The organism is Enterovibrio qingdaonensis (genome assembly GCF_028683135.1).
Lineage (GTDB): Bacteria > Pseudomonadota > Gammaproteobacteria > Enterobacterales > Vibrionaceae > Enterovibrio > Enterovibrio qingdaonensis.
Genome location: NZ_JAJUBB010000002.1, coordinates 173,014 through 230,684, shown reverse-complemented (window position 1 = coordinate 230,684; position 57,671 = coordinate 173,014). Strand labels below are relative to the sequence as shown.

At 47.0% G+C, this 57,671-nt stretch carries 49 protein-coding genes (2 of these 49 only partly in view); 19 read left to right on the top strand and 30 right to left on the bottom strand.

The window, feature by feature from the left end:
- The 4 genes in view from LRP49_RS03985 to gshA are tightly spaced (at most 25 nt apart) and all read right to left on the bottom strand, a layout consistent with a single transcriptional unit that may run on beyond the window.
- Positions 1 to 516, bottom strand: the start of a protein-coding gene (locus LRP49_RS03985; RefSeq protein WP_274140395.1) for a glutathione synthase. Its footprint begins 945 nt before the window's first position; the window shows 516 of its 1,461 coding nt (coding positions 1-516); it begins with the start codon at positions 514 to 516; the stop codon falls past the left edge of the window.
- Positions 517 to 541: 25 nt separating this feature from the next.
- Positions 542 to 2,353 (bottom strand): ABC transporter ATP-binding protein, encoded by a 1,812-nt coding sequence (locus LRP49_RS03980; protein ID WP_274140394.1) that lies wholly within the window; start codon positions 2,351 to 2,353, stop codon positions 542 to 544.
- Positions 2,346 to 4,136: an ABC transporter ATP-binding protein gene (locus tag LRP49_RS03975; protein ID WP_274140393.1), complete on the bottom strand. Its 1,791-nt coding sequence runs from the start codon at positions 4,134 to 4,136 to the stop codon at positions 2,346 to 2,348. The genes LRP49_RS03980 and LRP49_RS03975 overlap by 8 nt, the downstream gene beginning before the upstream one ends.
- A gap of 17 nt (positions 4,137 to 4,153) precedes the next feature.
- Positions 4,154 to 5,692 carry a glutamate--cysteine ligase gene (gshA, locus tag LRP49_RS03970; RefSeq protein ID WP_274140392.1) on the bottom strand — a complete coding sequence of 513 codons (1,539 nt, stop codon included), beginning with the start codon at positions 5,690 to 5,692 and terminating at the stop codon, positions 4,154 to 4,156.
- 359 nt (positions 5,693 to 6,051) lie between these two features.
- Between gshA and LRP49_RS03965 the strand changes: the two genes are divergently transcribed.
- Both LRP49_RS03965 and LRP49_RS03960 read left to right on the top strand, forming a co-directional pair.
- Positions 6,052 to 7,827: an EAL domain-containing protein gene (locus LRP49_RS03965; RefSeq protein ID WP_274140390.1), complete on the top strand. Its 1,776-nt coding sequence runs from the start codon at positions 6,052 to 6,054 to the stop codon at positions 7,825 to 7,827.
- A gap of 119 nt (positions 7,828 to 7,946) precedes the next feature.
- Positions 7,947 to 8,333, top strand: coding sequence for a hypothetical protein (locus LRP49_RS03960; RefSeq protein WP_274140389.1), 387 nt, complete (start codon positions 7,947 to 7,949; stop codon positions 8,331 to 8,333).
- A gap of 142 nt (positions 8,334 to 8,475) precedes the next feature.
- Here the strand turns inward: LRP49_RS03960 and LRP49_RS03955 are convergent, their stop codons facing one another.
- Both LRP49_RS03955 and LRP49_RS03950 read right to left on the bottom strand, forming a co-directional pair.
- Complete coding sequence (locus tag LRP49_RS03955; RefSeq protein ID WP_274140388.1) at positions 8,476 to 11,064, bottom strand: TRAP transporter permease; 2,589 nt, start codon at positions 11,062 to 11,064, stop codon at positions 8,476 to 8,478.
- A 77-nt stretch (positions 11,065 to 11,141) separates the two neighbouring features.
- A complete protein-coding gene (locus tag LRP49_RS03950) occupies positions 11,142 to 12,113 on the bottom strand; it encodes a TAXI family TRAP transporter solute-binding subunit (protein ID WP_274140386.1) in 972 nt (323 codons plus the stop codon).
- A 571-nt stretch (positions 12,114 to 12,684) separates the two neighbouring features.
- Here LRP49_RS03950 and LRP49_RS03945 point away from each other — a divergent pair.
- The 4 genes from LRP49_RS03945 (at position 12,685) to LRP49_RS03930 (ending at position 16,676) form a co-directional block, all read left to right on the top strand.
- Complete coding sequence (locus LRP49_RS03945; protein WP_274140385.1) at positions 12,685 to 13,746, top strand: extracellular solute-binding protein; 1,062 nt, start codon at positions 12,685 to 12,687, stop codon at positions 13,744 to 13,746.
- A gap of 83 nt (positions 13,747 to 13,829) precedes the next feature.
- Positions 13,830 to 14,936 carry an ABC transporter ATP-binding protein gene (locus LRP49_RS03940; protein ID WP_274140384.1) on the top strand — a complete coding sequence of 369 codons (1,107 nt, stop codon included), beginning with the start codon at positions 13,830 to 13,832 and terminating at the stop codon, positions 14,934 to 14,936.
- Between the two features lie 9 nt (positions 14,937 to 14,945).
- Entirely contained in the window at positions 14,946 to 15,806 is an 861-nt protein-coding gene (locus LRP49_RS03935) for an ABC transporter permease (RefSeq protein ID WP_274140382.1), read from the top strand.
- Between the two features lie 3 nt (positions 15,807 to 15,809).
- Positions 15,810 to 16,676, top strand: a complete 867-nt coding sequence (locus LRP49_RS03930) for an ABC transporter permease (RefSeq protein ID WP_274140381.1) — start codon at positions 15,810 to 15,812, stop codon at positions 16,674 to 16,676.
- Between the two features lie 83 nt (positions 16,677 to 16,759).
- On the opposite strand, the gene LRP49_RS03925 is transcribed toward LRP49_RS03930, so the two are convergent.
- Together LRP49_RS03925 and LRP49_RS03920 are read right to left on the bottom strand one after the other, a co-directional pair.
- On the bottom strand, positions 16,760 to 17,605 hold the full coding sequence (locus LRP49_RS03925) for a hypothetical protein (RefSeq protein WP_274140380.1): 846 nt from the start codon (positions 17,603 to 17,605) through the stop codon (positions 16,760 to 16,762).
- A 76-nt stretch (positions 17,606 to 17,681) separates the two neighbouring features.
- The gene (locus LRP49_RS03920; protein ID WP_274140379.1) at positions 17,682 to 18,731 is read right to left on the bottom strand and encodes an alpha/beta hydrolase; all 1,050 of its coding nucleotides are present in this window, start codon (positions 18,729 to 18,731) and stop codon (positions 17,682 to 17,684) included.
- A 440-nt stretch (positions 18,732 to 19,171) separates the two neighbouring features.
- Here LRP49_RS03920 and LRP49_RS03915 point away from each other — a divergent pair, with 440 nt between their 5' ends.
- From LRP49_RS03915 to LRP49_RS03890, 6 genes are all read left to right on the top strand, one after another.
- Positions 19,172 to 23,173 (top strand): calcium-binding protein, encoded by a 4,002-nt coding sequence (locus LRP49_RS03915; RefSeq protein ID WP_274140378.1) that lies wholly within the window; start codon positions 19,172 to 19,174, stop codon positions 23,171 to 23,173.
- Positions 23,174 to 23,437: 264 nt separating this feature from the next.
- Positions 23,438 to 25,348, top strand: a complete 1,911-nt coding sequence (gene amt / locus LRP49_RS03910; RefSeq protein WP_274140377.1) for an ammonium transporter — start codon at positions 23,438 to 23,440, stop codon at positions 25,346 to 25,348.
- A 168-nt stretch (positions 25,349 to 25,516) separates the two neighbouring features.
- Positions 25,517 to 25,741 (top strand): hypothetical protein, encoded by a 225-nt coding sequence (locus tag LRP49_RS03905; protein WP_274140376.1) that lies wholly within the window; start codon positions 25,517 to 25,519, stop codon positions 25,739 to 25,741.
- Entirely contained in the window at positions 25,741 to 26,085 is a 345-nt protein-coding gene (locus tag LRP49_RS03900) for a hypothetical protein (protein WP_274140374.1), read from the top strand. The genes LRP49_RS03905 and LRP49_RS03900 overlap by 1 nt, the downstream gene beginning before the upstream one ends.
- A gap of 113 nt (positions 26,086 to 26,198) precedes the next feature.
- Entirely contained in the window at positions 26,199 to 27,023 is an 825-nt protein-coding gene (locus LRP49_RS03895; protein ID WP_274140372.1) for an AraC family transcriptional regulator, read from the top strand.
- Between the two features lie 42 nt (positions 27,024 to 27,065).
- Complete coding sequence (locus LRP49_RS03890) at positions 27,066 to 27,671, top strand: LysE family translocator (protein WP_274140371.1); 606 nt, start codon at positions 27,066 to 27,068, stop codon at positions 27,669 to 27,671.
- Between the two features lie 75 nt (positions 27,672 to 27,746).
- Here the strand turns inward: LRP49_RS03890 and LRP49_RS03885 are convergent, their stop codons facing one another.
- Positions 27,747 to 28,853, bottom strand: a complete 1,107-nt coding sequence (locus tag LRP49_RS03885; RefSeq protein ID WP_274140370.1) for a M20/M25/M40 family metallo-hydrolase — start codon at positions 28,851 to 28,853, stop codon at positions 27,747 to 27,749.
- 185 nt (positions 28,854 to 29,038) lie between these two features.
- Complete coding sequence (locus tag LRP49_RS03880; protein ID WP_274140369.1) at positions 29,039 to 29,695, bottom strand: glutathione S-transferase family protein; 657 nt, start codon at positions 29,693 to 29,695, stop codon at positions 29,039 to 29,041.
- A 116-nt stretch (positions 29,696 to 29,811) separates the two neighbouring features.
- On the opposite strand from LRP49_RS03880, the gene LRP49_RS03875 reads away from it, so the two are divergent.
- Positions 29,812 to 30,681, top strand: a complete 870-nt coding sequence (locus LRP49_RS03875) for a LysR family transcriptional regulator (RefSeq protein ID WP_274140368.1) — start codon at positions 29,812 to 29,814, stop codon at positions 30,679 to 30,681.
- Between the two features lie 8 nt (positions 30,682 to 30,689).
- Positions 30,690 to 30,935: a PnuC protein gene (locus LRP49_RS03870; protein ID WP_274140367.1), complete on the top strand. Its 246-nt coding sequence runs from the start codon at positions 30,690 to 30,692 to the stop codon at positions 30,933 to 30,935.
- Between the two features lie 44 nt (positions 30,936 to 30,979).
- Here LRP49_RS03870 and LRP49_RS03865 read toward each other — a convergent pair whose 3' ends face one another.
- The 8 genes from LRP49_RS03865 to LRP49_RS03830 all read right to left on the bottom strand — a co-directional run bounded on the left by LRP49_RS03865 (position 30,980) and on the right by LRP49_RS03830 (position 39,066).
- The gene (locus LRP49_RS03865; protein ID WP_274140366.1) at positions 30,980 to 31,603 is read right to left on the bottom strand and encodes a LysE family translocator; all 624 of its coding nucleotides are present in this window, start codon (positions 31,601 to 31,603) and stop codon (positions 30,980 to 30,982) included.
- A gap of 184 nt (positions 31,604 to 31,787) precedes the next feature.
- Entirely contained in the window at positions 31,788 to 32,258 is a 471-nt protein-coding gene (locus LRP49_RS03860) for a GNAT family N-acetyltransferase (protein WP_274140365.1), read from the bottom strand.
- A gap of 30 nt (positions 32,259 to 32,288) precedes the next feature.
- Complete coding sequence (locus LRP49_RS03855; protein ID WP_274140614.1) at positions 32,289 to 32,867, bottom strand: HD domain-containing protein; 579 nt, start codon at positions 32,865 to 32,867, stop codon at positions 32,289 to 32,291.
- Between the two features lie 91 nt (positions 32,868 to 32,958).
- Positions 32,959 to 34,887 (bottom strand): diguanylate cyclase domain-containing protein, encoded by a 1,929-nt coding sequence (locus LRP49_RS03850; protein WP_274140364.1) that lies wholly within the window; start codon positions 34,885 to 34,887, stop codon positions 32,959 to 32,961.
- Complete coding sequence (locus tag LRP49_RS03845) at positions 34,884 to 35,450, bottom strand: YfiR family protein (RefSeq protein ID WP_274140363.1); 567 nt, start codon at positions 35,448 to 35,450, stop codon at positions 34,884 to 34,886. The genes LRP49_RS03850 and LRP49_RS03845 overlap by 4 nt, the downstream gene beginning before the upstream one ends.
- 6 nt (positions 35,451 to 35,456) lie before the next feature.
- Positions 35,457 to 37,613 (bottom strand): TonB-dependent receptor plug domain-containing protein, encoded by a 2,157-nt coding sequence (locus LRP49_RS03840; protein WP_274140362.1) that lies wholly within the window; start codon positions 37,611 to 37,613, stop codon positions 35,457 to 35,459.
- 292 nt (positions 37,614 to 37,905) lie between these two features.
- Positions 37,906 to 38,439 carry an NUDIX hydrolase gene (locus LRP49_RS03835; protein WP_274140360.1) on the bottom strand — a complete coding sequence of 178 codons (534 nt, stop codon included), beginning with the start codon at positions 38,437 to 38,439 and terminating at the stop codon, positions 37,906 to 37,908.
- 63 nt (positions 38,440 to 38,502) lie between these two features.
- A complete protein-coding gene (locus tag LRP49_RS03830; RefSeq protein ID WP_274140359.1) occupies positions 38,503 to 39,066 on the bottom strand; it encodes a cysteine hydrolase family protein in 564 nt (187 codons plus the stop codon).
- A 181-nt stretch (positions 39,067 to 39,247) separates the two neighbouring features.
- Between LRP49_RS03830 and efpL the strand changes: the two genes are divergently transcribed.
- A complete protein-coding gene (efpL, locus tag LRP49_RS03825; protein ID WP_274140358.1) occupies positions 39,248 to 39,823 on the top strand; it encodes an elongation factor P-like protein EfpL in 576 nt (191 codons plus the stop codon).
- A 56-nt stretch (positions 39,824 to 39,879) separates the two neighbouring features.
- On the opposite strand, the gene LRP49_RS03820 is transcribed toward efpL, so the two are convergent.
- From LRP49_RS03820 to LRP49_RS03795, 6 genes are all read right to left on the bottom strand, one after another.
- Positions 39,880 to 40,596 (bottom strand): DUF3726 domain-containing protein, encoded by a 717-nt coding sequence (locus LRP49_RS03820; RefSeq protein WP_274140357.1) that lies wholly within the window; start codon positions 40,594 to 40,596, stop codon positions 39,880 to 39,882.
- The gene (locus LRP49_RS03815) at positions 40,593 to 42,281 is read right to left on the bottom strand and encodes a hypothetical protein (protein ID WP_274140356.1); all 1,689 of its coding nucleotides are present in this window, start codon (positions 42,279 to 42,281) and stop codon (positions 40,593 to 40,595) included. Before LRP49_RS03815 ends, LRP49_RS03820 begins: the two co-directional genes overlap by 4 nt.
- A gap of 108 nt (positions 42,282 to 42,389) precedes the next feature.
- Positions 42,390 to 43,961, bottom strand: coding sequence for a BCCT family transporter (locus LRP49_RS03810; protein WP_274140355.1), 1,572 nt, complete (start codon positions 43,959 to 43,961; stop codon positions 42,390 to 42,392).
- A gap of 80 nt (positions 43,962 to 44,041) precedes the next feature.
- On the bottom strand, positions 44,042 to 45,031 hold the full coding sequence (locus tag LRP49_RS03805) for a membrane dipeptidase (protein ID WP_274140354.1): 990 nt from the start codon (positions 45,029 to 45,031) through the stop codon (positions 44,042 to 44,044).
- A gap of 33 nt (positions 45,032 to 45,064) precedes the next feature.
- Positions 45,065 to 46,513: an aldehyde dehydrogenase family protein gene (locus LRP49_RS03800; protein WP_274140352.1), complete on the bottom strand. Its 1,449-nt coding sequence runs from the start codon at positions 46,511 to 46,513 to the stop codon at positions 45,065 to 45,067.
- Between the two features lie 11 nt (positions 46,514 to 46,524).
- Positions 46,525 to 46,935 (bottom strand): RidA family protein, encoded by a 411-nt coding sequence (locus LRP49_RS03795; protein WP_274140351.1) that lies wholly within the window; start codon positions 46,933 to 46,935, stop codon positions 46,525 to 46,527.
- Positions 46,936 to 47,080: 145 nt separating this feature from the next.
- Here LRP49_RS03795 and LRP49_RS03790 point away from each other — a divergent pair, with 145 nt between their 5' ends.
- Positions 47,081 to 47,965, top strand: a complete 885-nt coding sequence (locus tag LRP49_RS03790; RefSeq protein WP_274140350.1) for a LysR family transcriptional regulator — start codon at positions 47,081 to 47,083, stop codon at positions 47,963 to 47,965.
- Between the two features lie 100 nt (positions 47,966 to 48,065).
- On the top strand, positions 48,066 to 48,491 hold the full coding sequence (trxC, locus tag LRP49_RS03785; RefSeq protein ID WP_274140348.1) for a thioredoxin TrxC: 426 nt from the start codon (positions 48,066 to 48,068) through the stop codon (positions 48,489 to 48,491).
- 650 nt (positions 48,492 to 49,141) lie between these two features.
- Here trxC and LRP49_RS03780 read toward each other — a convergent pair.
- The gene (locus LRP49_RS03780; RefSeq protein WP_274140346.1) at positions 49,142 to 49,345 is read right to left on the bottom strand and encodes a hypothetical protein; all 204 of its coding nucleotides are present in this window, start codon (positions 49,343 to 49,345) and stop codon (positions 49,142 to 49,144) included.
- Between the two features lie 157 nt (positions 49,346 to 49,502).
- Between LRP49_RS03780 and LRP49_RS03775 the strand changes: the two genes are divergently transcribed.
- A complete protein-coding gene (locus tag LRP49_RS03775) occupies positions 49,503 to 50,378 on the top strand; it encodes a helix-turn-helix transcriptional regulator (protein ID WP_274140345.1) in 876 nt (291 codons plus the stop codon).
- A 90-nt stretch (positions 50,379 to 50,468) separates the two neighbouring features.
- Here LRP49_RS03775 and LRP49_RS03770 read toward each other — a convergent pair whose 3' ends face one another.
- From LRP49_RS03770 to LRP49_RS03750, 5 genes are all read right to left on the bottom strand, one after another.
- On the bottom strand, positions 50,469 to 50,714 hold the full coding sequence (locus LRP49_RS03770; protein ID WP_274140344.1) for a hypothetical protein: 246 nt from the start codon (positions 50,712 to 50,714) through the stop codon (positions 50,469 to 50,471).
- Positions 50,715 to 50,891: 177 nt separating this feature from the next.
- Entirely contained in the window at positions 50,892 to 51,434 is a 543-nt protein-coding gene (locus tag LRP49_RS03765; protein WP_274140343.1) for a hypothetical protein, read from the bottom strand.
- 22 nt (positions 51,435 to 51,456) lie between these two features.
- Complete coding sequence (locus LRP49_RS03760; RefSeq protein WP_274140341.1) at positions 51,457 to 51,744, bottom strand: hypothetical protein; 288 nt, start codon at positions 51,742 to 51,744, stop codon at positions 51,457 to 51,459.
- 259 nt (positions 51,745 to 52,003) lie between these two features.
- On the bottom strand, positions 52,004 to 55,126 hold the full coding sequence (locus tag LRP49_RS03755) for an ExeM/NucH family extracellular endonuclease (protein WP_274140340.1): 3,123 nt from the start codon (positions 55,124 to 55,126) through the stop codon (positions 52,004 to 52,006).
- 30 nt (positions 55,127 to 55,156) lie between these two features.
- Entirely contained in the window at positions 55,157 to 56,236 is a 1,080-nt protein-coding gene (locus tag LRP49_RS03750; RefSeq protein ID WP_274140338.1) for a porin, read from the bottom strand.
- Positions 56,237 to 56,885: 649 nt separating this feature from the next.
- Here LRP49_RS03750 and LRP49_RS03745 point away from each other — a divergent pair.
- On the top strand, positions 56,886 to 57,671 hold the 5' portion of the coding sequence (locus LRP49_RS03745; protein WP_274140337.1) for a hypothetical protein. Its footprint extends 93 nt past the window's final position; only the first 786 of its 879 coding nucleotides appear in the window; it begins with the start codon at positions 56,886 to 56,888; its stop codon lies off the right edge, out of view.

Sequence of the window (57,671 nt, the reverse complement as noted above, 5' to 3'; positions counted from 1 at the left end):
CGTTGGCGATTCAATCCAATCTTGGTACGTCTTAGGCCACTGACGACGCATAAAGTCATGCAGTTCATTTGCACGCTGGCCGAACGGTCCCATACCCGCCGCAATACCATTGAACTCGATAACTTTGGCTCCTTGTTGGCGGTCATCCATATAATCAGTACGCATTAGCAGCAAAGGCTGACGTTTCGCAGTTTTTGGCGCATCTTGCGTACCGTGGATTTGCTCATGCATCCACAATAAACGACCAAAGAAAGGATCCGCTTTGGACATATTGCTCAACGAGGAACTCAAGAACGCATGGTCTTCCGAGACATTGCTGATCAGCTTGGTCAGTATCGGCGTGACCTTCAATAAATGCTCATACACACGACGTTTCATCGTCATTGGTGCAATGCTGAACGGACAATGACGCGCCGTGCCGTCTGCGTTTTTAATCGCCACACCATGCATGATTGCCCACTGTGTGGCTTCATCGGTGATTTGTGTATCAATCAAAGGGGTGTTCAAGTTATTCATCGTACTACCTTACTCGCCCAATGCCTTAAGCGGTCGCAAGACCGAGGTGGGCATTTTCGGATTCATGTTCTTCTTTTTCTTTCTGAGCTAAATACAGCTCTCGGTACTCACCTGTTTGAGACACCAATTCGTCATGCGTACCACGTTGAACAATCTTCCCTTTGCTCATGACCAGTATTTGATCGGCATTTCTGACCGTCGAGAGACGGTGCGCAACTGCAATTACGGTTCTTCCCTGCTGGATGTTCGATAATGCTCGTTTTACAGCTTCTTCGGTTTCACTGTCGATGTTCGCTGTGGCTTCATCCAAAAGGTATATTTCAGGCCCATGTGCTAACACGCGCGCTAGCGCAACAAGCTGCTTTTCTCCCACGGAAAGCGACGCGCCACCATGACCCGGTTGGTGATCGTAGCCTTGAGGCAAGCGTTCGATAAAGCTGGATGCATTCACCGCTTGCGCCGCCAGCATTGCAGCGTTTGAACTCTGCGCCGACAACGACAAATCTATGTTCTCTTTGATGCTTCCTGAGAACATGTAAGGGTCTTGTGAGACCAGCCCTATCAGTTGCCGAACTTGAGAGTCCGGCAATGTTTGGATTGGCTTGCCACCAATCAACACCTCGCCTTCATGGTGTTGGTAAAAACGCATCAACAGGTTCACAACGGAGCTTTTACCACTGCCACTATGACCGACGATAGCCGTAAATTGGCCACTTTTGGCAACAAAACTCACGTCGTCCAATGCATTGATACCTTCTTCGTAGGCCATGCGTACATGACGAAACTCAATGTCTTTATTGTCGGCTAAGGAAACTGAGGCGACGTCTTCTTTATGCGCTTCATCGGTAGGTTCATCCAGCAACTCAAACACACGCGCCGATGACACCAAGGCAACTTGCATCTTTCTGAGCTCCATCGACAATTGTCGGAACGGTTCAAAGAAACGTTCGATATAGTTTAGGAACGCATACAAGGTGCCGATTTCCACTACGGTTTGCAAAGACGCAGTCCCAAACCACGCGACAATCGCCAACGCAGCGAATGCGCCAACCAAGCGTGTGAACGGCAACAACATCAAGCTATCAATGGCGATAGATCGGGTTCTGAATGCAAACCAGCCGTCGTTGTCGTGCTTGAATTTCTCTCTGAATGCCTTTTCTTGCCCAAACGCCTGTACCAATGACATCCCTTGCAGAGATTCGCTGATACGGTTGTTGATGTGGCTGACTTGAACGCGAATACCATCAAGCACTGGCGTTGAGAGTTTTCGATACCAGTGCATCGTCATTAGTAGAATAGGTATCAACACCAGACTCAATACCATGAGACGCCAATCCAATAACGCGATCGCCACAAAGATACCTGTGATACGAAGGCTACCCTGAATAATGGTCGGCAGCGTTGAGACAAACAGATCCCGCAGCGACTCGGTATCGTTTGTCACGTATGACACCATACGCCCTGTTGCCGTGCGATCAAACGCCGAAATCGGCAATTTCAATACGTGGTTGAATAACTGCTTTCGCACATCATTCACCACCAGCAATGCGCTGTGGCGGAATGAAACCGCCTGCAAATACTGGAATCCGCATTGCACTAAATACAACACCAGCACGGCAGCACTTAACGTCAATAAATGGTGCCAATCGAACGTTTGCGGCACGATGACGTCATCAATGATGATTTTAGCAAGCCATGGGATCGCCATTTCTGCGGATACCGCCACGAGCAAGAAAGAAAATGCGACGGCAAATCGCAGTTTATGTGGTCGGGTATAGGCCATCAGGCGTTTCAACGCGTTACCTTGCCCAGAACGTATGAACATAGGCTTAAACATGGCTTACTTCCCGTTCTTTCATCGTTGGTATTGGCAGGTTTTCCTGTAATGGGTGATGTGCTTGTCTTTCGTACACTTTCGCGTACCAGCCATCAAGGTTCATCAAGCTCTGGTGATCACCACGCTCAATGACTTTACCTTGCTCTAGGACGAGAATGTCATCTGCATGGCGTAGGTTAGGCAAACGCTGGGTTACCAGCAGCATGGCTTTATGACCAAAGTGCGTTTTGAGGTTCTGTCGCACCAACGCTTCGGTTTTCATGTCGAGCGCACTGAACGGATCATCCAATAGCAGGATGTCCGCGTCGGTCAACAGGGCACGCGCTAATGCGATGCGCTGCTTTTGACCGCCAGAAAGGTTGCCACCATTCTCCGTCAGTTCGCTGTTAAAGCCCGCTTTCAGCGCGTTAATTTCCGCTTTGATACCCGCGACTTCTGCGACAAACTCAATCTCTTGTATTGATGCATTGGGTTTACCCAGCGCGATGTTGTCGGCTATCGAACCAGAAAACAGCAACGGCTTTTGAGGCACCCACGCCATGCTGCTGCGTAACGAATCAAAAGTCAGTGCGTCAGTGCTTTCACCTGCCAAGGTGATCGTCGATTGACCGTCACTAAGGCTAAACTGACGCAGCATAAGGCTGATTAACGTACTTTTACCGCCGCCCGTTGGGCCTGTAACACCGATAAAGCCACCTTGCTTAATAGCGAAACTGACATTGTCCAATGCCGTCCTTTCTGATGCTGGGTAAGTGAACGTGTGAATATCCACCAAGAGATCACGTGCACTGTCTCTTACCAATACCCTTGACCCTTCGACGACATCCGGTTTCTGGCTAAACACTTTTTCTAAACGTGCCCAGGAAGTATTACCGCGTTGAAACACGTTGAACTGCCAGCCAAATTGTAGGAATGGGCCAAGCAACTGCGCCAAGTAAAGCGTAAAGCTGGTAAACAGACCGACCGTCAATGCGCCAGTATTGATAAGCCATGCGCCGTACACCAAGGTGATCACAAACGATGAACCATAGATCAGTTGGATCGTAGGGCCGAACAAGGAGTCGACTTTGGCCACTTCAATGTTAGCGTCCAATGTTTCATCCAGCTTTTCCGCAAAACGGTCTTGCTGACGCGCATTGATCCCGTGAGAGCGCACCGCACGGATGCCCGCGACCGTTTCCCTCACCTCTTCGTTTAGGTGCGAAAACGCGCCTTGTGCACGGCCAAAGCGTTTCTGCATGCCTGCGCCATATCGACGAGTAACCAGTACCAACAATGGAAATGGCAGCAATGCAACGGCAGTTAATTGACCGCTCACCAAAAACACCATGCCAAATATAACGGTGAATCCAGCGATTAAAGAATCCACCAGCGTCATTACACCATCACCGGCGGCCTGCTCTACAGCGTTGAGGTCATTCGTGGCATGTGCCATTAAATCGCCCGTGCTGTATTTGTGGTAGAACGACGGCGACAATCGCGTCAGATGCGCAAACAAATCGGTGCGTACGGCACGCGAGATCTCAATTGCCGCGCCATACAGTTGGCTGTTCCACACATAGCGAAGTCCATACATTGCTAGTGCTGCGACCACAATACCGACCAAATGGACGCCAAGAAAACGTGCCGTTAATGTATCGGTACTGATAGCGTCAACGATGCGCCCTATCAACCATGGTGGTGCCAAGTTAAGCAGCGCAACGGTTTGAAGCGCAGCAAAGGCAATAAGATAACGTCGGGTACACAGTCGCATATACCCGCGCATTTTCCAGATTAATTCCATGAAGTGTATATCTCAGTTTAACAGTCGCAGGTCATCGCGTTTTTCTGGGTAAGGAAGTCTTCGAACGGCAGATGTTGTTCGGCTTCCAACGTTTTTTGCTCGTTCAAAGACGTGGTCACCAATGCCGATAGTTCAGCCTGAAAATCGGGGGCAATCTCATTCGCACGGTGGTATTTCATGTGCGCCTGAGAGATCTTGCTAACCAAGGTGGTGTAACCGATGCCGTCTTGCTGCATGTCCTGCAACATTTGAGCAGAAGGCGTCAGAGATTGATCAGCAAGCTTTTGGGTTTCTAGCATCAAGCTTTGCGAATACTCGTGAGTCTCGAAGGCATGATCGAACATCGCAGCCACATCGGTCATGTCAGCAAGCAATTCTGCGCCCATTTCTGTCAGAGCACGCTCGCCGTCGAGTGTTGGTAACATGAGATTCGGTTTACGACCCTCTGTTGCTACCGACTCCATGCGCGTTTTGATCACTGCTTGCTCATCCACGGTAAGCTCAGGACTTGGTGATAACGCACAATAGGTCAGGAACAGATCCAGAAAATGACTTTGCGTTTCATTGATACCCAGAGGCAAATAGGGATTATTGTCCACTGTACGAAGCTCGACGTATTCCACACCCTTGCGGCAAAGTGCCTCAAGAGGACGCATGTCTTTCGCCACGACTTTCGGCCTAATCGCACCATAAAGCTCGGCTTCCAATTGAAGAATGGCTTTGTTTAGCTGTTGCCCTTCATCAATTGAGAGGTATTTTTCACTTGGCTTCGATAACAAAGCCGACACACCTTTTAAATATGTGTTTTTGTCGTTGTAGCTAATTGGGTACTGTGACTGCTCACTGTTTGTATAACCAATACTGCTCAGACGTAATGAGGTTGCCCAAGGCAGGTAAAAGGTTTCATCACCCATTGGCAATAAATCATGCTCACGTCCTTCCAGGTAGCTTTTGTCCAGTGCAGGAGATGCCCCAAACAAATACGCCACAATCCATCCGTGACGCAATGCATTACGTATCAAATGGAAGTAACGTTTCGAGATAAAGTCCGCCAGTGGCAATTCGCTGTTTTCTTGCTGGTGCAATTCAACCCAAAAGCTTTCAGGCAGCGAAAAATTATAATGAATGCCAGAAATCGTCTGCATGCGCTTGCCGTAGCGATTTGCCAAACCTTGGCGGTAGCGCATTTTCATTTCAGCCGCATTAGAAGAGCCATAATGAGCAATCACGATGGCGGCTTCATCAGGCAATACTGGCGGCAAACTTGCTGGCCAGAGCATTTCATTGCTCGGCAAATTATTGGCGACAAAATGATGCAATGCGCCTAAGTGAGAGAACACCGCTTTCTTATCCGTGTATGCCGGCGTAATAAGCTCTAGTTGCGCCTCAGCAAAATCCGTCGTGATAAACGGGTGCATCAATGCCGAGCCTAAAGATTTAGGGTGTGATAATGGTGAAATAGCCCCTTTTGGGGTAGTACGAACGGTTTCCTTTTCGATTCCGCGGCGAATGCCACCTAGCGTCCCTGCAAACGTGCTCATCGATATTTTTTTCATTTTTTCTTTTTATTTCATTATGTTGACAAAAACACTCAAGCGATTGCGAGCGTTTTTTACGTATTCTTTGCTTATAAGACGGAGAGCGCGACGAAAAGACGAAGAAAAGGTGAAAAAATTTAAATATTTTTAAACGGACAAATCTGGAGCCTTCATCCGTGCAGCCAGACATGCCAGCCTAAAAGATAACAAGCCCACCTCTTGCTTTTGCATCCATCATCGAAAACTCGATTATTAACACGCAATTTTTCTCGCTTTACGCCATACATCGTAATCACTACCTTAACTCGCAACGTTATCAATGATTAGCAATACGGACGTTGTGCTATTCAGCAGTACCAGATAAACAAGGATGTTCGATGAAAGTGTGTGTGGCTTACACGAAAGATGCAAAGCGAAACAAAATCAAAAACAATTTAGAACGCGCATCTTTTTATCACGAAAGCGTCTTTGTTCACCCTTTAGAGTTAGGAACATTAAGTGATAGCGACATTGTTATTCTGTACGACAGCAAGTATGTCGCAAACAATGCCGCGAACATCAGTGCGTCAATATCTTTACTCAAAGCAAATAATAACTGTGTTGCTGTTGTACTTTCCTGTCGGCAAGATGACCGATTTACTGGCGTCACCGCCCAAATCTGCCGCGTGGCTGGTGCGGATAGCATTGAGCGCATTCATAACACCTTCAATGCTGAAACCTTGGAAAGCGTCATCCAGCAGGCTCTTCGCTTCGCACAAGCCAAAGCGCGCATCCTCCATGATGACAGTGAAGACGAACAGCTTCTAAAGGCGTTTAAACACGGTTTAGTGAATTACTATCAGCCCCAATATAACATCCGAAAAAATACCATTGCGGCAGTGGAAGTACTGCCGAGGATTAGAACAACGGAAGGCGTGTTGGTGTATGCCTACAAACGCCAACCGTTTATCGAACGAAATGGATTGGAACACACGTTATTTTTCAGTTCACTGAGAATGGCGATGCTAGATATGACCTTATCGTCACTCGACATTAATCTCTCAATTAACGTTTCCCCAACGACCCTTCGTGATAAGGCATTCTATTCTTCTGTTGCTGATGTACTGAATGAATTCCGTTTTAGCCCCAAAAAGCTGACGCTCGAAATCAATGAGCACGCCGATTGTCTCGCCTCACTCGATGCACTGATTAACATCACCAACCTCAGGTTGCTCGGGGTGGGTTTCTCCATCGAAAATTTTGGTAACGGCGTTAACCCGTACGGGCAGCTTTCAAGTTTGCCTGTCACTGAATTGAAGGTGAGCAGATCTTTTGTGAAAAAAGCGATGAACCATTACGGCTGTCAGCAAATTGTTTTTAACGCAATTTCCGTTGCGCAGTCACTTGGGCTTCGTTGTGTTGCAGAAGGCGTTGAAGACATCGCAACCTTAGAATACCTCAAGCAAAACAAAGTCGATTATGGGCAAGGTCGATTCCTGTCGAAGCCTGTAACCATCACTAAACTCACCCGTTTAATCTCAAACCCTGGCGCGATCAGACGCCCCAAAAAACGCGTAAAGAAGCGCACCGTCGTATTGCTGGTTGATTCAAGGATTTCTCGACTCGCTAGCTTAAAAAAGACCCTAGAACTGCAAAGTTCTCATCTCACGGTGCTCACCGCATCAACCCATATAAAGGCCAAAGAGCTTTTCACAGACAAGCTGATTAGCTTTGTGATCTGCGATGAAAGTCATCGCCAGCCTTTAGAGAAGTTGGTAACAGAAAGCCCAACCCCCGCTCACCTGTTTGTGCTTCACGAAAATTTCGTAGAGACGCGGGATCCCGCCATGCTCTACTACAAAGAAGCTTCCCATCTCAGTGCGATAAAAATTAAAAGCCTGATTGAAAACCACCTGAATTTAGAAAAGGAATTGGGTGTGCTTTCACGGCTCTCTTCACAAGAGAAAATCGTCCTAAACCAGATCTACCAAGGCGAGGCGTGCAAGAAAATTGCCCGTGATTTGGACATCAGTTTCAAAACAGTCAGCACCTACAAAACGAGGATTTTCCAGAAACTTGGCGTCCACAACGACATTGAATGCGTTCGGCTATTAAGTGGATTTTCGCCAAGGGCGATTACCCTGCAATTAGCGGCGGAGAAAGAACCCGCGTAACGGCGTAACACTCAGTCATCAAACAGACATTTGACTAATGGATTACACATGAAAATAATGCTTAATTATCTGCTGTGTACCTTAGGGTCTGTTGACCTTTGTGAAGAAGAGCAATCCAAATGTCTAATGTCGTCCAGTTCTCTGCGTTTAACGGTGGTAAGAAAACGAACACTACCACACCAGCCAAATCGCCGAGCCCTAAAGCGTTAAGAGAAGAAGCTGCATTGAAGCAAGACAATCTCTGTTACTTCTGTGGCAACCGCAAAGAAACCAAAGAGCTGAACTGGCTGAACAAGGTTGGCTTTAAAGAAAAGGCGCATGTTGTTTGCAATACGTGTAGTTCTGAAGCCAAGTCGCGCTCAATGGACGAACTACGGATAATCCTTGCGCTGAAAGCGATGGATTTCAGAACCATTAAGATTCAGCAGTACCTTGAGCTGAGAGAGAAAGGCGTTCGAATAGAGGGTGTCAGTAAATACAAATTCCACTTTGAAAGGAGTGAGTGAGGCTGCGGCCGGTACTATAACCTTGCTACATCTGACCTTATCGTCACCCAACTCGAATTGTGGACGCCAACAGAAACGTATAAAAAAACCCTGTACTCCTATGAGTGACAGGGCTTTTTGTTGGGGATAGCGTGGTAGCTCGCTACGCAGCAACAGCCGTCAAACTAACGCGTCGGCGTTGCATCCAAACCACCAGACCGAACAACAGTAGCGCTGGGATCCACATCCACTCTTTGCGGAAGCGTTCCGCAGGTGTGCGAACATCCACAATTTGCTGGTCAAACTGCAGGCCAACCGCTTCTGCAGGGCTCGCAAACGTAACGATATCGATCAGCGTCTGTCCATCTTGCTGATAGGTTTCAATCCCTAGCGCGTCCAGCTTATCTTGTCCGGTTTCACCCGCCGGAACTTCCATCAACACAGAGAACTCACGCATCTTGCCAACCGCATCTTCACCAGAGATACGCATTCTGAGGATTGAACCTTCCTCAAGCGGCTCCAGCGTTTGTACCAGTTGCGCAGGATTACTTGACTCATACGGGTCGATAGCAAGATCTACCCAATAGCCCGGACGGAACAGTGTAAACGCGACTAACAGCAGCAATGCACTTTCATACCAACGGTTGCGGGTGAGGAACCAGCCTTGTGTCGCGGATGCAAATATCAGCATCGCGATCGTAGAGACAATGAAGATGATAATGCCCTGCCCCACGCTCACATCTATCAACAGCAAATCGGTGTTAAAGATGAATAAGAAAGGTAACGCGGCAGTCCTCAGGCTGTAGTAGAACGCTGTCACACCCGTTTTAATCGGGTCACCTTTGGATACCGCAGCCGCAGCAAATGAGGCTAACCCTACAGGCGGAGTGACATCCGCCATGATGCCGAAGTAGAACACGAAAAGGTGAACCGCAATCAAAGGCACGATCAAGCCGTGTTGCTGACCCAAGGTGACTATGACAGGTGCCAAAAGGCTTGATACCACGATGTAGTTTGCCGTCGTTGGTAAGCCCATACCGAGAATTAAACTCAGCAGCGCGGTCAACAAAAGCATCAGTAACAAGTTGCCCATCGACAACATCTCTACGAGATCTGCCAACACCAAACCCACACCCGTTTGTGAAACTGCACCCACGATGATGCCTGCGGTTGCGGTAGCGATACCAATACCAATCATGTTACGCGCGCCCGCAATCAGGCCTTCGCGCAAATCAATCACACCATCTTTAAACGTGCCGTGGTCGTGCGCATGCTTGTTGTCCTTGCGCATCCAAGTCAATAACGGACGCTGCGTCAACACAATAACCACCAAGATCATGCTGCCCCAGAATGCTGATAGTCCCGGCGACAGACGCTCTACCATCAAACACCATACCAGCACGACAACAGGTAAAAGGTAGTGAAGACCAGACAGCAGCACTGCCCGAGTGTCTGGCAATTGGTCTAGCGGCGCATTCGGATCTTCTTCCGGCAATGGTTCGTTATTGGCTGCAACTTTCAGCAGTCCGAAGTAAACCACCGCCAAGATGATTGCCATGCCCGGCAGTACATACTCTCCCAATGCAGGCTTTAACCATCCTAGGCCGTAGTAAACTGCCATCGACAGACCAGACACCAATGCGGCACCGAATGCAAATCCTGTCAGGCGCGACAGCCAAGGTTTTGAACGCGCAGCATCAATAGGTTGCATGCCCAGCTTCAACGCTTCCAAGTGCACAATGTACAACAGGGCGATGTAGGAAATGGCTGCAGGTAAAAAGGCATGTTTGATGATCTCGACATACGGAATGCCGACGTATTCCACCATCAAGAACGCTGCAGCGCCCATCACAGGTGGCATAATCTGCCCGTTTACCGAAGAGGCGACTTCCACTGCGCCCGCTTTCTCTGGTGAGAAGCCGACTTTGCGCATCATTGGAATCGTGAAGGTGCCTGTGGTTACCACGTTTGCAATTGAGGAGCCTGAAATCAGACCGGTCAGGCCCGATGCAACCACGGCCGCTTTCGCTGGACCACCTCGAAGGTGCCCAAGCATACTGAACGCAAGTTGAATAAAGTAATGCCCTGCGCCAGCGCGTTCTAGCAATGCGCCAAACAAAACAAAGAGGAAAACGAAACTGGTTGATACACCCAGTGCAATACCAAACACACCTTCTGTAGTGATCCACTGGTGGTTGGCGAGTGCATCAAGCTGAACACCTCGGTGGGAAAGCAATCCCGGCATCCATGGGCCGGCTAGGCTATAGCCGATAAAGACAAGCGCGATGACAGGCAGTGCCGGGCCTAACACGCGTCTTGCCGCTTCCAATAAAAGCGGTAAGCCAATCAGGGCAACGGTAAAATCTTCTGTGGTCAAACTGCCTGGACGCTGTGCCAGTGCTTGATACATGACAAACAGATATAAAGACGTCGCACAAGCGACCAAGCCCAGCACGATGTCTGATGCTGGCACTCTATCACGCGGCGATCGCTTGAGGGCTGGAAACACGAGAAAGGCGAGCAGCAATGCAAACCCAAGATGGATAGCGCGTGTTTCAGTATCATTCAAGACACCAAAGCCAACGATAAATGGCAATGGTGAAGCAATCCAAAGTTGGAAAAGGGACCATAATAGTGCCAACCCTGCTATCGCTTTTTCCATGATGCCAGTGGGTAAACGGGCACCGACATCTTGAGCGATGAGCTCTTCTGCGGACAGATCAGCTTTAGGTGTGGAAATTGCGTTATCCATAACTTTCTCACTTACAACGAAGAAATAAGCTCTATAACGCTGCTATAGAGCTTGGCTACAAACAGGAGGGTTAGAAATTAAATCCAGCCGCGCTCTTTGTAGTAACGAACCGCACCTTCGTGCAATGGAGCAGACAAACCGACTTTGATCATTTCAGCTTCATCGAGATCTTTGAATGCTGGGTGTAGACGTTTAAAGCGGTCTAAATTGTCGAACACAGACTTAACCAATTGGTAGACCAACTCAGGATCTGTCTCAACGGTGGTCGACAGTACTGCTTTACCGCCGATTGATGGCGTAGGATCAGGGTTGCCACGGTACATGCCACCCGGGATGGTTGCTTTCGTAAAGTACGCGCGCTCTGCGAGCATTTTGTCGATTTCTGGACCTGTAACTGGCACCAGTACCGCGTCAGTCGTGGTTGAAGCTTCTTGAATTGCGCCGTTTGGGTGGCCAACAAAATAGCTCATCGCATCGATGTTGTTATCACTCATCGCAGATGCTTGTTCTGCTGGCTTGAGATCAGAGACCAGTTTAAATACAGAAGGCTGCCAATCTTTGACGCTCATGATTTGTTCGAACGTATCACGCTGACCAGAACCCGGGTTGCCGATGTTCACGCGCTTGCCTTTCAGATCTTCGAAAGAGCGAATACCCGCGTCTTTGCGTGCCAAAACCGTAAATACTTCACTTTGAAGCGAGAAAACTGCGCGAATATCTTCCATTGGAGTGGAATTTTGGAAAGGTGCTACGCCTTCAAGTGCTTTGTATTGATGGTCCGATTGCATGATGCCGAAATTATATTCGCCGCTTTTCAAGCCGTTCACGTTTGCAACGCCGCCGCCACTTGCTGGTGCATTACATTTGATGCTGTGCTCATCGCCACCACGGTTTACAAATCGGCAAATTGACTGGCCAGCAACGTAGTAAACACCCGTCTGACCGCCCGTACCGATGGTAATGAATTTTTCTGATGCTTCTGCCTGACCAACAGGTGAAAACAGGGAAACTGCGGACACTAATCCAACTAACAGCGCGCTTCCTTTCATAGATATATCTCCTTTACGACTAAATATGCCAAAAGAGATTATCAAATCACTTTTACTCTGCCTGTAGGACGACTCCTACAAGCCATAAAGTTTATGTTTATTGAACGTGAACATTTCGCAAGAAAACATCGCTGCAAGTGTATTCCTCCCGTAACCAACGCCACTAGCGAGTAGAAATCACCCCATTTATGCCATAATCAAATTTCCTTATTTTTTGCACTTCATCAAACTTTTACTGAGACATAGAACCCGAGAGCAACATATTCATCTATAACTTTTGTCATTTAAAAACATATTCACTGCGCAGTATAAAAGCTATTACGCATAAAAAATCAGTCTGCATAACTAGACTGCCCATATAGCAAAACAAGACATGCTTCACGGTGCCGACAAACAATTTATGGTTTCCGAGTCGCGCTTCACATCAATTTCATTAAATTCCAATATATTCTTAACAAACCATTCGTACCGTTCGATGCGAAGAAAAAAAGCTACCCGCCAAACGTGTAGTGCGCTTGTTGAGAAAGCACTCAACCAACTATGAATACGGAAAATGACGAAAGGAAATAAGATGAACAGCATGAAACTCTCTATCTTGGCTGCCAGCACACTCCTTCTTGCTCAAACTGCTCATGCAGAAACACTTCGCTTACTGACTTGGGGCGGCTATGCACCGCAAGAAGTTATCGACCAATTTCAAAAAGAAACGGGTATCGATGTCAAAGTCACCAAATCAAATAATGAGGACATGATTTCAAAACTGCGTGCAACACGCGGTGCGGGTTTCGACCTTGTTCAACCGAGTCAGGACCGTATCACGGGCGCACAGCGTGATTTTAAAATTTACCAACCGATTGATCTTTCAAAGATAGATAGCAGCTTGCTGATTCCTTCTATGCTGGAAGCGACCAGAAACAACACCGAACTGAACGGTGACGTATACGGCGTACCCCATATCTGGGGGACAAGCGGTCTCGTGGTAGACACGAAAACCGCGTCGGGCATTAAGGATTACACTGACCTGTGTGATGCCGCCTATAAAGGCAAAGTATCATACCGTCTGAAACGACCAACATTAATTGGCTTTGCGTTTGCAATGGGTGAAGACCCGTTTGCGGCTTATAACGACCCTGCCAAATACCAAGCAATCCTCGATAAAGTGCAGCAAAAACTCATTGAGTGTAAGCCGAACGTTAAAGCCTACTGGTCAGGGGGCGATGAACTGCTGAATCTTGTGCGCTCAGGCGAAGTCGTCGGCGCGATGGCGTGGGACGCTGGCGGCTGGAAAGTTAACCGTGACAATGCAGACATAACGTTCGTGGCACCCGAGTCTGGTGCGCTGGGCTGGATTGATACCTTCGCGATTCCACGTAAATCAAAAGCCGTGGATGCCGCATACCAATGGATTAACTTTGTTAATCAGCCAGAAATCGCAGCGAAAATCACCGAGTCTGCCGGTAACTTTACCGCTTCAAAAGGTGCCGACAACTTCGTGAATGACACGGCGAAAGCGCAGTTCCAAGCAAGCTTCCCTCAAGCTGATATCGACAACATTAAATGGTATCCAACCGTTCCAGCAGGACTTGAGGAAATGGAAGGTCTGGTTCTGGATCGTGTAAAAGCGGCGAACTAGCCAAGCTGTTATAACCACCACGGCCTGTTTCAAGCAGGCCGTGAACTCTCTTCAAACAACAGTTTTTCACAGGCGTTGTATCTATGTCAGACAGTGCGACACCCGACCTAGAATGTCGGTCTCTGAACAAAACCTTTGGTGACTTTATTGCAGTCAATGACGTAAATGTCACTGTACCCAAAGGCAGCTTCTTCTCAATACTGGGCCCGTCAGGCTGCGGGAAAACAACATTACTCCGAATGCTGGCAGGCTTCGAGCAACCTACGTCAGGTGACATCATGATCAAGGGGGCGAGAGTTAACGACATCGCCCCAAACCGCCGCCCCGTAAATATGGTGTTTCAACATCTGGCACTCTTTCCCACCATGACAGTCGCTGAAAACATTGGCTACGGTTTACGAAGAAGAAAAACGCCTAAGCATGACATCGATAAAAAAGTGGATGAAGTGCTTGCCCGAGTAGGGCTTTCAGGAAGTGGTGCCAAGCAGATATCTCAATTGTCTGGCGGTCAAAAGCAGCGTATCGCCATTGCTCGTTGCTTGGTACTTAATCCAGATGTTCTGTTGCTTGACGAACCACTTGGTGCCTTAGATTTAAAGCTTCGTGAACAGATGAAAGTCGAACTCAAGCACCTGCAGCAAGAATTTGGTACCACCTTCGTTTACATCACACATGACCAGTCAGAAGCACTGGTGATGTCCGATCAGGTCGCGGTGATGAACCACGGTCGCTTTGAGCAACTCGGCACTCCACAAGACCTTTATTACTCTCCAAATACCGCCTTTGTGGCGAAGTTTGTCGGTGAAAACAATCACCGAAATGGAACAGTGCTGGATATCAATGGCCACATCGCAACAATTAGCGGCGCACAGGGCGAGAAGCTGATGGCCAGCACCAGCCATAACACAAAAATTGGCGATAACGTCGATGTCTTCGTTCGTCCAGAAGCCATTGCTATCGCATTGCCCAACCAAAAACCGAGTCATGCCGAAAACGGCTTCGAGGTGGTGGTGAAGGAAATTCTTTTTGATGGTTCGCGAAGTCAGTTAGTGGCAGAGAGCCCGCAACTCCAGAGCACATTCTCAGTACAGTTACCTCAGACTGAAAGCTTCCGGGGCATTCGAGCGGGCGATCCGCTGTTCATTCATTGGCAATCGGCAGTTTCTCGCTGTATGCCAGCTGAGTGCTAGGAGGCGACGATGATAGAACGAGGAAACCGTCTTGCCCTGTACCTGCTGCTTACCCCATTCTTGCTTTGGCTGACATTGCTGATCATTTTGCCGCACGCGCAAATGTTTAATATTTCGATTCATGATCGTGCAGTGGGTGGCGCAAAGGTACTGAGCTTGGATAACTACGCGACCTTTTTTACCGAGCCGCTCTATTGGCGAACCTTCGCTCGCACCGCCGTCATGTCACTGCTTGCAACCGCACTGACGCTGCTTATCGCATTCCCCGTTTCGTTCTATATTGCAAAAGTCTGTCAGGGTAAAACCAAAAGCCTGTTATTTGTCGCATGCCTCTTACCTTTCTGGGTCAGTGAACTTGTGCGTTCTTACGGCTGGATGATTTTGTTGCGCGAATCAGGATTAGTCAGCGGGTTTCTGCAATATGTGGGTCTTGCCGATCAGCCTGTAGAGCTGCTTTATAACGATGCCACTATTATGCTCGGCCTGGTCTACACCTCCATGTTATTTATGGTGGTCCCGTTGATTACGACACTCGACAGTCTCGACAATAGCTTGATTGAAGCGGCATACGACTTGGGCGGGAGCAGTTGGGACGTGCTGCGCGAGGTTGTGATACCCCACGCCATGAGTGGTATTGTCGCAGGTTGTATCGTGGTGTTCATGCTGACCTTGGGCAACTACCTAACGCCTACCCTACTCGGTGGCAAAGACAGCCTTTGGTTCACCGAGCAGATATTTACGCAATTCATTACCCGTTTTAACTGGGAGCAAGGATCCGCATTTGGTATCTTACTGCTGACCCTCTCTTCATTGATGGTTTGGGGTGGTCTAAAACTGACTCGCCAGTCCTTTGTTAAGACGATGGGGTGACGCATGATTCCATCATTACCCACCAACCGTTCACTCTCGCGTATTTATCAGGGTTACATTACGCTCTTCTTTGTCTTTTTGATGTTGCCACTCGTCGTTGTTGCCGTTTTCGCGTTCAACGACAGCCTCTTCCCTTCCTTACCTTGGAATGGGTTTACCCTTTCGTGGTTTTTTGGCACTAGCGAACCTGAAATTGGCGTGTTTAATGACAGAGAACTCACCGATGGGATTGGCGTCAGCATCATTGTCGCTATCGCCGTGACGATATGTGCTCTTCTTCTCGCCACAACCAACGCCTTTCTGTTTGAACGTTTCGAATTCCGATTTAAAGGCTTTTGCTATGTCCTTTTGCTGTTGCCGCTGGTTATTCCAGGCGTCATTTTAGGCGTGTCGATTCTGCTCATGAGCAGCACCATCGCTAACGGAATCGAAGATAGTATCGGCTGGGATATTGAATGGATGCGACCCGGATTAGTCTTGGTTGTTCTTGGTCAGTTTGCGTTTATAACGACAATTTGTACCTTGGTAATCGCGGCAAGATTGCGCAAATTTGATTTGAGCTTAGAGGAGGCTGCACTTAACTTAGGGGCGACCCAGCTTGAAGCGGTATTCACCATCACCCTACCCTTTTTACGCCCCGCATTAATCGGTGCTGGCATCATCGCGTTCCTTATGTCCTTCGAAAACTTCAATACAACACTGATGCTGGTAGGGTCTGATGCACCACTTACCATAGCCATGTTTGATCGTTTGCGGGAAGGTTCCACGCCCGTGATCAACGCCGTTTCATTGCTGTTGATGGTAGCATCCGGACTATTGGCAATGGCGAGTATCTGGTTTTCGTCCAAATCGTCTCGAGTAGATTCGTAATTGAAAACACGACCGGGTCATTTCATTGAGAAAGAAAAAGGCGGAATTCTCCGCCTTTTTCTTTCTAATTTTACAGCGTTGTTTCACGCCAAGTTTACGTCTTTTTTCAACGCAGCTTTGTCATGTATATCAATGAGCTTTTGAACCTCTTCCAGTACGTGTGCGTCACCAAAAGAGCCGATATGCTCTACCACTGAGTACGCTTTCGACGTCGCATCATATTCTCTTACCCAGTCACGAGAGGCTCTCTCATCATCGAGGGTTTCAAATGGGTAGTAGGATGCAGGACGCAGCAAGCCGATACGCCAAGGTTTAGGACTCAATCGTGCTCTAAAGCACTGTTGCCGTTTACACAGTTGGATATAAAGCGGATCTACATTTAGTGCCTTGAACATATCCAACAAAGATGTGTCAGAAGGTGAGTAACTCTGATTCGTCAGAATAAATCTAATTCCTGAGTGAGTTTTATAAACGCGAAATGAAACTGCAGGATTCGATTTTTGATAGGCCTCGATTCGCGCCAAGTAATAGGCAGTGTCTTTCGGCTCCGCTTTTTTACCAAACCAGCTAAGAAAACCGCGCTTCACTTTGACCGGTGGAATATCGATATCACCAAACACCGCTCGCTCAGTGTTCAATACGAGTGCGCCGTAGCGATTTCGGGTTATAACACCTAAAACACTGCCATCTGCAGCACTGATTTCTTCGATAATGTCTTCGCGAATGTAACCGTTGAAGTATTCGTATTCTTCTTTGTCTGTGAATCCGTTGTCTGCAAATGACAGCAGCTGTTTCTTTCGAAGTTCTGCATTTTGTCGGGCATCGCCCTCACTTTCGTTTGATGCTCCCCATACAGATGCACGCTCACAGCCAAAGAGGTCTTCCTCAACCGAGAATTCTTCCTTTGCCCAAAACTTCGCAAACTTCATCCTTTTCTCCTAAAAACAGCCGTATATTTATTCGCTAAAGCACAAAAACGGTTATCAACGAACAGATAAACACCACTTACATCGGGTTTGGTAATATCCTGAATTCATCACTAATAAATCGCAGGCCACGCGCAACTTGTTCCTCGATTTTATCGACGTGACCACCCTCAAACACATGGTGAACGATGGGGATTTCGAGTGCTTCAAAGTGCTTTATCATCGAATTAAAGCTGTCCAAAATGGGGTCACCCACTGCATCGCCTTCCTCTGTGCCAATCTCGGCATAAAGTGCTAACGTGGATGCGATGTCACTCTCCTCTTCTATCGTTTTTCCGCCTTGAAGGTAAGGCAAAAACGAACTAACTCGCTCTTGGGCAATAGAGGTAAGATGAAAATCTTCCAATGTTGCCATTACCGTATCCATGTCATTCGAAATGTAAGAAGGCGGGTTATTCACATCAGGACTTATCGCGCGGAGAATCGCCACATACGCATACATAAACCACTCACACTCTCGTCCAGTTGTAAGTAGCCCAATTTGCTGCTTGAAGAAGTCACCGTGTTGTCGGTAATCATGCTTTCGCATCATCATTCCTGCGGGGCTCAGTGCTGCGCATGCTTGATACAAATCCGGACGGTGCATAGCAGCATAAAGCGCACTAAAGCCCCCCATTGAGTGACCGAAAATCGCTCGCTTACCCGATGCCACACGGTACTTTTTTTCAACAACGTCGATAACATCTTTGGTGAGATAGTCAAAGAAGTTGCCAGAAACGGGGGAATTTAGAAACCAGCAGCCCTTTAATGACGATGTTCCATCAACGGAAACGAGGATCATTTCCTCAAGGCCAGTGCTCGCAACCAAACTGTCCATGATGTGGTTGAGACCGGGCTCTGCGGGGTTCTCACTAAACCACCCTTGAGGCGTGCCTTCCATACCGTGCATCACATATATAATGGGGTATCGACGATCATTTTCTTCAGAGTAGGATTGAGGTAGATAGATAACCAAATGCCGCGCTACTTCCTCTTTTGCGAGGTTATCTTTCAGTGACGGTGCTTCAAATGAAATACGCTCTATGACACCTTGATAGAGCGTTACTTCACACTCAGCATTTCTCACCATTACAGTGACCTTATTAAATTGATTTCAGTTCATTTGAGCACACTGACTTTTGATAACGATGACATGTGTAGCTTTATGCGATCGACGTACTATTTTGATCAGCCAAAAAAGCGTTATCCATACTCTTCTAGCTCCTACCTTTGAGCAGGTACAAAACTTGCTTAACACATTCAGTGAGATTACCCAAACAATCGGTAATTGAACAAAACATCAAAAATCCCGTTTACCGTACAACGATCGGCAAATGGCATCAGAGGGAGATATATTTCTTTCTTATTGTTTTTAAAGAGATATAGACAACGACGCGCTTAGTTCTTCTTGAAGGCGGAGCCTCATACGCAAGGCGTTAAATTGGCATTTGAAGCATGCGTGTCTAAAGCCTATTTACTATTTTGAGAAACTTTTCGAATTCGAGAAGCAAATAGATAAAGGTGGTCGGAATGGATAACACGCTTGTAGTTACTCACATCGAAGGTAAAGCGGTCGCAGTGGCCCCAAACGGCAGTCCAATGTCCGTTGAAAATGGTTCTGTGCTCAAACAAGGACAATTGCTGGCGTCAAATTTCGGCGATATGGCAATCGTTCAAACTGAAGACGACTCGTTGGTACTCAATGGGGACATCTTCTTTGTGGATGAAGATGGCGCAGAAGCTCTCGAACTTCCTGATGATATTGCGAACATCATTGCTGCCATTGAAAGTGGTGATGACCCACTCGAACTTGAAGATGCCGAAACTGCAGCAGGTGAATCTGTCCAAAGCGGTTCCGCGCCTGTTTTTTCGGGATTCAATGAAACCGAGGAAGACAGTGACGATTCAACACAGCGCATTCTTGAAGCCCTATTTGAAAGAATAGTCGAGCTCAATCCTGACCTAGACCTCACTCGCGACCAATTTAATTTTCTCGCCAACAACAGTTTCTCATCTTCTCAGCGTAATGTCGCAAACAATGACAACAACCAAGACGATAACCCAATCACTGATGTCGGTGATTCTGAACCTACCTCCGCTTCCTTATCCGCAGGTGTTGAGGATGCTCCGGAAGACGTGGTCATAGAAGGTACCAATGCAGAAGATGATTTAAATGGCGATTCCCCAGATGAAACCCTTTATGGCTATCAAGGTAACGATAATATCCGCGGCTCCGACGGTGATGACACGATTAAGGCAGGCAAAGGACAAGACACTGCCTATGGTGACTTAGGTGACGACACAATCTACGGTGGACGTGGTGCAGATACTTTATTTGGTGATACCAGCACCAACGCAACTAACAGTAACGAGTTCTCTGTCAATGGTGATTTAGAAGCTTGGGGGGATGACAGCCGCCGTCGTTGGGGTTTGTTTGATGACGACCAAGTAGAAGGTTGGAGTACGCCGGATGACGTGAAAATTGAGTTCCAGCAAGGCGGTTTCGGTGGTGGTCCTGCAAATGACATATCAAACACCATCATGGAGCTTGATTCCACTTCCAATTTGACTGTTCAACAGACCATTGACGTCTCTTCCATAACCGGTGACACATACTCTGCCCTGTCGCTCGATTTTGACTATGCCAATCGCTATAAAGGCGGCAACACAGAAACCAGTCAGTTCTCAGTAGAGGTTACTGACCTAGATGGCATTGTACTGTTCTCTCAGTTTTTCGATAACACGCAACCCAATACGCATTTTGAAAACTATCAAGGCTACCTCATTGTTCCTCAAGGCACAGAAAGCATCACCGTGTCATTTAGTGGTGAAGGTCGCTCTGACGGCTTTGGAGCCCTCATTGATAACGTATCGCTTACTGAGGTTTATCACGACGTAGAAGTTGATGGTGTCGTCTATGAATTCACTGGTAATGCAGATGTCATTTACGGTGGCCGTGGCGCGGACAAAATTTTCGGAGAATCCGGTGATGACGAACTTCATGGCAACCAAGGCAATGATGATCTGAGTGGTGGCACTGGTAACGATGTTCTCAAAGGCGGCCGTGGTCGCGATGTATTGCATGGCGATGAAGGTGATGATCAACTCTTTGGTGGCAGAGGACGCGATGAACTTCAAGGCGGCTTAGGCGATGACACGCTAAGAGGAGGCTTAGGGGCCGATTTGCTTTATGGCGCAGAAGGCGACGATACCTTGCATGGCAACAAAGGTGCTGACCGAATATTTGGCGGTTCAGACGACGACATTATCTTTGGGGGACGTGGTAGTGATTACCTCAAAGGTGATTCAGGCAACGATAACGTCAAAGGAGGATTAGGCGCGGATATCATCAAAGGTGGTGATGGCGACGATTCTCTCTACGGTGGGAAAGGCCACGATGACCTCGAAGGTGATGCAGGTAATGACATATTATTTGGTGGCCGAGGTCGTGATGATCTAGATGGCGGTGACGGCGATGATGTTCTTAATGGCGGCCGTGGCAATGATGAACTTCACGGCGACGCTGGAAACGATGTACTCAATGGCGGCCTAGGCAAAGATGAAATCCAAGGTGGGACTGGTGATGACCTTGCCAGAGGTGGAAAAGGAGCTGATAGCATTTATGGCGGCTCTGGCGAAGATACCTTGCACGGCAACAGAGGTGCTGACCGAATATTTGGTGGCTCTGACGACGACATTATCTTTGGTGGCCGTGGCAACGATTACCTCAAAGGCGATGCGGGCGATGACACTGTAAAAGGTGGGAGTGGCAGCGACACGATTAAAGGTGGTGATGGTACCGATTCACTCTTTGGCGGCAGAGGAAGCGATGACTTAGAAGGTGATGCGGGTAACGATGTGCTGGCTGGCGGTCGCGGAAATGATGATATTGATGGCGGTGAAGGCAACGATTCTCTAAAAGGAGGGTTGGGCAACGATGAGCTCCATGGCGATGCCGGTAATGACCTACTCTTGGGCGGCCAAGGCGATGATGAATTGCAAGGCGGTGAAGGTAGCGATTCGTTAATTGGCGGGCATGGCGATGATCGTCTTTACGGTGCTGAGGGCAATGACACATTATCTGGCGGCGAAGGTAATGATGTTGCCTATGGCGGCCTAGGTAACGACATTGTCAAAGGCGGCTTAGGCGATGATGTTCTGTCGGGAAGCGAAGGGGACGATATTGTCTTTGGCGGCCAAGGCAATGATGTTCTCTCAGGGGCAAATGACAATGATATTCTTCTTGGCGGTTTGGGAAATGATGACCTAAACGGTGGCGGCGGTGATGATATCCTCCTTGGGGGTAAGGGTAACGATGTCATGCACGGCAGCAGCGGTAGCGATGTTATTTACGGTGGAGAAGGCAATAACTCCATGGTACTCGGCAGTGGGAATAACATCGTCGCCTATGATGGGAAAGGCAACGACATCGTTGTCGATTTCAGTCTCCGCGATGACAAAATTGCCATTCCTCGCTCATTGGGAGCACTCTCGCTTTCTGCACTTGCCCTCTCCGTTTTCGAAGGCGACACCGTCATTACCGTGGGTAGTAATACTCTGACATTAGTAGGTCTTGATCCTTCAGACCTTTCGGATGATAACTTTACCTTTGTCTCCGATGAAGAGTTTGATGCCTTACTCGGTAATAACGGTGCCCTCAGCTTTGAAGAGCATGCTGTCGTTTCCCAGTCTGAAGGCAGCTTTTTAGCAACAGGCTCTTTGCTGGGTGAAGACAACACAGTCGGCGCTTGGCATATCAAAACTATTTCTGTCGATGGTGCCGATTACGATGTGCCTAACTCAACCATCGTTATTCAAACCGAACATGGCGAGTTAACCATTTTCGGACAAGATGACGTGCGCCACGCTGAAGGTGAATATGCCTATCAATTAACATCGGAAGCTCTCGAAGACGAAGAACTGGAACACTTTGATATTAAATTGGTAAATGACTTAGGTGAAACCGTCGATGCCGTCTTTGATATTAAGGCAGGCGAAAATACCGATGACGATCTTCACGACCTGACCGATGATTATGAAATTGAAGGAACAGCTGGTAACAACCTGCTCATTGGCGATGGTGATGCGAATAACATTCGAGGGTTTGCAGGCAATGACTACATAGACGGTGGCCTAGGTAACGACTTGATCGCAGGCGGAGCAGGTTCGGACACATTAGAAGGTGGCGAAGGGTCTGATACCTTTGTTTTCCTGCAATCTGATGCCGATACTGAAACCATAGATACGATTGTGGACTACTCACCAACTATAGATATCCTCGATTTTACGGATGTACTTGGTGGCGTGGAAGAAGAGAATATTGGTGATTACCTCGTCGCGCTAGAAAACAATGATGACAATGAAGCCGTACTCTCTATTGCAACAGATGGCGATGTCGTTGACCAACAAATTGTGTTTAGCAACACGTCCGTCGCTGACCTCGCCGCATTGGTCGGCGCGCCTTCCGCATCAAGCACTGATGTAATTTCTACCATGCTTGAAGAAAACAAAATACTTGTGAGTAACTTTTAACACGTAACAAAGAACACATACTGAAATACCGAAAGCCTGCTATGCAGGCTTTTGTTATTTCATGGAAGTTGCAAATGATCATTGCTCCCTCACGTTTTTGTCATTCAATCTTGTCATTTAACCAAACATTTACTTCATTAAACACATACCCGCAACATTTGTAAGTTACTAGTGACAGACATAAACCTCATTTATTGAATACCCATATATGGGTATCCACATGAGCTTTCGATTGGCTTATGCCTTTTTCATTTTTTGGTGAGTATGGAATCAATTCAACTTCAGGGTGAGCTCTTAGACACAGTCTGGCTAATGTTATGCACGGCGTTGGTATTGCTCATGCAGCCAGGCTTTACGTGCTTTGAGAGTGGCCTTGTACGAAGTAAAAACAACATAAATGTTGCGCTAAAAAATGTCGCTGATTTCTGCGTGGCTGGCGTTAGTTACTGGGTCGTCGGATTTGGCTTGATGTATGGCTCTTCAATTAATGGTTTCATCGGTTTCGATAACTTCTTCTTCGAAGTTAATGGTGAACATTTCCTGCTTTCTTTCTTTTTATTTCAATTAATGTTTTGTGGAACTGCAACGACCATTGTTGCTGGAGCCGTTGCGGAGAGAATGCGGTTTTCAGGCTATCTGATTTGTTCATTGCTCATTGCTTCGGTTATTTTCCCTATATCCGGCCATTGGATATGGAGTGGACTGCATTTTTCCACCAATGATCCCGGGTGGCTAAGGGAGATAGGCTTCATCGACTTTGCTGGCGGAACCGTTGTGCATTCAGTCGGTGGTTGGTTAGCACTCGCTGGCATTATTATCCTCGGCCCTCGGTTAGGCCGTTTTAATGAAGCGGGCAAAGTACAAGACATATTCGGGCAGAATTTGCCGTTATCTGCTCTTGGCACTTTTCTTCTGTTTTTTGGTTGGTTTGGTTTCAACGGCGGTAGTTTGATCACCCCAAATGAGAAACTCCCGCTTGTGTTTGCAAATACTGCACTTGCCGCCTGCTTTGGCGGTGTCGCTGCACTTATTTTCTCATGGCACCTTCATTCCATGCGGGGGATCCGTTATTGCTTAAATGGATTACTTGCTGGTTTGGTTTCCATCACGGCGAGTGCAAATATTTTGTCGCCTCACATGGCAGCACTTGTTGGCTTTGTCGGTGGCATTGTTAGCGTACTGATCTCTCATTTACTCCTTCAAAAGCAATTAGATGATGTTGTTGATGCCGTTCCCGTCCATCTCGGTGGCGGTATTTGGGGAACGCTCGCCGTTGCCATTGTAGGACCACTGTCTGCGTTTGAAGGGGCTACTCGCAGTGAACAACTGCTCACACAAATCGTCGGGGTTCTTGCGTGCGGCGTGTGGGCATTTGGATTGGGTTATCTTGCACTTACATTGATCAATCGCCTATACCCGTTAAGGGTATCACCTCAGACCGAGACAATCGGCTTGAACTACGGCGAGCACGGTTTAAAAGATGAACTCATCGAATTGATGCAGCAAGTTGATGACATGCGCGAACAAAAGAATTTTGAGCGAACGATTTCTTTTGATCGAGGTTCAGAAAGCGCAGCCATCTCTATTGCCTACAACCATCTGTTAGAAGCGGTGAACCAAGAATACCGAGACAGAGAGGAAAACCTACTTCGTATGGCGAACCTAGATCCGCTCACTGGGATTGCAAATCGCCGCATGTTTGACAACGAATATGATAATGAATGGCAACGAAACCAGCGTGAAGGCACCGGGCTAGGATTAATGCTGATCGATGTCGATAACTTCAAGAAGTATAACGATCGATATGGCCATACGTTAGGAGATTACTGCCTTCAGAACATCTGTAAAGCCTTGTCTGACGGCCTGCTTCGCTCCTCAGATACGCTAGCGCGATTCGGGGGAGAGGAATTTGCTGTCATCATCCCTAATACTACCCCAAGCTCACTCCAACACTTAGCTGAGCGATTAAGAAACAGTGTTGAACAACTTAACATCCCTCATGCTGAAAGCGAGCTAAACATTGTGACGGTAAGCATTGGCCTATCCTATGTTTCAACTGCCACAACCAGCAATAAGTCGGCATTTTTTGACGAAGCTGATAAAGCACTATACCAAGCTAAACATGACGGTCGTAATCGTGTCGCGGTGTTTAGAGAGATACGCTCAACTGGCTAACATCCATACAATATCGCGCACTTACTGTGAACCACGTCACATTTACAGGTCGATACAGTAGAGATGTCATCTTCGATCCGTAGGCTAAATATATCTTTACAGCACAAAGCATTAGGACAAATGCCAGCTGTAGCACAGGATTCTGTTCACAGGACCAAGGTAGGCGATATGACAGAGCTAAATAATAAGCTATTTTGTGAAAAGTGCGGCACAATGACCACGCACACACGTATTGAACTTGAGCCTCGCAAGGCACAACCCGACAGTTCAGTGTTCCAACGTGCCACCATTATTCTTTCCAACTCTATGGATTTGATGCTAGGTAGTGCTTATCACCAATGCGACCGCTGCGGCGCGACTTACGGCCACTCTGAATCATTCGGAGGCTTCTAGTGGAGCTCACATCTCTTCAAGAGATTCTGAACAATAATGGCTTTAACGCTGTTATGAAAAACGGCAAGGTTCGCGTCACATTCGGCAACGCAACCTTGCCTGTCACTATCACAAAAGACCTCTCCAACGACACGCTCAATATTTCATATCCTCAATTGATTCAAGTTTTCATCGCCATGCTGTTTCTTGTGCTTTCGTTCATTTCATTAGGGAACGCGAGTTTCACGTGGGCTGGCATTGAATTCGCGCTGGGGACCTATATGTTTGTCAGCTTGATCCTCACAGAAATTAACGCCAAAGAGCTACGACAACACATCCGTCAAATGTCGATTCCTGAAAATTAATAAGCAAGATTTCAACGTCGATACCAACATTGAGCAATTTTGTTCAAGTTTTATTCGCCTTCACACCCTATAGTTCTGTTTAATGGTCAGCAGCACGAAATAAGGGAATCACAGTGGACACGGAGAATCGCTTTCAATTCATCAACAGCCAGCACCTCGACGGGGTGTCGGTGCTTGATGCCAATATGAGCGATTTTACCTATGACAAACACGCCCACGAGGAATTTTCCATCGGCGTGACGTTGCAAGGTCGCCAAGACTTTTTCTGTCAGGGAGCCTTCCACAAAAGTCCTGCTGGCGGCGTGTTACTGTTTAACCCTGAAGATGTGCATGATGGTAGCTCCGGCGGAGATGAAAATCTCGAATACCTTATGCTGTATCTTCACCCGAACACGCTTGAATCTCAGTTTCTTGCGCTGGGCGTTAACTCGCCGCGTCAGCTACGAGTGGAAGGATGTTTAATCAATGATACTGCACTTCGCAGCCAAGCTCTTGTGCTTGCACACACTCTCAAGAACCCCGAATCACGTCGTATTGAACAGGAAGCCGCATTGTTTCAGCTTTCTCATGCCATGGTTGCTAAAGCTGGCAAGCTAAACGAACCACCGCTTTCAAATCGGAAAGATACCTTACTTTTACGCGCAAAAGACTTTGTTCAAGACAACCTCAGCCGAGATATTGGCATTGACGATATTGCTGAAGCCGCGAATATGTCCAAGTTCCATTTTATTCGTCAATTCAGAGCGCAGTTTGGCATTACACCGCACCAGTACATCCTAAATTGTCGCATCAACTCCGCGCGCAAAGCGTTGGAGTGCGGCTCACCTTCCAGCGACGTCGCGCAACGCTTTGGATTCGCTGACAGCAGCCACTTCAACCGACGATTTAAACGTGTCTACGGCATGACACCGAAGCAATACCAACTGCAAACCACTTAGCTCTACCTCTCCGATTCATACAATCAATCAGGACGTATAAATATGTTAGAACTATGGGCATATGCCATTGGCATTATGTACTCGCCCGGCCCTGTCAATTTGTTGGGGTTACACGGCGGAGTACAACGTAAAACGCGTCAAAATCTGGGGTACTTTGCGGGAGTTTCCTCCGCAATGTTTATATTATTCGTCGTCATGAGCTTGTTAGGCGGGTCACTTATTACAGCATCGACTCTGCCGTATGTCAGTGTTGTCGGCTGTGCATACATTTTATATATCGCAATCAAATTGTTTCGGTCGGACGTGTCTTTTAAAACCGAGAGTGCTGATACTGCCCACCTGACATATGTCGATGGTCTACTTCTTCAGTTACTCAATCCCAAAGGCTACATTGCGACCTTACCTATCGTTACGATTCAGTTTCCCGCGGCGGGTATTTCAGGGTTCTCCAGTTTGTTTTGGATTGGAGTGTTAACGGTACTCGCGTTTGGCGCACCCGCTTCCTACTCCATCGTTGGGGCATTTGTAGGTCAACAAATTGAAAAGCCCATTTATTTTCGCATTTTTACCGTGTTGATGTCTTTGCTGCTGGTATATGTGGCCTTCGGCATTGCATACCAGCACATCTATTTAACTTGGTTTGCATAAGCACCTTTGTTTACCCACTGCATAAACAACAAAGCCGCTCAATTGAGCGGCTTTGGTTTCACAATGAGGTCGCGATTATCGTGTCACGTATGCACGAATGAAATCGCTGACTGCAACCATATCTGCAATCGCGATAAACTCTTCAGTGGTATGTACTTTTGACATACCCGTAGAAAGGTTAACCGTTTTAAGACCTTTTTCATTGAAAACGTTCGCATCAGAACCACCGCCTGTTGGCTTGGTCACTGGCTCGATACCGATAGATTCAAATGCCGCCTTGATAGACGCAACATGCGCGTCGTCATCTGCAAGTTTGTATGCATTGTAAGAGCGGGTTGAAACGATTTCGATGCCAGCACCGTGTTTCTCAGCCGCAGCTTCGAAGGTTGTCACCATGTGCTCAACTTGCGCAGCCAGCTTATTGTCATCTAGAGAACGCGCTTCTGCCTCAATGTACAGCTCTGGCATGACGATGTTGGTTGCTTGACCGCCACGGACTACACCAATGTTCGCTGTGGTTTCTTCATCGATACGGCTCAAGTTCATCACACTGATTGCATCAGAGGCAACGGTCAACGCATTGATACCTGTTTCTGGTGCAAGGCCCGCGTGCGCTGGTTTACCTTTGATGGTAATTTTCAGGCTTTGCTGACCTGGTGCTGTTGTGATGATGGTGCCGATAGGGCCACCTGAATCCAACACGATCGCTTGTTGAGATTCAATTTTGCTCATGTCGAAATGCTTAGCACCTTCAAGGCCAAGCTCTTCGTACACAGTGAATGCAACTTCAATCGTTTTGTGTGCTACGCCATTTTCTTGAATCGCACGTACCGCTTCCATCACTGCAACGATGCCCGATTTGTCATCGCCACCTAAAATGGTGTCACCTTTTGAGCGGATAATGCCATCTTCGATGATTGGCTCGATACCATTGCCCGGCGTAACCGTGTCCATGTGGCTGCTAAACAGGATGCTACCTTCCAGCTCACCTTTCAATTTGCCGTAAACGTTAAAACCGTTAGAAATGTGCTCAGGAACAGGCAGTTTGCTCACTTCAAAGCCCATGTTGCCTAGCTGCTCTGCCACCGTTTCGGCCATGGCTTTTTCATTGCCAGATTCACTGTCAATTTTAACGAGTTCGATAAAATGCTCTACGAGTCTTTCTTGATTGATTGTTGTCATCGGTGTGCGACTTCTTTTCTGCAAGATGGATGAACACCTTAAACCCAAGCCCAATGCAAAAGTGATGGGCTACATCAAAGAAAGTGCCGAAACGACCGAAAATCGGTCAAAAAAAACGGGCTTTCGCCCGTTGAAGGTAGGTTAAGGAAAGAAGTTGTTTTTAGTAGCAAGCCACGAGGGAACGCTTATGCCACTTCAACGCCAGCTTCATCTTCTGAAACAATGCTGGTGTCTTTTTTGGACTCCTCTATCCACTGCTGCAATGCAGCACTTTGTAGTGCGTGGTTAGCATAGCGTTGAGCTTCCGCTGACAGTGTCACACCGTAGGTTATAAAACGCAGTATAACCGGCGCATACATCACATCAGCTATCGAGTAGTCTCCAAATAACCAACCGCCTTTATCACCAAATTCTTTCATTTGGCTTGCCCAAATGTCGTCAATTCGCGCAATATCGTTCAAACAGTCTTGAGAGAGAGACACTTTTCTGCGACCACGAATGTTCATGGGCATTTCATTTCGCAACGCCATAAATCCCGAGTGCATCTCTGCTGAAATGGCCCGCGCTTTTGCTCGGTTCGCTAAACTTTCTGGCCAAGCTCTCCCGCTCAGATAGGCATCGTTTACGTATTCACAAATCGCCAGAGAGTCCCAAACTGCGATATCCCCATCTACCAACACTGGCACTTTCGCTGCATCCGAATATTTGGCAATTTCTGCGTAAAACTCTTCTGTGAACAGCGGTAATTCAACCTCATCAAAATCAACATCGAAAGCACGTAATGCCAGCCAGCCTCTTAGCGACCAAGTAGAATAGTTTTTGTTCGCAATGATCAGTTTCATCAGACTCTCCTTTTTGCAATCATCCCTTTGCAAGCAGTATGCTTAAACCCTCTATAGGTTTCTAACGCATAGTTTTGATACCTAGTATTCGAATTGCTGATACAAGGAAGTGGTGCATGGATATCGACTCACTCAGGAGCTTTTTAGCCATCGTTGATACGGGTAGCTTTACCCGTGCAGCGGCTCAGATCCACCGCACACAATCTGCCATTAGCATGCAAGTTAAAAGGCTTGAAGAAGAATTAGGCAGCCCTTTGTTTGACAGAGATAAACGACCACTCAGTCTCAGCCTGTCTGGCCAAAGGCTTGTCAGCCATGCACGCAGGCTCATCGCCTCTCACGATGAAGCACTTGATGCCTTTAAACGGGAAGACACAACCCGCCCCATTCGTATTGGATGCCCTGATGACTATGCTGAAAGTCTTCTCCCAGCATTGCTAGAACAGCTTCGCTATCAACTAAAGCAGAATGTGACGTTTGATATTCTTTGTGCCTCCAGTGTGCGCCTTCGCCAACGCTTAGACAGTGGCGAATTGGATTTGGCGGTTGTTACCCGAGCACCAGATTCCGATGAAGGCTGGCTATTAAAGCATGATAAAGGTGTGTGGGTCTGTGGTAGCGACAAACGTTTAATCTCTCAGCGTCCTCTCCCGCTCGCTTTGTTTGACAAAAATTGTAAATTCCATTCAACGGCCTTAGATGGCTTAGGAAAATTCGGTATTGAGGTTGATCTCCTTACCTTCACAACAAGCGCTTCTACGCTTAAAGCGGTCGTCAGAAAAGGCATGGCAATGTCAGCCATGGCGCGAAGCAGTGTGCCGGATGATCTTCACATTATCGACAACGGAAATTTGCCACCGCTCCCTGCTATCGACATTGTGATTGTTGCTGCGACACATAATCACCCATTGATAACGCCATCGCTTATCTCGACCATTTCCAACGTGTTCGTTGATGACGATAGACAATCAGCAAATATTGCTTAGGGGAAGAGATGGACGTACTTCAGTACTACGGCATTGATTGGCTGGCGATGGTGCTGACCTTTTTGGCTATTTGGCAGATAGGCAACAAAAATAAGGCGGGGTTTTACCTCATGATATGTGGCAACACTTCATGGATTGGTGTGGGCTATTTGACTGACAGTATCGCGATGATCATTGCCAACGTGATTTTCCTGCTGATGAATATTCGAGCCATTGTGAAATGGTCAAAGCCCGAGGAACTCAGCGAAAACTAAAAAAGCCGCCAAACTGAGGCGGCTTTTTCATTTTCTCTGCACGCTTAACGGCTAATGGCTAAATACGCCCCTGCACCGATCATGATAGAACCTGCGCTACGGTTCATGCGTTTAATCGCCTTTTCTGTTTTCAAAAGTTTTGCTGCGCGGTCGGCACAAACCGCAATCAACATGCCACCGCTCATCAACGCAATCCCAGCAAGAACGTTAGCCAGCACAACATCACTCATGCTTAATACGGTCAAGTCCATAAAGGTTGGCAAAAATGCAATGTAGAAGATAATGACCTTTGGATTCGACGCCGAGATTAAAAATCCCTGCATAAAGTCCGCGACATAACCTTTAGACTTGCGCTCCGGTTTCGCTGATATCTCAGCTAACTGAGGTAACGCCTTGAACATCTTGTAGCCCAAGAAAATCAGGTAGGCCGCGCCTGCGTAGCGGATCACGGTAAACAGTTCTGAATAGTTTTCTGCGATGGTCGCCAAACCAAAACAAGCAAGAGTGAGATAAACGAGGTCACTCAGCACCATACCAGACAAGATGGCTATGCAGTCTCGCCATCCTGTCACCATAGCCCTTGCGAGAATGGCGAATATCCCCGGCCCTGGTGTAATAACGAAAATAAATATAGCGATAAAAAACGTAATCGCCCCTTCCACAGACATAACACTTCCTTCGTGTAACAACATTCGTGTAGCAACATTCGTCTAGCAACGTAGACGCCAAGCCCCACAAGGGCAGCGGGAATAAGTAACCTACTTCCCATTGGCTTGGTTACATCACATTATCAGAAGGAATAAAAATTCATGAAAGCTTTTTTCGAAAGGAAAGAGAAAAGACTGGAGTGTCTCATTCATGTAAATATTTCTGGTACTCAAATACCATAAATTCATCGTCAGGATCAGGGTGAAATTCACCCACTTTTTTGAAACCCAGCTTTTCGTAAAAATAGTGATTTCGATACGCCTTATAAGGCGTTAACAGATAAATCTGTTTAATGTTAGGCAGCAATGTTTCAGCCATCGACATCACCGCTTGTCCAACCCCGTTGTTTTGAAAAGCATCTGAGACGTAGATATAGCGAATGTCCATGACTCCTTCTCCTGCATCTTCAATGCAGAGTCCACCAGCAAAGGCGTTTTTATACAGGATTTTGTAAAACTGCTTGTTCTCAATGCATTCATCAAACCAAGTCAATGATTCAATGTTAGGCGGAAATCCGCCGTACAAATTGAAGTCTTCTTGAAAGGCTGCAAGTGCTGAATCTTGCAATAAACTCGCGTCGTTTTTCGTCGCTAATACCAACTGCGTATCGGACATCCTTGCTCCTGTTATCGCGGTTAAACGTGTTTATATTTCGTGGTTTAATTGTTCAAGAAACGCGTTCATAAAAGCAACACGCTTCTCTCCTTCACGCCTCGCGGCGACGGTTTGCATTGTCGAAGGTAAGCCCAGCAATTTGGTATAAAAATGATCTAACGTATAGGTGTAATCATCCGGCTCTCTTTCAGTGCAAAATGGGTCGTTTAACGCATAAAATTGACGGTCAAAACTTGCACCCACCAGTAAACAGCGCGCCACACCGACGGCACCTAGCGCATCCAATCGATCAGCATCTTGCACTATCTTGGCTTCCACGGTTTCTGGCGTAATGTTAGCACTAAAACTATGCGCCACAATGGCGTGGTGGATAGCTTCTAAATACTCTGCCGGATAATTGATGGATTGCAGAAATGCAATAGCTTTGTCTGCGGCATATCTGGAGCTTTCTTTTCTTTCAGGATGGTTTTTAGGAAAAGTGAAACAATCATGTAAATAAGCAGCAGGAAGCACAATCGCTTTGTTGGCGTTTTCACGCTCACAAAGCGATTCGGCGGTTTTTACAACACGGAGAATATGACTCGTATCATGCGCCGTATCCGTGGTCATTTCTTTTTCAATAAACGCGAGGCAATTGGAGGCTAAGTTATCTAAGTGTTCCACTGGTTATCTCTTATCGGTGTCGAGTTCTCTTTATATATCAACTTAGTACAGTGCTCTTGCCTTCGCTTGAAAAAGCATAACGATTTTTACCCATGGCTTTTGCTTCGTACATTGCTTTGTCAGCCTGATCGATGACATCTTTCAACGACGTTGTATCATCACGGTCCCAATAACGAATACCAATACTCGCACTCACCCTTGGGCGCACACCTTCTACCATGACCACTTCATTCAGTTTCTTAACCAGTCGCTCCAAAATATGGTCAACTTTGGCACGCCCTCGAATACCGATAACAAACTCATCTCCGGCTAACCTCGCGACCAAATCGTCGCTAGAAACACACCCTTTAAGGCGTTTCGCAACAACTTTAAGCAGTTCATCGCCCACATGATGACCATATTGGTCATTCACATTCTTAAATCCATCAAGATCGACGAATAGGACATGCATGTCTTGTCCAAGCTCGTGAGCCTGCGTGAGTACCGTCATCGCATGCGTGCGGTTCGCCAACTGAGTAAGAGGATCGTGGTGAGCCATATGATTTAGTCGTTTGAGTTCTAGCTTCGTCGTTAAATCAAAGATGGAAATAACAAACGCTTCGACCTTTCCATTTCTATTGGTGACGGTTCTCGCAACAATCCTGCAAGGAAGAATATTCCCTGACGCCCCAATCAATGTCGACGTCCATGTGTACGACCCTTTCAATAGCAGTTGTTTTAGCTCTTTTGTCTTCAAGTCACCTTTTTTCTGTGAAAAGAGCTCATGCCAATATTGAACTGCACCAAACGTTCTTAAACACGTTCTGTTTTGCGCTTCTACCGCTAACCGTCGAGAAAGAACCAGCGTTGCATCCTGGCTTTGGTCAAAGATCAATTCAGCCAGTTTACGCCTCTGCTCCGCCATCTGAAGAGAAGTAATATCTTCAAATTGCACCAGAGAGTGCTGCGCTGATGCCATCGGTGTTGAACGCACTCGGAACAATTTCCCTGATGCACGATGATGAATTTCAACCCCATATACAGGCCTGTGTTCATCAATCGCTTTGGAAATTTCCAACAGTATCTTCGCGGGTTCAAAATCTGCGAAAATTTGGTCGAGATCGGTGGGCAAGCACCCAAGTGATTTCAACTCAAGATCCGCCGCTGGATTAAAATACGTCACCAAATCACCCGGTGCGACTACCATAATGCCATGGTCGATAGTGTCGAGAACCCGGTTGATATAAACACTTTTTTCCTCAAGTTGCCTCAGCGTAGCAACCAGTTGCTTGTCTCGTTCATAAAGGCTAGTCACCATGTCATTGAAACACTGGGTCAATTGACCAAGTTCATCATGCTGAGTCACCGGCAAAGTGTGACTCATGATGCCCAGGCGGATCATGTTTGACATAGAGCGATGCAATGAAGACAACGGCTGAGAAACGAAACCATGAATGGCTCTTGCGAAGAACAAGGCGAACAAAGACAACGCTGTGGTGGCCATGACTAAATAGCCAGTGAAGCGTTGTTTCTCTTCAATCAGCCAGGTTTTGGAGAAATAGAGGTTTAGTGTACCTAACGATTCCGAGCCCAAAGCAATCGGTTTTGACACGTTTTCCAACAACGTCGTATTACACAAAAATCCTGACGGGTGCGGTGCGCAATCGACGGGAAGTCGAGAAAATGACGCAAACTCTGTTCCGCTATCTCGCGTGACTTTTGCAAACACCAAGTCAGGGTCATAACTTAACGCAGTCAGTTGTTCTTTGGCTGAAGCAACATCTTCAAACGCCAAGGCTGCGGTTAAATTACTCGCGGCACCACTTGCAAGAATATCAGCTCTACTCGCAAGACCTTTTTCAAGGTTCAAGCTAACCACATGCATTGTTGCCATGCCGCCGCCAATCACGAATACCGTCATCAGCAACCAAATCGGTAGAATTAATTTTATACGTAAAGGTAAGTTTTTTATAAATTGCGGAGTCATTCCTTTACCTCCCCTTTGGTCACAGCGATGGAAAGCAACTGTGAGCGAAGCGTAAAAGGTACACCGAGAAGATTATGCATATCAATGTAGGGCCTGACACGGTTATTCATTTTTATAAATGAGGCCATTCCACCATTCGCCACGAAGGTTTTCCCGTCTCCTACAAGTAAGGAATCAGGAAAGCGTGTTCTCAATGACAATATCTGTTCTTCTTTTCGGCTTGTCGTAAATATGATGTGGCATTGGTGAGCGGATTGATCTTCATCCGCCAAGTTCCAAAAGCGTGCCTTCTGTTTTTTTTGTTCGGAGATACTTTTTAGATGGTGAGCAACTTCACTCATTCCATCGACGCAATAGTGATAGATACCGTCCTTAACCGTGACATTTTCCCAGTTGACAAGATAGGCAAAACGAAACAGGTAGACCGCTTTCAACTCGTCGTCGGTGAAGTCATTCGCCCAAGCGGACTGCCCCAAAAACAGGCACAACGGAAGTACCCCCCCAATACAGGCGGCGACTATCCGTTGTTTTAAGCGTTTAAAATCTACCTTACGCTTTGCCATGTTTCCTCAGGGTAAATACCAATCGACTTCCAACCAATATTGCGTGCCATTATCGAACGCACTATATGATTCAGGAAACTCGTTGATTTGGTCATTAAACAGGTTTTCGACCGTAAACGTCATTTCTATACCTTTATACAAAGGTTGAATTCCCATTAACAAATCCCAAGTAATCACTTCTGGCCAAGCGTAGTAATCAACATCTTGAAGAGCTTCATCTGGCTCACTGCCTGAAGCATAATGGAACACACTGCTCAACCATAAACGGTCTGTCACATCCCACATAATTTGTGCACTAGCAAAATGCTGCGGTTCGTTTTCATAAGAACGCATTGGTGTATCCGACTTTGAACAAATCGTACCGTGACAATCCGCTGAAATTCGTTTGTAGCTATAATTTGCGTTGATCTGCAAGTTTTCTGACGGTAACCATTTTAAATTGAGCTCTCCCCCATATGTAATCGCACTTAATGGATCGATTTGGCGGAACTTGTGCACTTCCACGATTGTCCCAATTGTTCCGGGTGACGAGTTACCCGAAATCGGGGTTTGAGTTGCACTTTCCCTTGCCCATGCAGGAATATTTTTTTCTTCGCTGTAGAAAAGGTTCATATCTAGCTGGAAGCGATTGTCGGTCCAAAACCTATATCCAAGCTCAAACGTGTCGACAGTTGGAACCTCAATGTCCTCACTTCCCTGATATTCAATGACGCGCAAATAGTCTGCCTGAAAACAGGATGTTGGATTCGCTGTATAGCAAAAAGTAACGTCGCTTAAGTACAAATTGTCATGGAAGTCTGTCGTACGCCCCTCTTGTGCTGGCGTAACCAGTGCTCTACCCCAACCTGCCCAAACACGTTGGTTATCTGTCAGTGATTGCATCAAACGCACTTGTGGCTGTGCAAACGTGTCGTGGGTTAAATTGAAGTACTGCCAACGGCTACCCACCATTAGCTGCAGCGTATCCGTTATTGGATACAAGTAGTTAAAGTAAGCGGCAACGCTCTGATTATCAAAACTAGACTGATCTGCTACGCGCACATAAGGCGATGAATAGTATTCCTCTTCGCTATATGGACGGAAGTTCTCATCGATATAGCGATAGCTTAAACCTACCGTTAGATGACCCCCGAATACGTTGGCATCTTGATAGCTGGTTTCAGAATCGTAGCGTGTGAAATAGGCGTTGCGGTCAGAGCCATCACTACTACTGTGGGTAATCCAAAACTGCTGTTCCCACTGCCTGTCGTCACCAAGATCTTGCAGGAACTTCAACCCGCCAAAGTACTCTTGCGCTAACATTTCCGTGCGGTACGCAATGAAATCCTCACCGTCTTGACCGGGATTAAGAAAGTGCGGTTGATATTGCCCCCATTGATAATCTTCACGTGAGCGGATACCGCCTAGCTGGAAAGAAATCGTTTTATCGAGGTTCTGATAGTCCCCCCGCAAACCAAAACGCTCGGTATAAACACGAAAATCTTGATGAGGTTGAACAATCTCCTGATCGCTTGTCCACGGCATGTGCTGGACAAACTCGGCATAACCACTCATAAAGAGGTTATCGCTCACCTCTCCAGCGTGATGAACCTGATATTCCTGATAGTGATAGTTTCCTAACGCCGCAGACACATGTTTTTTGGGGGCTTCTTCTGCGTCCAAGGTAATAATGTTGATCACCGCATGAACCGCATTTCCTCCCCAAATCGTACCGACTGGCCCCAATACCACTTCAATGTGGTCAATGTTCTCCAAGCTTACAGGGATAAGATCCCAATCGACGCCGGAAAACATAGGGTTGAAAACACTGCGTCCATCAACCATTACCAACATTGAGTTGCTCATGGTTTCGTTGGTGGTTCGAGCGGAAATGCCCCAATCATAGTTAGAGAATTTCGCCACATGCAGACCTGGAGCCAATGTCAGTGCATCAGCAACAGAACGTACGCCTGAACGCTTAATTTCTTTCGACGTGATGACATAGGTTGCAGCAGGAATATCAGTAAGGCTGAGAGCTGTTTTCGTCGCGGACACAACTTTTGTATCGGACAGTGCTTCTAAAGGCATATCCAGTAATTCACTGAGATCGGTCTGCGCGAAGACAGTGAGTGGAATCGGCAGTAATAGACTGACAGCCGTTGTTGCTAGACGGGCTCTAAACATAGGTACTTCCGAGAGCATATTATTAGAATTTATTTGTTAAGATTTCCATTTTTCAAAGGAAATCTCTCTCTGGCGTACCGAAAGTTTATGGAGCTGCTTCTTATTATTTCGCACCAGATATTGGCGAGATTATAAGGGAGTTATTGTCCAAAAAAATATAGCCTTACCAATCAAATTATAAAATTTTACAGTTCAATGGGAATTAATTCACGCTGCGCCAAGAAACCGACTAGAAGTTTGTTGAAAAGTAAGAGAAACAGTCAACTAACCGTCACATATTTCACCAAGTAAATTAAACAACGTTTTTCAATTTAGCTAATCCATATGCGGCGATTGTCACGTTATCTTTAATTTCACCATTTATTATCATTTGCTCAAACATTGAAAGTTCAAAAGACTGCGTAATTAAATCTTCTTCTTCTAGATCTAAACAATTCCCAATGTAAGAAAGTTGGCCGGCCAAATAAATATGGCATGTTTGATTCAAAAAGCCGTACGCAATGTACTGCTTACCTAAATAGGTCATCAAACCCGCATCTAGCCCTGTCTCTTCCCTGAGCTCACCTTTCGCCAATTCAAGATGATCCGCATCAGGATTCGATTCCCACGCACCTTGAGGTAACTCCCAACAACGCTGTTGAACTGTGTATCGATATTGTTGCACTAAATGAATTTTCCCTTCATCAACGGCAATAATGACTGCACAATCTGGCTTATCGACAACACCATAAATCCCCACTGCGCCGCTTGGTCTCTCGATTTCGTCTTCCCTGACTGACATCCAATTGTTCTTGTATACAATCTTAGAACTCAATGTTTTGATCATTTTAAATCTTCACTCATTACCCTATCTCGTTAACTTACATCACATTTTTTTGAATGTCAGGAGTCAAAGCAACCGACTGGGGGTTATGGTCGCAATTCTTTCTAACATGGCTAAAGACTGAGCGTGTTCCTCTTCAGTATGTGCGGCACATGCGTCAGAAATCACATGAACGGTGTAGTCTCGATCATGCGCATCACGCACTGCACTTTGGATCGCCCAAGACGTGCTCACTCCGCACAGGTAGAGGTTGTTGATTTGGTTGGCTCGCAAGACTGCATCAAGCGGCGTGCAATAAAACGGATTGACTCGGGGTTTAACAATGACGAGGTCTTCAGGCTCAATATTTAGCGATTCGTGAAACTCCGTTCCCCATGCCCCTAAACTTAGAGCACCTATCTTGTCAGCTTGTCCGAAGACCGGGGATTGCTTGGGTTGGTCATGATAGTTGGCTGAAAACCCCACTTTGACAAACACAATCAGATGCTCAAGTTTCCGCGCCCAAGCAATGGCCTGATTAGCCTTAACAATGACCTGATTTTCAGCCACCTGCTCCGCGCAGGAAGGTATCTTTCCATCAGGATGGACAATGTCGTTGATGAAGTCGACAACAACTAAGGCAGTCTTCATACAGCCTCCTTCTTTTTCACTTTCGTACAGTATATGCCAGAAGGTAGTGTACAAAGCCCCAATCAAGGTCAATTCAGCGTATGCGACATCTCTTGAAATCGAGAATCTCTGCCGCTCCTATCTTGCCAAAATCCCAATTCATGATATTTTTCGCACCAGTTATTCAACTGGAATAGTGACCATGCCAAAGGCAAGTGATATTAAAAAGAACGCCGTGATTGAACACAACGGCAAAATTCTGGCAGTGAAAGACATTTCCAAGCTGACGCCAAGCGGTCGCGCGGGTAACAGCTTGTTTAGAATGCGTCTGTACGATGTAGCGACAGGTGCGAAGCACGATGAGAGCTTTAAATCAGACGACATGCTGACTCTGGCTGACTTCAGCCGTCACGCGGCGGATTTCTCTTACATCGATGGTAACGAGTACATCTTCATGGATTGTGAAGACTACACCCCGTACCACTTCAACAAAGAAGACATCGCTGAAGAGCTGCTGTTCATCACCGAAGACACCAAAGGTATTCAAGTTCTGGCCGTTAGCGGTAAGCCTGTTGCCATCGAACTGCCTTCTGCGGTTGATTTAGAGATCGTTGAAACATCTCCATCAATCAAAGGTGCATCAGCAAGTGCGCGCACCAAACCAGCAACACTGACCACTGGTCTGGTTGTTCAGGTGCCAGAATACGTTGCCCCTGGCGACAAGATTCGTGTTAACACGGCTGAACAAAAGTTCATGAACCGCGTAGACGCGAAGTAATGCTAAAAAGCCCTGAATATTCAGGGCTTTTCTTCTTAAGTGGCTTATCTGCTTTCTTACTCTCCAGCACCACGCACCGACAGTTCACTGTTTTCAACCAATAACCGAGATGCATAGTCTTTAAGAAGTTGCCAATGCGCATCGTCGACTTCAATGCCATTTTCCCATGCTCGCTTAACCGCGGCCGCTTGCATTTCAGAAGAAATGTCAGGCACCTTCTCTGAAGAAACCTCAAAAGGCTGTAAGCTAAGTTCAATGTGCACGTCTTGAATATCAACTCCGCGATTCATGCCGAAATAAATGTCTGGATAACGGTTCCCTGCATTATGGATATATTCAATACCAACAGGCGCACGACCATTGCTCCAACGCATTCGCACAGAGATGCCCTTACCCGCTAATTTGTTTAACTCTCCAAAGGCAAATAAACGGTTTTTACATTGGTGAATGACCAAGGTCGCTGACGGCGACTGCATTAGTTGTTCGACCGCTACATCCAACAACGCGGGGAAGTGACACAGCAAGCTTGCTCCGTATAAGTTGGCCACAACGCCGTCATCATCAAGTTCAATATCTGGTGTATCCGCCTCAGGGTCACCATCAAGAAACTGAAGAGCCGACACAAAACTTGTCACGCCATAAAGCCCTGCCATTTCCAAATCGACGACCATATTCGCTATGGCATCTGACTCACCACAGCGACGTTGCATACTGTCGAACGCTTTCGCGCTCAAGGTGACGAGTTCATTATGAGATACATACATCTGACTCATGCCTCCTCGACTGGTAACAGCGGAAACAACCAGTCATCAGTCGCGACACCATTCGACGTATCTGACGCTAACGGAGCCCCCTGAAACAGGGTGACACGAACCCAGCGGTCTGAACGCGGATCAAACTTAGTCGCACCGAACATGGCGAGCTTGCAGCGGAGCAGATGCATGGGGAGAACATGTTTATCAAGCACATTGATTTGAATGTCACCCATAGGGCAATTGCCTAACGTCCAAACTCGGCGCGCAATTAGGCGATACTCAGGGTGCTTGAGAAGAAACTGTGCCAACGAGCCCGCATTGTCCGCCTGGTTCAACACCGTATAAAAGCGTGACACCTGACGACCAATATCCAGAGGCAGTTCATGATGTTCTCCTGGCTCTGTCCCTCTAACCCCCATACGTGGTTCTTCTTTGTCGACAGAACGGTACCAAAACCAATACTGACAATTGGCATCTTGGAAATCGATGTCTAATGCCCAGCGATAACGTGATTCAAGAAGCGACAACATGTCTGCGACACTCACACCTGGTGTTAGCGCAACTGACTCATCCGTGTTCATGCTATCCGAGTAAACATCAACGCGGTCTGGATAAGCTTCTAGCAACGAAGCAATCAGTACCTCTTGCGTTTCAAGACTGTAAGAATGTGCCTTCTCAATGACAACTTTCCATACGTCTTCAGATCCGCAGCCCTGAACAATAGCGATCAGGTGAGGAAGCTCCTGCACACTTTGTGCGTTGAGCCCTTGTTGATGCTCATCAATCGTGACTACTTGATCTAAATGCGTTCTCGCCTTCTCCAGCCACTTAATCACTCGTGCTTTTGCATCATCGTCTGTCACACACATTGAGACAGATGCTAACGCTAACTCTCGCTGATGAAGCCAGTTATCAACGACACGAGGGTGACGGATAAGGTACGGAGCCATCCCTAATCCCGTCGCGTTTCCAATGCCAATATAACGTTGCAATTGTGGCGATAGTCGTGCCGATTTTTCACCACCACGCGCATTCGCAAGGAAATGCACCCAGTCCAAACTAAATTGGCGCAGTATGTACACCGCACACATCTGCGCGCTAAATGACAAGCTGAAGTCAACATTGGTTTCCAGCGTTTCGAAATCAGCAATGCCAAACTTACCATTGCCATATACGGCCGTCGTTCGCAGGATATACCCCACGTTCGCGATGGCATGTACATCGGGTTGATCGCCCTGAGAAAGGCTATCAACGATATGTTCAAACACTCGCACGCTCTTGTTTGCACGAGAAAGTACCAACACTTTCGGCGAATTGCGTCCCGCTTCCTGCAACGGCACATTCTGGCGCAAAAGCTGGAGTTCTTGTTCCGTGACTTCCCCATTCACCAGCGCAAATGTGACATCCCATTTTTCGGCAATAACGCGATCATTTCGCTCTTCATCTTTAATCGCATCCGAAAATACCACCAAATCGTACACTTGAGTTGGGGTGGTTAATGTATATATTGCAGTGCCGAATCCGCTCTCTTCGATGGCCCACGTTTTGATGGCAATTTGCCATTTCTCGTCAGACATTTTTCTCAGGAGCGAGCGGACAAAACTGATACGTGTTTGATGCATCGCACCGATACGGTACGGATCCATCACAATCGCGGGATCGCGTAGCTCCAAGGCTTGATCCGTTACTGAATTTACTTCCATGCCGCTCACCTTCACAACAAGGCTACCCTTGAACCTTTCCTTCATTATTGGCGACAGCTATTCGTTAAGCTGTCGCGTTATTGTGTCTTTCAATAAGTCAGGTGTTGCTTAATCCAACCCTTGTGCCTTTGCCATCTGTAGCGCGATTTTCGGCGCGTTCCACAGTGATGGCAGTAATATTAAGGACACCGGCACTGCCGTTATCACGATGAAGGACTGGAGCGCAGACACGCCGCCAGAGCCTAGGGATATAAGGATGATTGCCACTGTCCCCATCATCACGCCCCAGAAGGTACGCATCAGACCATTCGGATTCAGACTCCCACTTAGTACCACACTGATGGTGTACGTCATGGAGTCACCCGTAGTAACGATAAAAATCGTGGTCAGGATCAGGAACAGGATGGAAATCAGCGTCGGGAAAGGCAATTGCTGTGTAATCGCCAACAAAGAAGCCGGCAGATTAAACCCTTCAAATGCCTTGCTCACTGAGCCCGGTTCAGCCATTTCAAACGCAAGACCCGATCCGCCTACAATGGTGAACCAGAAACAGGTGATAAGCGGTGCGATAATCGCAATTGTTGTCACCAATTGGCGAATCGTTCTGCCACGGGAAATGCGCGCGATGAAGATTGCCATCATGGGTCCATAACCCAGGAACCATCCCCAGAAGAAGACCGTCCACCAGCTCAACCACCCCATATCACCGCGGAATGTGGCCATAGGAATGAAGTTGTCTACCATGGTGCCCACGCCTTGCACGTAACCGTTGATGATGAAATCTGTAGGACCAACCAACAGGATGTAAATCATCAAGCCGACAGCCAAAATGACGTTATAACGGCTAAGGATTTGAATGCCTCGGTTAACGCCACTGAGCGCAGAAATGGTGTAAATTGCGATGGCAAAAAGGATGATAATAAATTGCGTCGTAAAGCCATCAGGTAATTCAAAGAGCAAGTTCAGCGCATAGCTGATTTGAAGACCAAGAAATCCAATGGGACCGATGGTACCGGCCGCGACCGCAACGATGCAGCACGCGTCAATCACGTTACCAAGCCAGCCTGTCATTGCGCGGTCACCAAAGACTGGATAAAGCAGTGTTCGAGGTTTAAGCGGCAACCCTTTATCGTAGTGCAAGTGCATCAAGACAATGGTCGTTAAGGTACCCAGAATTGCCCAAGCTAAAAAGCCCCAGTGCATAAACGACTGCGCGAGTGCGTTAAACGCCTGGCGTTGAATATTCCCTTCCGGCACACCGTAAAGTGGCGGTGGGTTTACAAAGTGAGCAATAGGTTCCGCAGCGGCCCAAAACACGCCACCACCTGCCAGTAGTGTACAGAGAATAATTGCCAGCCATTTAAACCCTTCCATTTCAGGTTTATCCATGGCTCCGAGTCGAACCTTGCCCGTACCCGGACTAAACGCCAACGCAATACCAATCAGAAATGTCGCCAATAACAACAATTGCCAGTAAGGGCCAAAGAACGACACACTCCAACTAAAACCTTGGTTAACCATGCTAGAAAGCAGTTCATTGTTGACCAACGCTGTGATTACAAAAGCAGTAAGAAAGCCACCACTTAACCAAAAAACGGGATTATCTAAGCCTAACTTTTGCCATGCACTCTGTGCTTTGGGCTCATTGTTAGCCTTCTCTGAATCGAGTACTCCAGACATTATCTGTCTCCACATCATTGCGAGCTGAGGGCTCCCCCAGCTCTACTCCTTGTAAGCGGGCATTGCTCCCGCACTGCGAATTATTTCTTCGGCTCTAAGCCTGCGTCCAAAAAGCGACCCCAATTTCGACCGAGAATGCCGGCCGTTTCTTCGTCGCTAAAGCCAATATCGCGCAATCCCTTGTAAATGTTTTTCAGTCCGCGGGTATCTCTAAACCACGGCAATGCCGCAGGCCAACCCGCGTTTGAGGCCGAGCCTTCTCCATAATCGAGGCTCTTTGACCAACGTCCGTTTCTCATCCAATCCAACACGCGTTGTGGCTGGTTTTGGCAAAGATCGCTACCAATGGCTAAATGCTCCGCGCCATAAGCGTTCGCCGCATCTGCTACCATCTGACAGAACGCCTCTAACGTGCAGTCACTGCCATTGGGCAAATGGAAAGGATATAAGCTAAAGCCCAGCAAGCCGCCTCGCCCTGTGAGTGCACGGATCACTTCGTCAGACTTGTTTCTCAACGCGCCATGGGCAACTGTAGGGTTTGCATGGCTAATGCAGATTGGTCGTGAGGACAGATCGACCGCTTCTAACGTTGAACGTTCGGCACTATGAGACATATCGATGATCATCCCAACGCGATTCATCTCTTCGATGACCTGCTTACCGAATCGCGTGACGCCCGAATCTTCCTGCTCATAGCAGCCTGTCGCGAGCAAACTCTGGTTGTTGTAGGTGAGCTGCATGATCAAAAGCCCAAGCTTTCGCATCACCTCAACCAAACCAATTTCGTCATCAATCGGCGAGCAATTCTGCGCACCGAAAAAAATACCCACTTTGCCTTGCTGTTTTGCAATGCGAACGTCATCCATTGTCATCACGGGGACAATGAGGTCGCTATTACGCTCAAAATGCAGATTCCATTCAGCAAAGCGAGACAGCGTTTCCCTTGCTGTTTCGTGATACACCAAGGTCACATGGACAGCCGTCACACCGCTGTCTTTGAGTGATTCAAAATAGGCGCGATCCCAGCGGCTATATTGCAAGCCATCAACGATGATTTCGTCTTGATACATACCCTCTCCTTGCACCTAGCTGTGCACAGTGGCTTAGTAAGCGCGTTGGTACGCAGTTTTAACGACGGTGTAGAAATCACGCGCGTAGAGCCCTTGCTCTCGCGGCCCAAAGCTTGACGATTTTCGCCCACCGAAAGGCACGTGATAGTCAGTACCCGCCGTTGGCAGATTCACCATGACGCAACCTGTCTGTGCTTGTTGTTTGAATAAGGTACTGTTGCGAAGGCTTGAGGTAACGATACCCGCAGTTAAGCCAAAGCGTGTTTCGTTGACGGTTTCAATCGCTTCTTCAATCGAGCTAACGCGCTGAACACACGCCATGGGTGCAAACAGCTCTTCTTGGTTGATATCCCAACTGTTCTGTGTGTTGATAAAAAGCGTCGGCCCCATGTAGTAACCTTCATGGCCCATTGAAAGACGCTCCCCGCCGGTCACCAATTCGGCTCCGAGATCTTTTGCTCTTTCCACCCACTTGAGGTTTGATTCCAATTGACGCTCATCAACAACAGGCCCCATAAACACGCCGTCTTCCAACGCGTGTCCGACTTTGAGCTCGGCAATTCTATTCGTGAGGGCATCTACATAGGCATCATGCACACTGTCGAGAACAATCAGGCGAGACGATGCAGTACACTTTTGCCCCGCACCAGAAAATGACCCCGCAATGGTCGCTTCGACCGCGATAGACAGGTCTGCATCATCAGCAATAACCAAGGCATTCTTGCTGCCCATTTCTAATTGGCATCGCACGAAATTTGGCGCAGTGGCCGCTGCAACTTGACGCCCTACTTCGACAGAACCCGTAAAGCTCACCGCATCAATGTCTGGGCTGTTTATTAGTGCATTGCCCACTTCCGCACCGGATCCCAACAGGAGGTTGAATACGCCTGCAGGTACGCCTGCACGGTGAATAATGTCTGCCAATGCAACGGCACTTGCCGGTGTCAGGTTAGCGGGCTTCCAGATCACGCTATTACCAAATGCGAGCGCAGGTGCAATCTTCCATGACGCCGTCGCCGTCGGGAAATTCCACGGAGAGATAATGGCAACCACACCCACGGCTTCACGCGTCACTTCCACGGTGACATTCGGCCGCACTGAATCCGCGATATCGCCCATTTGGCGAAGGACTTCTGCCGCGTAATAGTGGAAAAACTGCCCAGAGCGATACACCTCACCACGTCCCTCTGCAAACGGCTTTCCTTCTTCCGAAGACAGGAGACGACCCAGTTCATCACAACGCGCGATCAGCTCGTCGCCGATGGTGTACAAAATCCGTTGCTTTTGCTCCATGGGCATTTTTTCCCATGACGGCTGTGCACGTTTGGCCGAGGCAATCGCATCCCTGACCTGTGCGCCGCTTGCTTGCGCAAAATTACCCAAAGACTCTGAAATATTGGACGGATTGATATTGGCAACCGTGGTCATGCCCTCTTGCCAATTTCCGTCGATATACAGGCTCTTTTCTGCGTTCAAATCCATGGGTTGCTCCTTCATTCTTTATTGCTCATTGGCACGGCTGCATACACCACCAATTCGATGAGCATGCCTTCTCTGGCTAATCCTGCGACCACCATGGCCGCTCTGTTCGGGTACGGGGCATCAAAATACTCAGCGTATATTTGATTCACTGTCGCTAAATAACTTCGGTCGGTGACGTAGATCAGCACTTGCAAAACCGCGTTACTTTTCACACCCGCTGATTCTAGTGTGTGCATTAAGTTGTCGAGCGTCTGTCGTGTTTGCGCCGCGATGCCGCCTTCCACTAATTGACCAGTTTGATCAATGGGGATCTGCGCGGTATGAAGTGTGCCGTTATGGATCACCGCCCACTCTAAGGGAGCTTTTGACGCAAAAAGCTCTGTTTGTACTGCTCGAATTTCAACACCTTGTTGATTTGACATCGGCTACCGAATCTCTTGATGCACTTGTTAAATTATGGTTAAAGTTTGCACCGATGGATTTGATAAATCGAACGGTTAATTTTTGACAATTGTTCAATTTTACTTATCACTTAAAGAAAGGTGTTTGATGAAGGACTAAAGAGAAATGGACATAAAAATTCAGCAACTTAGGCATTTTTCCTTAGTGGCAGAGCAAAGAGGCTTTCGCGCTGCGGCCTCCAAAGCCAACCGCTCGCAAGCGGCGCTCTCAACGTCAGTGAAAGAATTGGAAAGAATACTGGGACAGACACTGTTTGATTCGGGTCACAAAGCCAAACTCACACCCTATGGCGAATTCTGTTTGCCCAAAATCAATCAGTTCTTAAAGCTCTACGAAGACTTAAACTCTGATTTACGCGCAGCGGCAGCAGGACAGCTCGGCCAGGTCCGCATTGCCAGCGTCCCCTCTGTGGCCGCAAAGTTGATTCCTCGCGTGTTAGCCAGCTACACCGACACACACCCGAGCGTTGATTTCGCACTTGTCGATGACAATGCGGCAGGTGTCGAAGCACGTTTATTGGCGGGTGAAGTGGACTTAGCCGTTGGAAATTGTCTTCATATTCAGGATGAACGCATTGTGTTTACACCGCTCTTGGCTGACCCTATCGGCATCGTCTGCCTTCACGATCATCCTCTTGCATCATCAAGTTTCCAGCTCAGTTGGGAAGATGTGGTTGAATTTCCGTTTATCAGAAATGGAACCTGCTCGTTATTGGAGCCCACGCCTGCACATATATTGGCCGACAATGCGCGCTACAGTGTCGAAAACATCACGTCACTCTTTTCAGTGTTGGAGTTAGGTATTGGCATCACAACACTTCCCCGCCTCGCCTTTCCAAGCGAATCAGAGCATTTACGTTGGATTCCTTTAACCGATCCTTACGTCGAGCGTCAGATTGGCATCTTTCGCTTAAGTGACCGCTATATTTCCCCACAGGCGTATGATTTTTATGAACTATGTGTATCCGAGCTATATGCACCAAATCAATAGGCCATACCTATTAAAATAATCGTCATTTTGAATTGGCGTGATGCGCAAGGAAAACGTAATCTACACCCAATAGAGAAAAAGATGAAAAAAAGGACTATTTATGAGTACGTTAACCTTACGTTGCCCGCATTGTCATACTGCCAACCGCATTCCGGCTGAACGCATTACAGACCAACCTAAGTGTGGTGCATGTAAATCGTCCGTATTAACCGGTAAACCGCTCGAAGGGACGGTTAACAACATGGACGCGTTATTGGCTTCTGACAAACCCGTCGTTATCGACTTCTGGGCACCATGGTGTGGACCATGCCAGGGTTTCGCCCCAGTGTTTGAAGCGACCGCAGCGCAGCACGAAAACGCCATTTTTGTCAAAGTGAATACTGAAGACCAGCAAGCACTGGCCGCGAAATACCGTATTCGCAGTATTCCTACCATCATGGTGTTTAAAGACGGGAAGTTAGCGCAGCAAATCAACGGTGCGCTGCCACAATCAGACTTCAACAACTGGTTGGAGCAAGCGAAATAATCATGCTTCGCGAATCGCCCTTAACCGAGGGCGATTCAGTAACCTGCATCAAATACACATCAGCATCTTACCTTTGCAATCCCAACTACCCTTTGCGCAATTTCGTTAGTGCACAATGCAATTGCACGCATAATGACGTGACTTCAGACGCGTTTACATCCAGCACTACAATTTATAACACCCCTAACATGATGCACATCAATAAAGCCGTTCACCTTATTCCAAATAATTAACATCAAGCAATTCAGCACCTAACAGGCTTGATCTTGCATCAAGAGCAAAGGCATAAAACTCGGTGCCAGTGTATAGAGTCCTTTTTATTTACTCTTGATGGCGAATATTTAGTGCGCGAACCATCACTTTCAGGCCAAACGTTCTCCTGAGAGGCTTGATTGTTTGTGTTGTTGCGTTGGGGTGATAGGACAGCAATCAGGAATTCCTGTGCTGCTCCGAAGGAAGATGTAATTAACGAGACTCTACCCGGATATACTCTAGCGTACGTTGACACAGCCACCTTTCACTAAGAGGTGGCTTTTTTTTCGATACGATTGGCACCTTGTGATCCCTTTTGGAGGCGAAATACAGCAGCTTCACAAAAAGACAGAGCCAGCCGAGGAAAGGGGGAATTCCTGGCCAGCTCTAGAATGGGATTAACTCTCACTGAATCGGATACGTTGAATCTGGCTGTCTGATTCTTGTTTTTCCAGTTGCTGTAACGCACTTGCTAGTGCGCTTTCGCTTTGAAAACCACAGCTTTTCCAACCATGTCCGTATTCCTTGCCATAGAATTTTGTAAGCTCTGAAAGCCAAGATTCTCTATTATTTTCAATCAATTCAACGACACTTCTAAACATAACTATCACCTCGTTGCAGGGAACAACAACACTATAACGAGAAGAAAACAGCAGATTGATACGATGACCGCAGGTACTGGTACTTTTGCCTCAACTTCATTTTTCCGGCCTGAAAGGCTGATAGAATGAGAGGCAGTAGTCAGGTAAAGAGATAACCGTGAGACAGAAGAAAACCGCTCTTGAAAAGGCACCTAGGCGCAAAGGCTATTCATGGCGATACAGAAAGATAGAGCAAGCGCAAAAACCAACGCTTTGGCATTGCCATGAAGAATATGAGCTTGCCCTGCACCGTCACTTCGTCGGAACCGCTTCAGTTGCCTACCATGAGTCTCCGGTAAGCCACAACCATATGATGCTAATTGGTCCTAACCTCCCTCACGCAGTGACATCGCAACACAGCGAAGGTCAATGGTGTGAGACCCATGTGGTTTGGTTTCGCGAGTCATGGATAAAGCAGCTAATGGCAAGCTGTGAGGAATTAAAAGATCTCTCGCCATTACTCGAACGCGCCAAGCTCTGCATCGAGTTTTCCGAGCAAACCGCTGAACACGTTTTTCAGTTACTAAAAGACTGCACAACGCGCACCCCTATCGAGCAGTTAGCGGTATTTCTGCAAGTGTTATCCGTTCTTCGGCAAGATAACCAAAGTAAAACGGTTTTACCCACGGCATCATGTCAAACCAAAGTAGATGAAGCGGACCGCGCAAAAATAGAGAATATCTGTGATTATTTGGCGCAAAATATGGCCGCGCCAATTACCCTTGCCGATCTTGGTCGCGTCTTCCACGCCAGCGGCAGTAGCATTCAGCGCCTGTTTACCGATCACTTTGGTGAAAGCTTTTCGTCGTATTTGAAAAAACTGCGTTTAGGGCATGCGTGCAGCGAGCTGCAGATGACGACCAAGCCAATCGCGTTAATCGCGGAAAATGTCGGGTACAGGAATTTGTCGAACTTTAATCGCCAGTTTAAGCAATACAAGCAACTGACACCGAGAGAATATCGGGGCCAATATCAGCACAAGCGTGGAAGTTAGAGAAGAAAAACAGGAAGAAAGGAATGCATGCCACCAAACGGCATGCATTTAATTTGCAGTAAGTTTTCTAGAACGAATGTCTGTCAGAAATCAGTGCTTTTTAGGGCCATTCTGAATCATGTCTTTACCCGTCTCGGCGATTTCCGGCGTCAGCCAGCGAGCCAGAATAAGCTGGTGCTTGTCGTCAAGAACCGCAACAAATGGACGACCGTCTGTGTTGTTTCTGGCAAGTGCAACGCCAGCTACGTCTTTTAGTCCCAATCCGCCATTTTCGATTGAGATAAGAAAGGCTTCCAGCTCTTCAAGGCTGTCGATGATATCGAGTTCATTATTCATGTAAGTAACGTCTTTTTGCTTGTTTACTGAAGGGCGGATTATTTCATGCAAAGTGGTAATGGGGCAATGAAGAGATACACATGATTGTCCAGCAATGATGCTGGAACTGTTGGAGCACAATCTCGATGGCTGCCTTAGCAGCCATACGTTGCTATTGGCCACAACACAGAAAGAAGGTCATATACCATCAGCGATTATTTCAGCGAGGTAGTCTCTATAGATCGTCGCACAAGAATCGAAACCGTCCATCGTATGGATTTGACGTTCCATATCACCAGAATTCTCACTATGTGTACGGTAGCGTCTCACAGTTACTTCTAACTCTGCATCAATATTACGCTGCGTCAGTGCGATAGATGCACCGTGTTTTTCTCGGTTTTTGTAAGAGGCATAAACGTCAATATAGTACTCACCCGAGATCATTCTCCCACCCGCTTTCACACCATTTTTCAACGTGTTATTCGTTAAGTCGAATTCCATTTCTAATTGAGTGCAGAGTGACTCAAGCTTCTGGCTAGCAAGCGATTCCTTTGCGCCAAAAATACGTTTTGCTGCTCTGGGAAACCGTAACCGTGTGTTCTTCTCTATCGCCCTAGTTAACATCGCCTTGTCTGATTCATCAATTCCTTCTCTCGCGCAGGCATTGTTGTACAAGTTGATTAGCTGTTTTTCGCTGAACTTATTCTCTTTTATTTTAAGAATTAATACTTCTACTTCCATATTTCCCCAACCCAACTGAACGTCACTTAATAACTCTGTACCCTTCATTGTTTAGTACTTTCTGTAGTAATCCTTTTATTGGCGTCAGGTGTTCAACATTCATTTTATATCGATTAATCTGGGTCCCTGAGTCGTAATACAACGAAGACATATCATCAGCAACACGGCTTTTGTCTGACTCTTTTTGTCGTTGAATAGACAATTCAAGAATCCAATCCATTATCTCTTTATCCGAGCCATCCCAATTTTGATTTCTCGTGATCCACGCGATTCGCTTACTCGGATTTTTGATGACAATAACTGTCTTCATAGATAGATTCTCACTCCTCTCAACCACCGATTGTTTGCAGATACAACGCTGCTTACCAAACTTTGTAACTGAAAACCTCTATCTCTTTGCACTCAGAATGACACATAAGATACGCTGTATTTTATGATTGAAATGCTAACAACTCTAAGCAATGTTCACCAGAAAAGTTATAGAATAATTGGGTATAAGACTCGGTTTTATATGCAAAAAAAAGAGGCTGAAATCAGCCTCTTTTCCTTTCAGATTTTAGTGCGTTACTTTATTTGCGAAAGCGACGTACAAAACCTAAACCAATCAATGACAGGAAGCTCCAGAAGCCAACAGAGCCGCCTGAACCATCGTATGCCGGTACATTAATTTCCGGTTGCGTTGAATCACGGCCTTCGACACTCACTTGCATCTCGACAGTAGAACCCGCCACCACGCTACGCGCTTTGCCTTCCGTTTGCATGACGATGCGGTATTGACCCTTGTCGATACCGAGAACATCAAAGAATACGGTCTGCTTGCCGTCTTTCTTCAGCACAACCTTCGGAACCGCAACACCATTCATGTTCTCCGGCATTGGGTCGAAGGTGATCGTCGCTATGTCACCCGCTTTTACCGCATCAGAATTGATTGGGTAAGCAACTTCCATTCGGCTGCTCTTCGTGTTCAACACAACGTGGTTGCCCGCCGTTTCACCGAAAGCGTAACCTAGAGAGATAAGCGCAGGATCGTGATCCGAAGAACGGTAAGGCGTCTCGGCATAGAAAGGGTTGTCTTTGTTAGGTGACTTATAACCGCTCTTGTAATCGAACAATGATGATTCCGCGGCGTTAATATGCCAGTCGGTCGCATCCAACACTTTTGCTTTCAATGATGGTGTTACTAACACATGGTCGAGTGAACCGATCTCATCATTGTACGAGTAGCTCCAGCTAGACGTGCCGCGCTCAGCATCTTTCATCTGAACGGTGTTCACATAACCAAATGAACGGGTGATGTCTGCACCATCAGCACCGAATTGCTTTCTGCTACCCACATAGGTGTCGCGTGCGGCACGAATCGCTTTGCCTTCTGGAATAGCCGTCAGTACCAGCATTGGATCTTCGTTTCCGTAAGAGTTCAGGTCTCCCAGAATCACGCGATCACCACCGATGCGCGCAAGCTGTTCACCCAGCTCTACCGCTGCCGCAACACGGAAGTTTTCACACGAACCTTGGAAGTCCGGATCTTTTACGTCGTCATACTTAGAATCAAAGCCGCTCCAGTTTTCCCAGCCTTGCCAATCTTCCCAACACGTTGAGCCTTTAGATTTGAAATGGTTAACCGCAACCGTCAACTTCTTACCCGTATTCACGACTTTGAACGTCGCAGCAACGGTGTCACGGTTGTAATTTTTACCGTTTTCACGGATCTCGCCATCTTTGTCGACAAGGGCTTGCCCGTTGTCGTCAACAATTGCAGGTGCGACCTGACGCGGCATTGCAAGAATACGTGCAGACTCAAGTGACACTTTGCTTGGACGGTAAATCAGACCAGAGGTAATGGCATCACTACCTATGCTGTCATCGCCATCTAAAACGGTATCGCCGTTTGAATCAAACCCAATAAACACATACTTGTTGTGAATCGAATTTGAGTAGTGACGGTCTGAGTAATCCTCATTCCAGTAATTCGCGTTGATGGCATTTACAAACTGGGTAATTGCGCCTCTGTCGCTGAAACCGTTATTTTCGATTTCCATCAAACCAACGATGTCTGCATCCATGGCAAAAACGGCTTCTACAAGTTTTGCCTGCTGACGTTCAAACTCGATTTCAGATCTCGCACCACGGTTATCACCGAACTGGTTTGCTTCGCCGCCATACGGAGAGTTGAAGTAGTTGAGTACGTTCAGTGTCGCGAGTCGAACCGCAAACTGATCATACGCCGTACTTTCGTCCAAGGTCGGCTCTTCAGTGCGATCGGTATTGTGGGTGAAGTTACTGTCATTCACCGTGTTTGTTGGGATAAGACGGAAATTGTCATCCAAGTAGTGGACCACACCTTCTAACCCAACAACACTGTCGTTGATGCGAATGTAGTTGCTTTGCGCATCGGCAGAAAAGCCCGAATAGTAAGGGATTTGTCCATCTGGTGCTTTTTCGTCAGACTCAACAATCAAGCGGTAGTTGTTGTTCTGCTCAGCATGCTCCATCGACTCCTGGCTACCCGCGATGTGCTCTTGGTTAGGCTGCATATTTGGACGCTTGTAAGACAACACCATGTTGCTACGTCCGGCATCAAAGTCATGGCTGAACGAACGCGACACGCGCATGTCTTCGTTAACGTCAGGTGTCGCAGGGTCAACATCAGTCGGCAGGTTAACGAGCATCCCTTCAAAACGTTCTAAGGTTTTTTGGAAGTCTTCGCCGTCAGCCTCTACTTTTTGCAGGTCAAATGCTGCAGGCACTGCTGCATCACCGTTTACTGTCCATTCCAGCGCAGAAAGCGTAGTCATTCCATCCGCTTCACGCACCTTACCAATAACGGTCACGTCTTTAGCGATAAAATCAGCAGGCAGGTCAACGTTAGTTTGAACAAACAGACCGTCTGATGTCAGCGGGTTACCGTCAGCATGGTAGATATAAAAGCCTTTAACGAGATTGGTCGCAACGGCTGTTACAACACCGCTAACACGGTAAGTGTCTTTCGTTTGCTCTTCACCTGATTCCAACAATGGAGAAGAGAAACCTTCGCCCTGAATCTCACCAACTGTTGAGTTAAGAGGGTCTGCGGGTTTTTCAGGGAGTGTCGAATCACCCAAGCCACTGAATGTGTCTTTGGTTTCAGACGCCCATGCCGTCGGGTCATAAACGGCTGATGCATTGGCTTTGTGCTCGAATCGGCGAAGCGTGGTGTCTTTACCCCAATTGTTGCCCTTTTTGGCAACACCAATCATGTCGTAAACGGTAGATGCATCACTTGCATCGGCGATGAACACAGCGTCATCACCGCTGAAATTCATCGAATTGTATCTACCTTGGTCCCAGTTCGCTGCTTCGACCAGCCGTGAACCATTTGCCGTTACCGCACTTTTTAGTTCCGCATTTGCATCACCGTGAGCAATAACCACGACGTCACCAGCAGCGATGGTAACGCCTTCGAGGACATTACCGCCAGCCGGGTTTTCAATGATGTTGTTGTAGATATTGCCGCTCGATTCATTGGCATAGTAAAGCGCGTGATCAGCGGTAAATGTGAAAGGTGCAGTGCCGTTGTTACGAATCTCAACCGCTTTGTTGTCGTATGAACCTTCAACATACTCAGAGATGATGATGTCGTTAATACCTGCCATTGCAGGTGCAGCCAATGCCATGGCAATCGCTGCTGAAAGCAGCGTACGTCTATTATTCATAATAAAACCTATTGCTAAATTCGGGAGAGATTAGAAGTAAACACGTGCGTAGGCGTACGCATTTTGTGCAGATTCACCAAGGTTGCCTTCAATCGCGATCAGCGTTGATCGAGATGGCTTGTAGTTCACACCCAAGGTGCCCCAAGTGCGGCTGTTGCCCCAGCTGGTTTCTTCGTCGTAGTACTTACTGTTCTCGTCCCATTCTTCATAGGCTTCATAGTTAATAGAGGTAACGATGTTCCACTTCTCATCAATCTGATACTTAGCGGAAACTAGGCCACCTTTGTTAGTCAGTGTCTGGTAGTTGTTGTACGCATAAATTTTGTTGTTTGGGTCAGTGATATCAATGGCGGTTTTTTCTTGAGCAATGTCTTCACGTTCGTAGAAGGCATTAAGGCCAACGGTGATCTTATCGGTTGCAACCCAGCGCATGCCAAGCCCCATTAAAGAATGCTCGCCATATTTTGACTCACCCGCAGCACCGCCACGACCTTCTAAGCCACCAACGACTGAGAACACGTCACCAAAGTAGCCGATATAGCCATTCACTGTGTCGCCCAACTCAGAACCGGAGCTAGATTGCGCACCGTAGGTATATGAGATACCGGTCTTGATCTTACCGAATCGACCTTCGTACTTGACTGTTGCGTCTTGGTCGCCAGCCTCGCCACTTTCTACTGTGGTATCAAGCGTGAAGTCGCCGTATTTGTCATAGTCATCAAATGCCGTATCCGTCAGGCCCGCTTCAACATAGTGGTTATCATTGATTTGATAGCCGAGGAACAATTTGTCCACCGCTAATGCCAACTCACCGTCTGCGTATTTCCAGTTCTCACGTTGGTAGTCAAGTTCTAGGCGGTAAATGATGCCGTCTTTAACCCCTTTAACCCCCAATGTGGCAAAAGAATCATCAACATAATATTGGTCATCATAGAACTCGCCGTACTCGTAGTTGGCACCGATGTGACCACCTACGCCGACTTCACCATAAAGGTCTAGTTTGTCGCCGTTCGCATTCTGGTAAATTTCGATTGCGTTAACTGCAGGTGCAGCAAGAAGGGAAGAAAGCAAAGTTGCCAAAACTGCTTTTTGAGGCGTTGCAATATCCATATTTCTACTCTAGTGATTACAAAAACAAAATGTCTCATTAGTAAAACTATTCTCACATTTCGGACTGCAATCATGCAATTTCCCCTCAATCTATATGAGAGCCTCGTCATATCATCAATAGATATTGAATATAATTGCGATATATATTCATCGAGATTCTTATTGAAAATAAATTAACCGTGGCATGAGCCACATTTTTAAAATCTCATTATGAAACTATTAATGATTTCTCTCGAATAAATAAGAAGCTATAATTTCATACAAAAAAACAAATGAATATATCGATAAACTAGGCAACACATAATGCATGCATTGTGCAACTGTTGAGTATTGATGATATTAATCCAAATGTGCCATCACAAGTGCAAACATTGAATACATCAATGTGATGACATTAAGCGTGGTAATCGACATGTAATGACAGAGAAGGTCGGAAGGGTTACATGCTCAAGATCGTTAGTTAAATTCTAGCGAATAGATGACAATAAATATGCCAAATCCAATCCATTAATCTTAATTAATACGAGTAACTGGACCGCCTGAATAATGTTAACCAGATCGCAATTCCCCTATCTACCTAAAAACTCCTCGCTCTTCCGAAAATGTCTGCATGATATAAATGATAATCATAATTTTAAGGCGTTTTATTGTGAGAAAACTGAGACTGGCAGGATGTATCTCCGCACTACTTTTAGCAGGATGTGGGTCTGATCCTATCGAAACAGTAAAAAATGATATTTTCGTTTTTGAAGGGTCATATACCAACGACCAAATCTATTCTACCCGCGCATTTTGCGAAACCTCGAACTGGTCAACGCGAGAAGACAGCCGAGGACGCACTGTCATTGATAATGTCTGTGAAATCTCAGGCGTAAAAGACAGCTACAATCAAGTGCTTGCTCAACTTACAGCAAAGAGAAAAGCGACACTTAAAGACACTGTTGATTATTACAACTCAGAGATCCTCAAACACCTCAATTACGTCGACCAAATTGACTTGTTGGTCGAAGGTGACGTTGTCAGCGAAGAATTAAGAACATTCGCGGCAGGTGCGCTGAGAGAAACGGATGTACCTTGTGATTTTTTGAACAACTCAAGCACTGAATCCTTCGACGAAATTAAAAGTGGCTGTAGTGATTCTGCTATCGCTCACATTGAAGCGTTTACCAACCAAATGGTTCGCGCAGAAGAAACGGCAAGTAAAGATTTAGCCGAAATTGAAGACCTGAAAATTTCCATGCCCGACAAATTGTATGAAACAACCTCATGGGTCATCGTGGGTAAGGGTGATGAAGAACAGGTGGAGTATGTTCAAACTAAATTGGATCTGATCACTGTAGATCTCATTACCGTTAATATTCACCTTGCCGACAAACCGTACATCAATGAATTGATCAACGGTGCCGTTCATGACGCAAGCAGCTATATCAATAAA

What these genes read in the sequence shown, in the direction of transcription:
- LRP49_RS03980 (WP_274140394.1), bottom strand. Translation starts at nt 2,353, where the DNA reads ATGTTTAAGCCTATGTTCATACGTTCTGGGCAAGGTAACGCGTTGAAA.
- LRP49_RS03975 (WP_274140393.1), bottom strand. Translation starts at nt 4,136, where the DNA reads ATGGAATTAATCTGGAAAATGCGCGGGTATATGCGACTGTGTACCCGA.
- gshA (WP_274140392.1), bottom strand. Translation starts at nt 5,692, where the DNA reads ATGAAAAAAATATCGATGAGCACGTTTGCAGGGACGCTAGGTGGCATT.
- LRP49_RS03965 (WP_274140390.1), top strand. Translation starts at nt 6,052, where the DNA reads ATGAAAGTGTGTGTGGCTTACACGAAAGATGCAAAGCGAAACAAAATC.
- LRP49_RS03960 (WP_274140389.1), top strand. Translation starts at nt 7,947, where the DNA reads ATGTCTAATGTCGTCCAGTTCTCTGCGTTTAACGGTGGTAAGAAAACG.
- LRP49_RS03955 (WP_274140388.1), bottom strand. Translation starts at nt 11,064, where the DNA reads ATGGATAACGCAATTTCCACACCTAAAGCTGATCTGTCCGCAGAAGAG.
- LRP49_RS03950 (WP_274140386.1), bottom strand. Translation starts at nt 12,113, where the DNA reads ATGAAAGGAAGCGCGCTGTTAGTTGGATTAGTGTCCGCAGTTTCCCTG.
- LRP49_RS03945 (WP_274140385.1), top strand. Translation starts at nt 12,685, where the DNA reads ATGAACAGCATGAAACTCTCTATCTTGGCTGCCAGCACACTCCTTCTT.
- LRP49_RS03940 (WP_274140384.1), top strand. Translation starts at nt 13,830, where the DNA reads ATGTCAGACAGTGCGACACCCGACCTAGAATGTCGGTCTCTGAACAAA.
- LRP49_RS03935 (WP_274140382.1), top strand. Translation starts at nt 14,946, where the DNA reads ATGATAGAACGAGGAAACCGTCTTGCCCTGTACCTGCTGCTTACCCCA.
- LRP49_RS03930 (WP_274140381.1), top strand. Translation starts at nt 15,810, where the DNA reads ATGATTCCATCATTACCCACCAACCGTTCACTCTCGCGTATTTATCAG.
- LRP49_RS03925 (WP_274140380.1), bottom strand. Translation starts at nt 17,605, where the DNA reads ATGAAGTTTGCGAAGTTTTGGGCAAAGGAAGAATTCTCGGTTGAGGAA.
- LRP49_RS03920 (WP_274140379.1), bottom strand. Translation starts at nt 18,731, where the DNA reads ATGGTGAGAAATGCTGAGTGTGAAGTAACGCTCTATCAAGGTGTCATA.
- LRP49_RS03915 (WP_274140378.1), top strand. Translation starts at nt 19,172, where the DNA reads ATGGATAACACGCTTGTAGTTACTCACATCGAAGGTAAAGCGGTCGCA.
- amt (WP_274140377.1), top strand. Translation starts at nt 23,438, where the DNA reads ATGGAATCAATTCAACTTCAGGGTGAGCTCTTAGACACAGTCTGGCTA.
- LRP49_RS03905 (WP_274140376.1), top strand. Translation starts at nt 25,517, where the DNA reads ATGACAGAGCTAAATAATAAGCTATTTTGTGAAAAGTGCGGCACAATG.
- LRP49_RS03890 (WP_274140371.1), top strand. Translation starts at nt 27,066, where the DNA reads ATGTTAGAACTATGGGCATATGCCATTGGCATTATGTACTCGCCCGGC.
- LRP49_RS03885 (WP_274140370.1), bottom strand. Translation starts at nt 28,853, where the DNA reads ATGACAACAATCAATCAAGAAAGACTCGTAGAGCATTTTATCGAACTC.
- LRP49_RS03880 (WP_274140369.1), bottom strand. Translation starts at nt 29,695, where the DNA reads ATGAAACTGATCATTGCGAACAAAAACTATTCTACTTGGTCGCTAAGA.
- LRP49_RS03875 (WP_274140368.1), top strand. Translation starts at nt 29,812, where the DNA reads ATGGATATCGACTCACTCAGGAGCTTTTTAGCCATCGTTGATACGGGT.
- LRP49_RS03870 (WP_274140367.1), top strand. Translation starts at nt 30,690, where the DNA reads ATGGACGTACTTCAGTACTACGGCATTGATTGGCTGGCGATGGTGCTG.
- LRP49_RS03865 (WP_274140366.1), bottom strand. Translation starts at nt 31,603, where the DNA reads ATGTCTGTGGAAGGGGCGATTACGTTTTTTATCGCTATATTTATTTTC.
- LRP49_RS03860 (WP_274140365.1), bottom strand. Translation starts at nt 32,258, where the DNA reads ATGTCCGATACGCAGTTGGTATTAGCGACGAAAAACGACGCGAGTTTA.
- LRP49_RS03855 (WP_274140614.1), bottom strand. Translation starts at nt 32,867, where the DNA reads ATGACCACGGATACGGCGCATGATACGAGTCATATTCTCCGTGTTGTA.
- LRP49_RS03850 (WP_274140364.1), bottom strand. Translation starts at nt 34,887, where the DNA reads ATGACTCCGCAATTTATAAAAAACTTACCTTTACGTATAAAATTAATT.
- LRP49_RS03845 (WP_274140363.1), bottom strand. Translation starts at nt 35,450, where the DNA reads ATGGCAAAGCGTAAGGTAGATTTTAAACGCTTAAAACAACGGATAGTC.
- LRP49_RS03840 (WP_274140362.1), bottom strand. Translation starts at nt 37,613, where the DNA reads ATGTTTAGAGCCCGTCTAGCAACAACGGCTGTCAGTCTATTACTGCCG.
- LRP49_RS03835 (WP_274140360.1), bottom strand. Translation starts at nt 38,439, where the DNA reads ATGATCAAAACATTGAGTTCTAAGATTGTATACAAGAACAATTGGATG.
- LRP49_RS03830 (WP_274140359.1), bottom strand. Translation starts at nt 39,066, where the DNA reads ATGAAGACTGCCTTAGTTGTTGTCGACTTCATCAACGACATTGTCCAT.
- efpL (WP_274140358.1), top strand. Translation starts at nt 39,248, where the DNA reads ATGCCAAAGGCAAGTGATATTAAAAAGAACGCCGTGATTGAACACAAC.
- LRP49_RS03820 (WP_274140357.1), bottom strand. Translation starts at nt 40,596, where the DNA reads ATGAGTCAGATGTATGTATCTCATAATGAACTCGTCACCTTGAGCGCG.
- LRP49_RS03815 (WP_274140356.1), bottom strand. Translation starts at nt 42,281, where the DNA reads ATGGAAGTAAATTCAGTAACGGATCAAGCCTTGGAGCTACGCGATCCC.
- LRP49_RS03810 (WP_274140355.1), bottom strand. Translation starts at nt 43,961, where the DNA reads ATGTCTGGAGTACTCGATTCAGAGAAGGCTAACAATGAGCCCAAAGCA.
- LRP49_RS03805 (WP_274140354.1), bottom strand. Translation starts at nt 45,031, where the DNA reads ATGTATCAAGACGAAATCATCGTTGATGGCTTGCAATATAGCCGCTGG.
- LRP49_RS03800 (WP_274140352.1), bottom strand. Translation starts at nt 46,513, where the DNA reads ATGGATTTGAACGCAGAAAAGAGCCTGTATATCGACGGAAATTGGCAA.
- LRP49_RS03795 (WP_274140351.1), bottom strand. Translation starts at nt 46,935, where the DNA reads ATGTCAAATCAACAAGGTGTTGAAATTCGAGCAGTACAAACAGAGCTT.
- LRP49_RS03790 (WP_274140350.1), top strand. Translation starts at nt 47,081, where the DNA reads ATGGACATAAAAATTCAGCAACTTAGGCATTTTTCCTTAGTGGCAGAG.
- trxC (WP_274140348.1), top strand. Translation starts at nt 48,066, where the DNA reads ATGAGTACGTTAACCTTACGTTGCCCGCATTGTCATACTGCCAACCGC.
- LRP49_RS03780 (WP_274140346.1), bottom strand. Translation starts at nt 49,345, where the DNA reads ATGTTTAGAAGTGTCGTTGAATTGATTGAAAATAATAGAGAATCTTGG.
- LRP49_RS03770 (WP_274140344.1), bottom strand. Translation starts at nt 50,714, where the DNA reads ATGAATAATGAACTCGATATCATCGACAGCCTTGAAGAGCTGGAAGCC.
- LRP49_RS03765 (WP_274140343.1), bottom strand. Translation starts at nt 51,434, where the DNA reads ATGGAAGTAGAAGTATTAATTCTTAAAATAAAAGAGAATAAGTTCAGC.
- LRP49_RS03760 (WP_274140341.1), bottom strand. Translation starts at nt 51,744, where the DNA reads ATGAAGACAGTTATTGTCATCAAAAATCCGAGTAAGCGAATCGCGTGG.
- LRP49_RS03755 (WP_274140340.1), bottom strand. Translation starts at nt 55,126, where the DNA reads ATGAATAATAGACGTACGCTGCTTTCAGCAGCGATTGCCATGGCATTG.
- LRP49_RS03750 (WP_274140338.1), bottom strand. Translation starts at nt 56,236, where the DNA reads ATGGATATTGCAACGCCTCAAAAAGCAGTTTTGGCAACTTTGCTTTCT.